The 55,847-nt window shown below is 71.4% G+C and carries 42 protein-coding genes (1 of these 42 only partly in view); 18 read left to right on the top strand and 24 right to left on the bottom strand.

Annotated elements, in window-relative coordinates; genetic code table 11:
- Window positions 1–46: 46 nt before the first annotated feature.
- The 4 genes from KKR01S_RS06475 to KKR01S_RS06460 all read right to left on the bottom strand — a co-directional run bounded on the left by KKR01S_RS06475 (window position 47) and on the right by KKR01S_RS06460 (window position 5,772).
- The gene (locus tag KKR01S_RS06475) at window positions 47–1,114 is read right to left on the bottom strand and encodes a CAP domain-containing protein (RefSeq protein WP_061225586.1); all 1,068 of its coding nucleotides are present in this window, start codon (window positions 1,112–1,114) and stop codon (window positions 47–49) included.
- A 304-nt stretch (window positions 1,115–1,418) separates the two neighbouring features.
- A complete protein-coding gene (locus KKR01S_RS06470; protein ID WP_058731387.1) occupies window positions 1,419–2,252 on the bottom strand; it encodes an alpha/beta hydrolase family protein in 834 nt (277 codons plus the stop codon).
- A 13-nt stretch (window positions 2,253–2,265) separates the two neighbouring features.
- Window positions 2,266–3,789, bottom strand: coding sequence for an amino acid permease (locus KKR01S_RS06465; RefSeq protein ID WP_099049745.1), 1,524 nt, complete (start codon window positions 3,787–3,789; stop codon window positions 2,266–2,268).
- Window positions 3,790–4,230: 441 nt separating this feature from the next.
- Entirely contained in the window at window positions 4,231–5,772 is a 1,542-nt protein-coding gene (locus tag KKR01S_RS06460; RefSeq protein ID WP_061225585.1) for an amino acid permease, read from the bottom strand.
- Between the two features lie 170 nt (window positions 5,773–5,942).
- On the opposite strand from KKR01S_RS06460, the gene bioB reads away from it, so the two are divergent.
- Genes bioB through bioD form a run of 3 tightly spaced genes read left to right on the top strand, consistent with a single transcriptional unit; the run spans window position 5,943 to window position 9,462 of the window.
- Window positions 5,943–7,241: a biotin synthase BioB gene (gene bioB, locus KKR01S_RS06455; protein ID WP_061225584.1), complete on the top strand. Its 1,299-nt coding sequence runs from the start codon at window positions 5,943–5,945 to the stop codon at window positions 7,239–7,241.
- A 17-nt stretch (window positions 7,242–7,258) separates the two neighbouring features.
- Complete coding sequence (bioA, locus tag KKR01S_RS06450; protein WP_061225595.1) at window positions 7,259–8,662, top strand: adenosylmethionine--8-amino-7-oxononanoate transaminase; 1,404 nt, start codon at window positions 7,259–7,261, stop codon at window positions 8,660–8,662.
- A complete protein-coding gene (gene bioD / locus KKR01S_RS06445; RefSeq protein WP_061225583.1) occupies window positions 8,659–9,462 on the top strand; it encodes a dethiobiotin synthase in 804 nt (267 codons plus the stop codon). Before bioA ends, bioD begins: the two co-directional genes overlap by 4 nt.
- 233 nt (window positions 9,463–9,695) lie before the next feature.
- On the opposite strand, the gene ilvD is transcribed toward bioD, so the two are convergent.
- The 3 genes from ilvD to KKR01S_RS06430 form a co-directional block, all read right to left on the bottom strand.
- Complete coding sequence (gene ilvD, locus KKR01S_RS06440) at window positions 9,696–11,537, bottom strand: dihydroxy-acid dehydratase (protein WP_058731012.1); 1,842 nt, start codon at window positions 11,535–11,537, stop codon at window positions 9,696–9,698.
- A gap of 128 nt (window positions 11,538–11,665) precedes the next feature.
- A complete protein-coding gene (locus KKR01S_RS06435; protein WP_099049744.1) occupies window positions 11,666–13,357 on the bottom strand; it encodes an amino acid permease in 1,692 nt (563 codons plus the stop codon).
- A 48-nt stretch (window positions 13,358–13,405) separates the two neighbouring features.
- Window positions 13,406–15,010, bottom strand: coding sequence for an amino acid permease (locus KKR01S_RS06430; protein WP_081101611.1), 1,605 nt, complete (start codon window positions 15,008–15,010; stop codon window positions 13,406–13,408).
- Window positions 15,011–15,157: 147 nt separating this feature from the next.
- Here KKR01S_RS06430 and KKR01S_RS06425 point away from each other — a divergent pair, with 147 nt between their 5' ends.
- The 4 genes from KKR01S_RS06425 (at window position 15,158) to KKR01S_RS06410 (ending at window position 21,546) form a co-directional block, all read left to right on the top strand.
- Window positions 15,158–16,357 carry a cobalamin-independent methionine synthase II family protein gene (locus tag KKR01S_RS06425; protein ID WP_058731011.1) on the top strand — a complete coding sequence of 400 codons (1,200 nt, stop codon included), beginning with the start codon at window positions 15,158–15,160 and terminating at the stop codon, window positions 16,355–16,357.
- 238 nt (window positions 16,358–16,595) lie between these two features.
- Window positions 16,596–18,692 carry a PTS sugar transporter subunit IIABC gene (locus KKR01S_RS06420; protein ID WP_058731010.1) on the top strand — a complete coding sequence of 699 codons (2,097 nt, stop codon included), beginning with the start codon at window positions 16,596–16,598 and terminating at the stop codon, window positions 18,690–18,692.
- Window positions 18,693–18,821: 129 nt separating this feature from the next.
- A complete protein-coding gene (locus tag KKR01S_RS06415; protein ID WP_058731009.1) occupies window positions 18,822–20,543 on the top strand; it encodes a cation:proton antiporter in 1,722 nt (573 codons plus the stop codon).
- Window positions 20,544–20,733: 190 nt separating this feature from the next.
- Window positions 20,734–21,546 carry a hypothetical protein gene (locus tag KKR01S_RS06410; protein ID WP_058731008.1) on the top strand — a complete coding sequence of 271 codons (813 nt, stop codon included), beginning with the start codon at window positions 20,734–20,736 and terminating at the stop codon, window positions 21,544–21,546.
- A gap of 7 nt (window positions 21,547–21,553) precedes the next feature.
- Here the strand turns inward: KKR01S_RS06410 and KKR01S_RS06405 are convergent, their stop codons facing one another.
- The gene (locus KKR01S_RS06405; RefSeq protein WP_058731007.1) at window positions 21,554–22,741 is read right to left on the bottom strand and encodes an acetyl-CoA C-acetyltransferase; all 1,188 of its coding nucleotides are present in this window, start codon (window positions 22,739–22,741) and stop codon (window positions 21,554–21,556) included.
- Between the two features lie 172 nt (window positions 22,742–22,913).
- Between KKR01S_RS06405 and KKR01S_RS06400 the strand changes: the two genes are divergently transcribed.
- Complete coding sequence (locus KKR01S_RS06400; protein WP_174520375.1) at window positions 22,914–24,038, top strand: glycerate kinase; 1,125 nt, start codon at window positions 22,914–22,916, stop codon at window positions 24,036–24,038.
- Between the two features lie 93 nt (window positions 24,039–24,131).
- Here the strand turns inward: KKR01S_RS06400 and KKR01S_RS06395 are convergent, their stop codons facing one another.
- Window positions 24,132–25,160, bottom strand: coding sequence for an ABC transporter substrate-binding protein (locus KKR01S_RS06395; protein WP_058731006.1), 1,029 nt, complete (start codon window positions 25,158–25,160; stop codon window positions 24,132–24,134).
- A 25-nt stretch (window positions 25,161–25,185) separates the two neighbouring features.
- Here KKR01S_RS06395 and KKR01S_RS06390 point away from each other — a divergent pair, with 25 nt between their 5' ends.
- On the top strand, window positions 25,186–26,289 hold the full coding sequence (locus KKR01S_RS06390) for a FecCD family ABC transporter permease (RefSeq protein WP_081046311.1): 1,104 nt from the start codon (window positions 25,186–25,188) through the stop codon (window positions 26,287–26,289).
- Complete coding sequence (locus KKR01S_RS06385) at window positions 26,286–27,305, top strand: FecCD family ABC transporter permease (RefSeq protein ID WP_081046310.1); 1,020 nt, start codon at window positions 26,286–26,288, stop codon at window positions 27,303–27,305. Before KKR01S_RS06390 ends, KKR01S_RS06385 begins: the two co-directional genes overlap by 4 nt.
- Before the next feature lie 29 nt (window positions 27,306–27,334).
- On the opposite strand, the gene KKR01S_RS06380 is transcribed toward KKR01S_RS06385, so the two are convergent.
- Together KKR01S_RS06380 and KKR01S_RS06375 are read right to left on the bottom strand one after the other, a co-directional pair.
- Window positions 27,335–28,318, bottom strand: coding sequence for a magnesium and cobalt transport protein CorA (locus KKR01S_RS06380; RefSeq protein WP_058731004.1), 984 nt, complete (start codon window positions 28,316–28,318; stop codon window positions 27,335–27,337).
- Window positions 28,319–28,326: 8 nt separating this feature from the next.
- A complete protein-coding gene (locus KKR01S_RS06375; RefSeq protein ID WP_058731003.1) occupies window positions 28,327–29,616 on the bottom strand; it encodes an adenylosuccinate synthase in 1,290 nt (429 codons plus the stop codon).
- A gap of 135 nt (window positions 29,617–29,751) precedes the next feature.
- On the opposite strand from KKR01S_RS06375, the gene KKR01S_RS06370 reads away from it, so the two are divergent.
- Complete coding sequence (locus tag KKR01S_RS06370) at window positions 29,752–30,855, top strand: polysaccharide pyruvyl transferase family protein (protein WP_058731002.1); 1,104 nt, start codon at window positions 29,752–29,754, stop codon at window positions 30,853–30,855.
- A gap of 162 nt (window positions 30,856–31,017) precedes the next feature.
- Here the strand turns inward: KKR01S_RS06370 and KKR01S_RS06365 are convergent, their stop codons facing one another.
- Complete coding sequence (locus tag KKR01S_RS06365) at window positions 31,018–34,884, bottom strand: S8 family serine peptidase (protein WP_058731001.1); 3,867 nt, start codon at window positions 34,882–34,884, stop codon at window positions 31,018–31,020.
- Window positions 34,885–35,105: 221 nt separating this feature from the next.
- Here KKR01S_RS06365 and KKR01S_RS06360 point away from each other — a divergent pair, with 221 nt between their 5' ends.
- Window positions 35,106–35,522, top strand: coding sequence for a DUF4870 domain-containing protein (locus tag KKR01S_RS06360; RefSeq protein WP_061225582.1), 417 nt, complete (start codon window positions 35,106–35,108; stop codon window positions 35,520–35,522).
- Between the two features lie 62 nt (window positions 35,523–35,584).
- On the opposite strand, the gene ald is transcribed toward KKR01S_RS06360, so the two are convergent.
- The 8 genes from ald to KKR01S_RS06325 all read right to left on the bottom strand — a co-directional run bounded on the left by ald (window position 35,585) and on the right by KKR01S_RS06325 (window position 42,602).
- Window positions 35,585–36,676, bottom strand: a complete 1,092-nt coding sequence (ald, locus tag KKR01S_RS06355) for an alanine dehydrogenase (protein WP_058730999.1) — start codon at window positions 36,674–36,676, stop codon at window positions 35,585–35,587.
- A gap of 150 nt (window positions 36,677–36,826) precedes the next feature.
- Window positions 36,827–37,246 (bottom strand): DUF3151 domain-containing protein, encoded by a 420-nt coding sequence (locus tag KKR01S_RS06350; protein ID WP_058730998.1) that lies wholly within the window; start codon window positions 37,244–37,246, stop codon window positions 36,827–36,829.
- Window positions 37,247–37,372: 126 nt separating this feature from the next.
- The gene (fbaA, locus tag KKR01S_RS06345; RefSeq protein ID WP_061225581.1) at window positions 37,373–38,398 is read right to left on the bottom strand and encodes a class II fructose-bisphosphate aldolase; all 1,026 of its coding nucleotides are present in this window, start codon (window positions 38,396–38,398) and stop codon (window positions 37,373–37,375) included.
- A gap of 275 nt (window positions 38,399–38,673) precedes the next feature.
- Window positions 38,674–39,366 carry a hypothetical protein gene (locus KKR01S_RS06340; protein ID WP_129357965.1) on the bottom strand — a complete coding sequence of 231 codons (693 nt, stop codon included), beginning with the start codon at window positions 39,364–39,366 and terminating at the stop codon, window positions 38,674–38,676.
- A gap of 127 nt (window positions 39,367–39,493) precedes the next feature.
- Entirely contained in the window at window positions 39,494–39,667 is a 174-nt protein-coding gene (locus tag KKR01S_RS10975; RefSeq protein ID WP_165596165.1) for a hypothetical protein, read from the bottom strand.
- 314 nt (window positions 39,668–39,981) lie between these two features.
- A complete protein-coding gene (locus tag KKR01S_RS06335) occupies window positions 39,982–40,623 on the bottom strand; it encodes a TrmH family RNA methyltransferase (RefSeq protein WP_224799814.1) in 642 nt (213 codons plus the stop codon).
- 115 nt (window positions 40,624–40,738) lie between these two features.
- The gene (gene pyrE / locus KKR01S_RS06330) at window positions 40,739–41,335 is read right to left on the bottom strand and encodes an orotate phosphoribosyltransferase (RefSeq protein WP_375542987.1); all 597 of its coding nucleotides are present in this window, start codon (window positions 41,333–41,335) and stop codon (window positions 40,739–40,741) included.
- 1 nt (window position 41,336) lies between these two features.
- Window positions 41,337–42,602 carry a chloride channel protein gene (locus tag KKR01S_RS06325; protein WP_165596164.1) on the bottom strand — a complete coding sequence of 422 codons (1,266 nt, stop codon included), beginning with the start codon at window positions 42,600–42,602 and terminating at the stop codon, window positions 41,337–41,339.
- A gap of 199 nt (window positions 42,603–42,801) precedes the next feature.
- On the opposite strand from KKR01S_RS06325, the gene KKR01S_RS06320 reads away from it, so the two are divergent.
- The gene (locus tag KKR01S_RS06320; protein ID WP_165596163.1) at window positions 42,802–43,821 is read left to right on the top strand and encodes a hypothetical protein; all 1,020 of its coding nucleotides are present in this window, start codon (window positions 42,802–42,804) and stop codon (window positions 43,819–43,821) included.
- A gap of 63 nt (window positions 43,822–43,884) precedes the next feature.
- On the opposite strand, the gene KKR01S_RS06315 is transcribed toward KKR01S_RS06320, so the two are convergent.
- Together KKR01S_RS06315 and KKR01S_RS06310 are read right to left on the bottom strand one after the other, a co-directional pair.
- Window positions 43,885–45,552, bottom strand: coding sequence for an SLC13 family permease (locus tag KKR01S_RS06315; RefSeq protein WP_058730610.1), 1,668 nt, complete (start codon window positions 45,550–45,552; stop codon window positions 43,885–43,887).
- A 139-nt stretch (window positions 45,553–45,691) separates the two neighbouring features.
- Window positions 45,692–47,098 (bottom strand): anthranilate synthase component I family protein, encoded by a 1,407-nt coding sequence (locus KKR01S_RS06310; RefSeq protein WP_058743539.1) that lies wholly within the window; start codon window positions 47,096–47,098, stop codon window positions 45,692–45,694.
- 222 nt (window positions 47,099–47,320) lie between these two features.
- Here KKR01S_RS06310 and KKR01S_RS06305 point away from each other — a divergent pair, with 222 nt between their 5' ends.
- Window positions 47,321–48,877, top strand: coding sequence for an FMN-binding glutamate synthase family protein (locus KKR01S_RS06305; protein WP_061225576.1), 1,557 nt, complete (start codon window positions 47,321–47,323; stop codon window positions 48,875–48,877).
- A 42-nt stretch (window positions 48,878–48,919) separates the two neighbouring features.
- Here KKR01S_RS06305 and KKR01S_RS06300 read toward each other — a convergent pair whose 3' ends face one another.
- Window positions 48,920–50,116: an acyl-CoA dehydrogenase family protein gene (locus tag KKR01S_RS06300; protein WP_061225575.1), complete on the bottom strand. Its 1,197-nt coding sequence runs from the start codon at window positions 50,114–50,116 to the stop codon at window positions 48,920–48,922.
- Between the two features lie 281 nt (window positions 50,117–50,397).
- Between KKR01S_RS06300 and nadE the strand changes: the two genes are divergently transcribed.
- From nadE to KKR01S_RS06280, 4 genes are read left to right on the top strand one after another with little or no spacing between them, the layout of a single operon-like run.
- On the top strand, window positions 50,398–51,228 hold the full coding sequence (gene nadE / locus KKR01S_RS06295) for an NAD(+) synthase (RefSeq protein WP_061225574.1): 831 nt from the start codon (window positions 50,398–50,400) through the stop codon (window positions 51,226–51,228).
- 43 nt (window positions 51,229–51,271) lie between these two features.
- Complete coding sequence (locus tag KKR01S_RS06290) at window positions 51,272–51,901, top strand: HdeD family acid-resistance protein (RefSeq protein WP_061225573.1); 630 nt, start codon at window positions 51,272–51,274, stop codon at window positions 51,899–51,901.
- Window positions 51,898–53,685 (top strand): AMP-binding protein, encoded by a 1,788-nt coding sequence (locus tag KKR01S_RS06285; protein WP_061225572.1) that lies wholly within the window; start codon window positions 51,898–51,900, stop codon window positions 53,683–53,685. Before KKR01S_RS06290 ends, KKR01S_RS06285 begins: the two co-directional genes overlap by 4 nt.
- The gene (locus KKR01S_RS06280; protein WP_081101606.1) at window positions 53,682–54,761 is read left to right on the top strand and encodes a Gfo/Idh/MocA family protein; all 1,080 of its coding nucleotides are present in this window, start codon (window positions 53,682–53,684) and stop codon (window positions 54,759–54,761) included. The genes KKR01S_RS06285 and KKR01S_RS06280 overlap by 4 nt, the downstream gene beginning before the upstream one ends.
- A gap of 26 nt (window positions 54,762–54,787) precedes the next feature.
- Here the strand turns inward: KKR01S_RS06280 and KKR01S_RS06275 are convergent, their stop codons facing one another.
- Window positions 54,788–55,847: the 3' portion of an L-aspartate oxidase gene (locus KKR01S_RS06275; RefSeq protein WP_061225571.1), read on the bottom strand. The gene runs 689 nt beyond the window's last position; the window shows 1,060 of its 1,749 coding nt (coding positions 690–1,749); the start codon falls outside the window, past its right edge; the stop codon is at window positions 54,788–54,790.

The following is a 55,847-nucleotide window of genomic DNA, read 5'->3' as shown; positions in this document are numbered from 1 at the left end:
CGGCGGGACCCGCCGCACCGGATGGGGCCCGGGACCGACGTCGGGATCAGGATTGCTCGACCCAGGTTCGCTGGGTCACCGAATCCCACTTGATGGTGTAGCCGCCGGAGAAGCGCTGGTGCATCTCCCGGCCCACGCGGTACTCGTTGGTCACGGGGTAGCCGTAGCCGCGCTCGTAGCCGGCCCGGGACCAGGTCGCGCCGATGCCGCCGTACTCCTTGATGTAGTGCGTGCCGGTGCTGGAGCTCCACATGACCTTGGTGTACCGCCCGTCCTTGACGAAGCGCTGGTAGCGGCCGCCGTCCGCGGCGGGGGCCTCGGCCATCACGGGGGTGCCGAAGCCCGCGGTCCCGCCGAAGTTCCGCCAGGTCACCCCGATCGCCCCGTACGGACTGTAGGCGGCCGCGGCCTGGGGCTGCACCTGGGCCGCCGGGACGGTGACCGCACCGCCGGCCACGGTGGTGGTCGCATCCGCGGGGGCGCCGCCGTTGGCATAGCCGTAGAGGTTCACGGTGCCCAGCAGCCGCCACGGCTGGCCGGTGCGCTGCAGGGAGCCGTCCGCGTAGGTCAGGGCGATGCCGATGACCTCGGCCTTGGGGCTGGTGATCGCGGCGTTGTGGGCGGCGGAGGTCTTCCACCACGCCAGCAGCTGGTTGACGTCGCTCTGATAGGACCGGGCGATGACCTCGTTGACGTGGGTCCAGCGCCCGGCCCGGGAATCCGTCATGAACTGGTCGGTGTGGTAGAAGCTCTCGTCGCGCACCTGGGCATCCGAGTGGGCCTGTTCGATGTTCGTGAGGGTCTGGGAGTACCGGACCGGTTTCAGGCCGAGGGAGCGGCGGTAGGAGTTGATGGAGTCCAGCAGCTTCTGCTGGTCCGCGGCGCGCTGGGCGGCGGAGACCTGCACGATGTCGGACTGCGCGGCCTGGGCGACCGGCGCGTCGGCGAGCTGCCCGGTGGCGAAGGTCCCGGCCGCCAGCGCGGTGGCCAGGGCCGCGGCGGTCAGCGGGCGGGTCCCGAGCGGGCGGCGGCCCCGGTGGGCCCGGGGACCGCGACGGGTGCTGTGCTGGGGGACGTACCGACCGGCGCGGGAGGATGCGGTGGTGCTGTTCACTCGAAGGCTCCTGGGTGAGGTGACGGGATCTCCCGCACCCTCGGCTGTGATGCCGGAGACTCGCGGGCACCATGGAGTCTATAGAGGAAACGTCACGAATCTGACCGTCCAGACCAGAATGTTCACCGTTCCGTGATATTCGAACACGCGCCTTCCCCGGCGCGACCTGCGCGGTCGCTCCGCAGATGGTTGCATCCGGCGGGCTCCGGGGCGGAAATTCTCAGCTGATCTTCGAAGACCGCGTCCCTCAAACACGGCGCACGTCGCGGGATCGGCACCGGATCGCCGCTGGACCGGCGCACCATCACCGGCCGGCGGCCTCGCGCTCCAGGTCCTCCTCCAGCAGCGCGTGGACGTCGTAGCCGCCGTGATCCGCTCCCGGCACGGTCTGGAAGCGCGCGCGGGTGAACCCGGCGTCCCGATACTGCCGCCACCCGGCGCGTCCGGCCGTGGTCCCGGACCAGCCCTGCGGATCGTCCTGGGCCGGCACATCCTCGGTGCCCTCGTGCCAGGTCAGGGCCATGCCCTTCACGGCGGCGCTCGGGGCGGTCGGGAAGCCGTCGCCTTCGCCCCCGCCGACGATCGTCGCCCCGCCGCCGCGGATCCACCCGGAGTCCCGGGCCAGCGCCTCGTCCGTGATGAAGTCGGCCCCGCCGGAGTATCCGGTCAGCCACAAGCGGGAGGCGTCCAGGTGCTCGGTGCGAAGCAGGTGCCGGGCCAGGGCCCGGAACCACGCGCCGTCGTCGCGCTGCCGCAGCCACCAGGTGATCTGATCATCGGGGTTCTCCGCCTCCTCGGCCTCCGGGGAGAGCACCGGGACCAGCACCAGGTTGCGGCGGTTGACCTCCGCGGCCATCGCGCGGATCTGCGCCCCGTACGGGTTCCAGAACCAGGCGTCCTCCCCGGTGCTGTCCCCATCGAAGAAGAAGGCGACCCCCACGGGGCGGGAGCGGTCCACCCCGCCGTCGAGCACGTGGTACCGGCTGGTGCGCTGCCCGTCGGAGAAGTCCTGGAAGTACCGTCCCTGCGCGTCGTCCTGGGCGCGGGGCCGCACCACGGCCGCGACCAGGATCAGCGCCGCCGCGAGGAGCAGGACGCCGACCGTGCGCAGCATCCGCCGCCCGCGCACCGCACCCATATCCCGAGACCGCCTACCGAGCGTCCCGGCTCCGACGGGCCGCCGGACGCTGCGGGACCACCGGGTTCAGGCCGGTGTATCCCTCCCGCTGCGCGGCGATCTCCAGGACCCGTCCGCGCACGGCGAACCAGCCGAGGATCAGCAGGGGGATCAGCAGCAGGGCCGCGCCGAGGGTCCAGGTGCCCACCGGGTAGTCCCGGGCGATGAGCACCACCACCCCGGCGAGGAACGCCAGAACCAGCCAGTCCGTGAAGGGCGCACCGGGCATCCGGTAGCCGGGGATCCGGTACCGGCCGGCGCGGGCCAGGCTCCGGAAGCGCAGATGGCAGGCGATGATCGCGACCCACGTGGACATGATGCCGATCGAGGCGAAGTTCAGCACGATCTCGAAGGCCTGGGCCGGCACCAGGAAGTTCAGCACCACCCCCACCATCGCCACGGCGGCGGTGAGCACGATCCCGCCCCACGGCACCCCGGAGCGGGTCAGGTGCCGGGCGAAGCGCGGAGCGGAGCCGGCCATCGCCATCGAATGCATGATCCGTCCCGTGGAGTACAGGCCCGCGTTCAGGGAGGACAGGGCGGCGGTGATGACCACCAGCTGCATGATCGGACCGGCGGCGTCCACGCCGATGCTGGAGAAGAACGTGACGAACGGGGATTCATCCGCGGAGTAGGCGGTGTAGGGCAGCAGCAGGCACAGCAGCAGCACCGAACCGACGTAGAACACCGCGATGCGCAGGATCACCGTGTTGATGGCCTTGGGGATGATCCGCTCGGCGTCGCGGGTCTCCCCGGAGGTGGTGCCCACCAGCTCGATGCCGGCGTAGGCGAAGACCACGCCCTGGGTGATCAGCAGCGCGGGCAGCACCCCGCGGGGGAACAGCCCGCCGTGGTCGGTGATCAGGCTCAGTCCCGAGGGCTGGTCGTTGGGGGTGCCGGTGAAGACCATGATCACCCCGACCACCAGGAAGATCACCAGGGCCGCGACCTTGATGAGCGCGAACCAGAACTCCATCTCCCCGAAGACCTTCACGGAGATGAGATTGGCGGCCACCACGACGGCGACCACCGCGAAGGCCGTGACGCCCTGCGGGATCGCGGCGACGGCCTCGGAGTAGCGGCCGAACCAGGCGACGTAGATGGCGATGGCGGTGGAGTCCACGATCGCGGTGGTGGACCAGAACAGCCAGTACATCCACCCGGAGACGTAGGCGGCCTTCTCCCCGAACAGCTCCCGGGCGTAGGAGACGAAGGAGCCGGAGGAAGGCCGGTGCACCACCAGCTCGCCGAGGGCCCGCAGGATGAGATAGCCCATGAATCCGCACACCGCGTAGATCAGGGCCAGGGAGGGCCCGGCCTGCTCCAGGCGCCCGCCGGCCCCGAGGAACAGGCCGGTGCCGATGGCCCCGCCGATCGCGATCATCTGCAGCTGACGCGGGCCGAGGCCCTGGTGCAGCGCGTCGTCCTCAGGGGCGATGGTGGCTTCGGTTCCGTGGCGCAGCGCCTGCGGATCCTTGGGTGAGGCGGTCAGAGACATGGGTGGTGAGCCCTTCGAGCGGGGAGCTCCCCGAGGGTGCGCGCGGTGCGTCGTCGGCATGGGCGTCGGCGGGATCCGCACGCGGGGAGATCCGGGTGGAGAACCGTCGGACGCCGCGGCCGGTGGCCCCGGTGACGGGGCCGCGGTCCGCGGCGTCGTGAACGATGAGCAGAAGCATACGCACGCTTCGCATATCCTGTTGTTTCCATCACATGAAAAGACCGGGCGGCTATGCCCCCATCCGAAACATCACCGTCGCACGAGGGCATCTCCCCTAGTCAGAGCGTCGGCACTTGGGACTCTCCCAGTTCCGCATCAGCAAGATCCCAGTCCGGATGCTGAGATCCGCCCGCATCGAACCGCCACACGCGACGGCACCGTCCCTTCCGAACAGGCCGGAGCTTCGGAGGGGACGGTGCCGTCGCGGGGGCGGGGCGCAGGTCAGGGCAGCGTGGAGATGGTGCCCTGATCCTCGGTGCCGGGAGTCTGCACGATCACCGGATACGCCCCGGTGAACCCCTCGCGTTCGGCGGCCAGACGTCGCACGCGCCCGCGCACGGCGAACCAGCCGATGATCAGCACCGGGATCACCACGCCCATCGAGGCCAGCGTCCAGGTGCCCAGCGGGTAGTCCAGGGCCACCAGCACCAGAACCCCCACCAGGAAGAGCATGGTGAGCCAGTTGGTGTACGGCGCCAGAGGCGCGCGATAGGCGGGCCGACGCTGCTGACCGCGCCGGGCCTGGGCGACGAAGCGCTGGTGCGGCAGCATGATGGCCGCCCAGCCGACGATGATCCCGATCGCGGAGATGTTCAGGACGATGTTGAAGGCATCCTCCGGGACGTAGTAGTTCAGCACGACGCCGAGCCCGCCGACCAGCACGGTCAGCAGGATCCCCCCGAAGGGCACCCCGGAACGGGTCATCTTCCCGGTGAACTTGGGCGCGGAGCCGGCCATCGCCATCGAGTGCACGATCCGCCCGGTGGAGTACAGCCCGGCGTTGAGGGAGGACAGCGCGGCGGTGATGACCACCAGCTGCATGATCGGGCCGATGTAGTCCACCCCGATGCTGGAGAAGAAGGTCACGAACGGGGACTCGTCCGCGGAGTACGCGGTGTACGGCAGCAGCAGGCACAGCAGCAGCACCGAACCGACGTAGAACACGGCGATGCGCAGGATCACGGTGTTGATGGCCCGCGGGATCTGACGCTGGGGGTCCTTGGTCTCCCCCGCGGTGATCCCCACCAGCTCGATGCCGGAGTAGGCGAAGACCACGCCCTGGGAGACCACCAGCGCGGCGAGGATCCCGTGCGGGAGCATCCCCCCGCTCTCGCGGATCAGATGGAAGCCGGTGGGCGCCCCCGTGGGGGTCCCGAAGATCACGAAGCACACCCCGACCACCAGGAAGATCACCAGCGCGGAGACCTTGATCAGGGCGAACCAGAACTCCATCTCCCCGAAGACCTTCACGGAGATCAGGTTGGTGATCATGACGATGATCAGCACGGCCCCGGCCAGCACCCACTGCGGCAGCTCGTCGATGAACGTGCTGTACTGCCCGAACCACTTGACGTAGATGGCCATCGCGGTGGCGTCCACGACCGTGGTGGAGGCCCAGGACAGCCAGTACATCCATCCCACGAAGTATGCGGCCTTCTCGCCGTAGAACTCCCGGGTGTAGGAGACGAAGGACCCGGAGGAGGGTCGGTGCACCACCAGCTCGCCGAGCTGACGCAGGATGAGGTAGCCGAAGAACCCGGCCACGGCGTAGAGGATGAACAGGGTGGGCCCGGCGTCGGCCAGGCCGCCGCCGGCCCCGAGGAACAGGCCGGTGCCGATCGAGCTGCCGATGGCGATCATGTGGATCTGCCGGGGCGTGAGGCCCTTGCTGTAGCCCTCCTGCTCCCGCGCGTGCAGCGCGTCGTCGCCGGTGAGGGGCTGGGAGGATCCGGGGGCGCCGGGATCCGCGGGGCTCGGGGACATGGACCTGCCGTTTCGACGAGGGGATGAGATGCCCCCACAGCATACTCGACGGGTGTGACGCGCACCGCCCGTGCGCAGACCTCGGATCTCGGGCCCGTGCGGGCCCCGCGATGCCGCCGGGGATGCGCCTCGGACTTGACCGGGACGGGGGGCCGTCCGAAGATTGAACGGTGTTCAAGACTTTCGATGACCTCGCCGATTCCGTCCTCGCCGGGACCCCCGCGGACCGGGAGGCGGCCCTGGCGGTGCTGGCCTCCGAGGACGACGTCCTGCTGGATCTCGTGGCCGCGGCCTCCCGGGTTCGCCGTCGCTACTTCGGCAACTCGGTCAAGGTCAACTACCTCGTCAACCTGAAATCCGGCCTGTGTCCCGAGGACTGCGGGTACTGCTCCCAGCGTCTCGGCTCGGATGCGGAGATCCTCAAGTACTCCTGGCTGCCCACCGACGAAGCCAAGCGCCAGGCCGAGTTCGGCCTGGCCGGCGGGGCCTCCCGGGTGTGCCTGGTGGCCTCCGGGCGCGGCCCGTCCAACCGCGACGTCGGGCGCGTGGCCGAGATGACCGAGGCCATCAAGGACGCCAACCCGGAGACCGAGGTCTGCGCGTGCCTGGGCATCCTCAAGGAGGGGCAGGCGGAGCGGCTGCGCCAGGCCGGGGTGGATGCGTACAACCACAACCTGAACACCGCACCCTCCCACTACGAGGAGATCTGCTCCTCGCACACCTTCCAGGACCGCGTGGACACCGTGGACTCCGCCCGCAGCGCGGGGCTGTCCCCCTGCTCGGGGCTGATCGTGGGCATGGGCGAGACCGACGAGCAGCTGGTGGAGGCCGTGGAGGCGCTGCGGCAGATCGACTCCGACTCCATTCCCGTGAACTTCCTGATCCCCTTCGACGGCACCCCCCTGGAGGGCACCTGGGAGCTGACCCCCCAGAAGTGCCTGCGCATCCTGTGCATGGTCCGGCTGATGTGCCCGGACCGGGAGCTGCGCATCGCCGGCGGCCGTGAGCTGCACCTGCGCTCCCTGCAGCCGCTGAGCCTGAATGTGGCCAACTCCCTGTTCCTCGGGGACTACCTGACCAGCGAGGGCCAGGCCGCCGAGGATGACCTGGACATGATCGTGGACGGCGGATTCCAGATCGTCGGCCAGGAGGATGCCAAGGCGCTGCGTGATCGGCTACGCGCGCACCGAGCCGCCCACCGCGAGGCCATGGGCGGGGCCGGCGCCGAGACCGGTGCGGGCCTGCCGCCGTGCGCCGGCGGAGGCTGCGGATCCCACGCGGCCCCGGAGGAGCAGCAGGTCCCGGTCGAGCAGCCGGTGCCCGCGGGCGTGGGCGCCGCCCAGCCCGCCGAGGCCCCCGAGGCCGGCGTCGGCACCGTGCGGCACGGTCTGCGCGATGACGCCGGGCGCCCCCTGGTCCCGACCATCCGCCGTCGCGGCGCCGGCACGGACGCGCCGCCCAACTCGTGAGCGCGGGCGCCGATCCCGTGCCCCCCTCCCTCGCCGGTTCCGCCGGGCCCGCCGGCCGTACCGTGCTGGATCGGGACCGGGCCCTGCTGTGGCATCCCTACGGCTCCCTAGAGGCCGGGGCCCGGTACTCCGTGCACGGCGCCGAGGGGCCCTTCGTGGATCTGGTCGCCCCGGGGGCCGAGCGTCCCCAGCGGGTGCTGGACGGGATGAGCTCGTGGTGGTCCGTGGTGCACGGGTACCGGAACCCGGTGCTGGACGCGGCGCTGCGGGCGCAGATCGATCGGTTCTCGCACGTGATGTTCGGCGGGCTGACCCACGCTCCCGCCGTCGAGCTGGCGGAGCGGCTGGTGGAGGTGACCCCGCAGGGCCTGGACCACGTCTTCCTCGCGGACTCCGGCTCGGTGTCCGTGGAGGTGGCCCTGAAGCTCGCGGTGCAGTACCAGCGGGCCCGGGGCGGGGAGCGCGGACGCTTCCTGGCGCTGCGCGGGGCCTATCACGGGGATACGACGGGCGCGATGAGCGTGTGCGACCCGGTCGGCGGGATGCACGCCGACTTCGCCTCGCTGCTGGTCCCGCAGGTCTTCGCCCCGCAGCCCCCCGCACCCTCCGGTGATGCCGCGGTCGATGACGCCGCCTGCGCGGCGTGGGAGGCCGAGGTGTCCGAGCTGCTGGATCGGCACGGGGCGGAGCTGGCCGGGATCATCGTGGAGCCGGTATTCCAGGGCGCCGGGGCCATGCGGGCGTATCTGCCGCGGGCCCTGCGCTTCCTGCGCGAGGCCGCGGACCGGCTGGATGCGGTGTTCATCACCGATGAGATCGCGACGGGCTTCGGGCGCACCGGCACAGCCTTCGCCTGCGAGCAGGCCGGGATCGTCCCGGATGTGATGTGCGTGGGCAAGGCCCTGACCGGCGGGTACCTGACGCTGGCGGCCCTGCTGTGCTCCGGCCCGGTGGCCGAGGTCATCTCCCGCTCCTCCTATGCGGCCCTGATGCACGGACCCACCTTCATGGCCAATCCCCTGGCGTGCGCGGTGGCCGCAGCCTCCGTGGACCTGCTCTTCGGGCGCGTGGGCGGCGCGGAGGTCGCCGCCCCGGAGGGCGCCGCGCCGTCGAGCGCGTGGTACGAGGCCGTGCCGCGCTTGGAGGCCGGACTGCGCGCTGGCCTGGCCCCGGCGGCCTCCCTGGAGGGAGTGGCCGAGGTGGCCGTGACCGGGGGGATCGGCGTGGTGCGCACCCGGGGCCCGGTGGATGTGGATGTCTGCACCCGCATCGCGGCCGAGCACGGGGTGTGGCTGCGCCCGTTCCGCGACGCGATCTACACGATGCCGCCGTACCTGAGCACCGAGGAGGGCCTGGCCCGGATCACGGGGGCGATGGTCGCCGCGGCCGCTGCCCACGAGCCCGTCGAGGAGGACGCATGAGCACGACGTCGAGTGCCGACGCGCCGGCGGATGCGCAGGCGGGCGCCGTGGAGCGGACCGCCCCGGATGCGCTGGCCGACGCGCAGCCGGACGCCTTCCTGGACGCCGACGCGGTGCGTGCCGCCGCCGCGGACGGGCTGCTGTTCGTCACCGGCACGGACACCGGCGTCGGCAAGACCTACGCCACCGCGGCCCTGGCGGCCCTGCTGGCCGGGCAGGGTCTGGACGTGCACGTCCACAAACCGGCCCAGACCGGACTGATCGCACCGGATGATCCCGAGCGGGAGGCCCTGGAGGCGCGGTACTCGGATGTGGTGGTGCGCGGGGACGCGCAGATCGCCGGGGAGCTGGCCGGGGTCTCCTACTCCACGGGCTTCGCCCTGCGCCTGCCCCTGGCCCCGGCGGCCGCAGCAGAGGCCGCGGGGGTGCCGGTGCCCACCGCGGCGGAGCAGGCCGCCCGGATCCTGGGCCTGCGCGAGCGGCACGACGTCGTCCTGGTGGAGGGCGCCGGCGGGATCCTCGTGGATCTGGGCGGGCACACCCTGGCCGATATCGCCCGGGAGTGCGGCGCGGGCGGGCTGGTGGTGGTGTGCCGCCCGGGCCTGGGCACCCTGAACCACACGGATCTCACGGTGGAGGCCATCGCCGCACGCGGACTGCGCACGGCCGGGGTGGTGATCGGCGCGTGGGATGACCCGCCGCGGGCCGTGGATCTGTCCAACCGGGAGGCCCTGTCCGCCCGCCATCGCCTGCTGGGCGCGGTCCCCCGCGGCTGGCGCGCAGCCGCGGGCGCCCGCTGAACCCGCTGCACCCCGCCCGGTGACCCGGGGGCCGCGCTCTCCCGCGCCCGCGACCCGGCGCATCCGTTCCCGCCCGCCCGCGAGACGGCGCATCCGTTCCCGGAAATCCGGTTTTCGGGAACGGATGCGCCGTCTCGGTGGCGGGGTGGGCACCGCTGCGCCGCCTCGAGGTCGCGTCGGCGGGCCCGGGACGCCCGGGACGCCGGAGCGTCAGAGCAGGATCGAGCGCCCCTTTACTCCGGGACCACCCGCACCGCGCCCTTGTCGGCGCTGGTGACCATCGAGGCGTAGGCGCGCAGGGCCTTGGAGACCTGGCGCTCGCGCGGCTTGGTCGGCTTCCACGGCAGGCGCCCGCGCTCCTCGCGGCGTCGGGCCAGCTCCTCGTCGGAGACGTTGACCTGCAGCAGCCGCTGGGTCACGTCGATCTCGATCTCGTCCCCCGTGCGGATCAGCCCCACCGCGCCGCCGGAGGCCGCCTCCGGGGAGATGTGGCCGATGGAGATCCCGGAGGTCCCGCCGGAGAAGCGCCCGTCGGTGATCAGCGCGCATTCCTTCCCCAGCCCCAGGCCCTTCAGGTAGGAGGTGGGGTAGAGCATCTCCTGCATGCCCGGCCCGCCCTTGGGCCCCTCGTACTGGATGACGACGATGTCCCCGGGCTGCACGTGCTTGGAGAGGATCTCGAAGACCGCCTCGTCCTGGGATTCCACCACGAAGGCCTTGCCGATGAAGCGGAACAGGTACTCGTCGATCCCGGCGGTCTTGATGACCGCGCCGTCCTCGGCGATGTTGCCGTAGAGCACCGCCAGGCCGCCGTCCTTGGTGTAAGCGTGCTCCACGGACCGGATGCACCCGAACTCGGCGTCGGTGTCGTGGGATTCGAAGCGGTTGGCGGTGGAGAAGGCCTGGGTGGTGCGCACCCCGCCGGGGGCGGCCAGGTACAGCTCGCGGGCCCGCTCGGAGGCGGTGTCCCGGCGGATGTCCCACTCATCCAGCCAGGCCTCCACCGACTCCGCGTGCACGGTGTGCACGCCGTCGTGCTCCAGGAGCCCGGCCCGGTCCAGCTCGCCGAGGATCGCGGGGATGCCGCCGGCCCGGTGCACGTGCTCGATGTGGAACTGGGTGGAGTTCGGGGCGACCTTGCACAGGCAGGGCACGTGCCGGGAGATCTCGTCGATGTCCTTCAGGGTGAAGTCCACCTCGGCCTCCTGCGCTGCGGCGAGGATGTGCAGCACGGTGTTGGTGGACCCGCCCATCGCCACGTCCAGGGACATGGCGTTGCGGAAGGAGGACTTGGTGGCGACGTTGCGCGGCAGGACGGACTCGTCGTCCTGCTCGTAGTAGCGCTTGGCCAGCTCGACGACGGTGCGCCCGGCCTTCAGGAACAGCTCCTTGCGAGCGATCTGGGTGGCCAGGGTGGTGCCGTTGCCGGGCAGGGAGAGCCCGAGGGCCTCGGTCAGGCAGTTCATGGAGTTCGCGGTGAACATCCCGGAGCAGGAGCCGCAGGTGGGGCAGGCGTTCTCCTCGATCTGGGCCAGCTGCGCGTCGGAGACCTGCTCGTCCACGGCGTAGGCCATCGCGTCGACCAGGTCGATCCGGTGCTCCAGCACGCCCTCCACCGGCGCCCCGGATTCCATGGGCCCGCCGGAGACGAACACGACCGGGATGTTCAGACGCATCGCGGCCATGAGCATGCCGGGGGTGATCTTGTCGCAGTTGGAGATGCACACCAGGGCGTCGGCGCGGTGGGCGTTGACCATGTACTCCACGGAGTCGGCGATGACGTCGCGGGAGGGCAGGGAGTAGAGCATGCCGTCGTGGCCCATGGCGATGCCGTCGTCCACGGCGATGGTGTTGAACTCCTTGGCCACCCCGCCGGCTTCCTCCACCGCGGAGGCCACCAGCGCGCCCATGTTCTTCAGGTGCACGTGGCCGGGGACGAACTGGGTGAAGGAGTTGGCGATGGCGACGATCGGCTTGCCGAAGTCCTCCTTCTTCATGCCGGTGGCCCGCCACAGGGCGCGGGCTCCGGCCATGTTCCGACCGTGGGTGGATGTGCGGGAGCGCAGGGCGGGCATGGCTTCTCCTTGGCGTGGCTGATGCTCGTCCCAGGCTACTCCGGCACAAAGGTCATCCAGCATCCGGGACGGGGATCTCGGATGATGAGACAATGGAGAGGACAGAAAACGCGGACCCGCTCGTCTGCTCAGGCGTCCCTGTCGCGGAAGCGACCGGAGCGGCGCCCACGGGAGGCCCGCCGCACGGCGTCGTGAGTGTAGTCCACGGCATCTTGGCGTTCCGAGGACTCCCGGGCAGCGTCGGATTGCCCAGCGATACGCTCGGCGCGGGCCCCCTCAGCCTCAGCGGCGGCCTGATCGGTCAGCGAAAGGTGCCCGGAGGCGGGCCGCCCGGCCACCGTGGGGAAGAACCCGGTGACGCCCTCGCGTTCGGCGGCGATGGCGCGGATACGCCCACGGCAGATGTACCAGCCGATGGCCATGCACGGCAGCACGAGAACCATCGCCCCGAGGGTCCAGGTTCCCTGCGGGTAGTCCAGACCGATCAGAGCCAGCACTCCCACCAGGAAAACCAGGATCACCCAGTCCGTGAACGGAGCTCCGGGCATCCGGTATCCGGGTCTCCGGTACACCCCCTGGCGAACCAGGGAGACGAATTTCAGGTGCGACAAAGCGATCGTCGCCCACCCGGCGACGATGCCCACCGAAGCCAGATTCAGCACGATCTCGAAGGCCTGAGCCGGAACCACCGCGTTGAGCACCACCCCGAGCAATGTCACCGCCGCAGTCATGACGATGCCGCCCCAAGGCACCCCGCCGCGGGTCAGGCTGCGGGCGAAGCGCGGCCCGGAGCCTGCCACGGCCATCGAGTGCATGATGCGCCCGGTGGAGTACATGCCGGCGTTCAGGGAGGACAGAGCGGCGGTGATCACCACCAGCTCCATGATGGGCCCGGCCGCGTCCACGCCGATGCTGGAGAAGAACGTGACGAAGGGGGAGACGCCGTTCTGGTATGCGGTGTATGGGAGCAGCAGGATCAGCAGCAGAATGGAGCCGATGTAGAACACCACGATCCGCAGGATCACCGTGTTGATCGCTTTGGGAATCACCTGCTGGGCATTCCGGGTCTCCCCGGAGGTGGTGCCCACCAGCTCGATGGAAGAGTACGCAAAGACCACGCCCTGGATCAGCAGCAGGGCCGGAGCGATGCCCTCGGGGAACCAGCCACCGTGGTCCGCGATGACCTGGAATCCGGTGGGCGAACCGGTGGGAGTCCCGAAGATCACGAAGACGACGCCGAGAACCAGGAAGATCAGCAGGGCCAGGACCTTGATCAGCGAGAACCAGAACTCCATCTCCCCGAAGACTTTCACCGAGATGAGGTTCATGGACACCACGATCACCACCACGGCCAGCGCGAAGACCCACTGCGGAATACCCGCGATGACGGTGCTGTACTGCCCGAACCACTTGACGTACAGGGCGATGGCGGTGGTGTCCACGATGGAGGTCATGGCCCAGTGGATCCAGTACCACCAGCCGGCGACGAAGGCCGCCTTCTCCCCATAGAACTCCCGGGCGTAGGAGACGAAGGAGCCAGAGGAGGGCCGGTGCACCACGAGCTCCCCCAGGGCCCGCAGGATCAGATAGGCGATGATCCCGCACAGCGCGAAGTCGAACAGCAGAGAGGGCCCGGCCTTGGCCAAGCGCCCTCCGGCCCCGAGAAACAGTCCGGTGCCGATGGCCCCGCCGATCGCGATCATCTGCAGCTGGCGCGGCCCGAGACCCTTGCGGAACCCAGCCTGCTCCTCCTCGAAGACATTCTCGTCTGGGCCTCTCCGTGCCATCGACGCGCCGTTCTCAGACAGGTCTCGGCTCATGACGGAGCTCTCCTTTCGTGTTCTGCGTTTCCTCGTTCTCCGGCCCCGTCAATCCCGCGTGTGCGCGGCGGGGCGGTCGGCGACGATCGGGTACAGGCCGGTCACGCCCTCGCGTTCGGCGGCGATGGCGCGCACCCGCCCGCGCACGGCGAACCAGCCGACGATCAGCGCGGGGATGATCACCACGATCAGCAGTCCGAGGGTCCAGGTGCCCACCGGGTAGTCGAAGCCGATCAGCACGATCACCCCGGCCAGGAACACCAGGATCACCCAGTCCGTGAACGGCGCGCCCCAGGCGCGGTAGCCGGGCCTGCGGTAGCGGCCCTGCTTGGCCAGGGACACGAACTTCAGGTGGGCCAGGGCGATGGTCGCCCACGCCCCGATGATCCCGAAGGAGGCGATGTTCAGCACGATCTCGAAGGCCTGCTCCGGGACGACGAAGTTCAGCACCACCCCGATCAGCGCGACGGCGGAGGTCATGAGGATCCCGCCGTAGGGGACGCCGTGGCTGTTCATCCGCTGCGCGAACTTCGGGGCGGAGCCGGCCATGGACATCGAGTGCAGGATGCGCCCGGTGGAGTACAGCCCCGCGTTCAGCGAGGACATGGCCGCGGTGATGACCACCAGCTCCATGATGGGCCCGGCCGCGTTCACCCCGATGCTGGAGAAGAACGTGACGAACGGGGACTCGCCCTCCTTGTAGGAGGAGTACGGCAGCAGCAGGGCCAGCAGCAGCACGGAGCCGACGTAGAACACCAGCACCCGCAGGATCACGGTGTTGATGGCCTTGGGGATGACCTTCTGGGCGTCCTTGGTCTCCCCGGAGGTGGTGCCCACCAGCTCGATCGCCGCGTAGGCGAAGACCACGCCCTGCATGATCACCAGGGCCGGCAGCAGGCCGTTGGGGAACCAGCCGCCGTGCTCGCTGATCAGGGAGAAGCCGGTCGGGCTGCCGTTGGGGGACCCGAAGATCACGAAGCAGACGCCCACCACCAGGAAGGTCAGCAGCGCCACGACCTTGATCAGGGCGAACCAGAACTCCATCTCCCCGAAGATCTTCACGGAGATGAGGTTGGCGCTGACCACCAGGACGATGACCACCAGCGCGATCAGCCCCTGGGGCACGGCGTCGAGCCAGTGGAAGTACTGCCCGAACCACTTGACGTAGAGGGCGATCGCGGTGGAGTCCACGATCGAGGTGGTGGCCCAGTTGATCCAGTACATCCACCCGGAGATGTAGGCGGCGCGCTCCCCGTAGAACTCACGGGCGTAGGAGACGAAGGAGCCGGAGGAGGGCCGGTGCACCACGAGCTCGCCGATGGCCCGCAGGATCAGATAGGCGATGAAGCCGCAGACGAGGTAGTCCAGGGCCAACCCGGGGCCGGCGGAGGCCAGGCGCCCGCCGGCGCCGAGGAACAGGCCGGTGCCGATGGCCCCGCCGATCGCGATCATCTGCAGCTGGCGCGGTCCGAGGTGCTGCTGGAAGCCGGCCTGCTCGTGGCCGAAGGCGTCCTCGGGATCCGCGGTGGACGGGACGGCGGGGCCGGAGCCGGCCGATGAGACCGGAGGCTGGTGGGTCACGGGGACCTCCTGGAAGAAGAGGACGGGCCCCGCCTGCCGCCGACGGCGGACCGAGTCCCGCCACAGGAACATATCGCCTCAGCATAGATCTCCCCGGTGTCGGGCGTGTAACACAGGCGCGCGCACGTCACATCGGGTCCACCGGCGTCGAAATCTGGTGGCCGGTGAGCCGACCCGGCACGCTGGAGGGGACCGCCGCACCCGTCGAAAGGACCCGCCATGCTGCGCAGCACGGACCGCATCCGCACCACCCACGTCGGCTCCCTCCCCCGCAACGAGGAGCTGCACCGCGCCAACGCCGAGCGCCGCGCCGGCTCCCTGAGCGAGGAGGACTTCGCCCCGATCCTCACCCGGGCGGTGGATGAGGTGGTGGCCCGGCAGCGGGAGGTCGGCATCGACACCGTCAACGACGGCGAGTACGGCCACGCCAGCAACGGCGCGGTGGACTACGGCTCCTGGTGGCACTACTCCTTCGCCCGCACCGCGGGGCTGTCCGTGGATGTGCAGGACCCCGAGCAGGTCCCGCAGCGCTCCGAACCCGGGAACCTGCGGTACACGACCTTCGAGGACCGCCGGGACTGGACCCGCTTCCGGGACTTCTACGCCACCGAGATCGACACCGGCAACGACCCGGACACCCAGTTCCCGGTGGCCGTGGACGAGCTGCGCTACATCGGCCAGGACGCGGTGGCCGCCGACATCGCCAACCTCCAGTCCGCAGCCCAGCGCCACGGGGCCGACGAGGCGTACATCGCGGCGCTGTCCCCCGGCTCCGCGGCGCGGGTGGGCAACGTCTTCTACTCCACGGACGAGGGCCACATCCGCGCGTGGGCCGAGGTGCTGCACGAGGAGTACAAGGCCATCACCGACGCCGGGCTGATCGTGCAGATCGACGACCCCGGGCTGGCCGAGGGGTGGGACCAGATCAACCCGGAGCCCTCCGTGCAGGACTACCTGACGTTCCAGCAGATCCGGGTGGACGCGCTGAACAGCGCCCTGGAGGGCATCCCCGCCGAGCAGGTCCGCTTCCACCTGTGCTGGGGCTCCTGGCACGGCCCGCACACCACGGACCTGGAGTTCAAGGACATCGTCGGGCTGATGCTGGAGATCCAGGCCGGGGCGTACACCTTCGAGGCCGCCAACGCCCGCCACGCCCACGAGTGGACGGTGTGGGAGGACGTGGAGCTGCCGACGGGCAAGCTGATCATCCCGGGCTGCGTCTCCCACTCCACCAACGTGGTGGAGCACCCGGAGCTGGTGGCGCAGCGGATCGAGCGCTTCGCCGGACTCGTCGGGAAGGAGAACGTCATCGCCTCCACCGACTGCGGGCTGGGTGGGCGGATCCACCCGGACATCGCCTGGGCCAAGCTGGCCGCCCTGACCGAGGGCGCCCGGATCGCCTCGCAGCGCCTGTACTGAGCGCCGCGGCGCCGCACCGACGTCGAGCCGTCATCCGCGTGAGCTCTGAGGGCCGCAGAGCCCACGCGGATGACGGCTCGGCCTCATCGTGCCCGTTCGCGCCCGCGCTGTCCGGACAAGTCAGACATGAGACGGGTCGAATGCTCCGGGGGATGACGCCCCGCTACACTGGGCGCACGCAGTGCGGCGCGGAAATCCCGCGCCGCAATCCCTCCCCTCAACGAAGAGGACCATCGTCATGGCATCTGAGACAGACTCGCCGCGCGAGGAGCTGCTGGCTCCCGTCGGCGGCACGATCATCGGCATCGCGGACGTCCCCGACCCCGTCTTCTCCGGGAAGATGGTCGGCGACGGCTTCGGCGTGTCCGAACCGTCCACGGGTGATGTGCTCGCCCCGGTCAGCGGCACGGTGACCATGGCCGCGGACACCGGGCACGCCCTGGGCTTCAAGACCGACTCCGGCTTGGAGGTGCTCGTGCACCTCGGGGTGGACACCGTGGAGCTGGAGGGCCGGCCCTTCGCCATGGAGGTCTCCAAAGGCGATGCCGTCCAGGCCGGTCAGCGGATCGGCCGCATGGACGTGGAGGCCATCACCGAGGCCGGCAAGGACCCGACGGCGATCGTCGTCATGCCCAACACCGCCAAGAAGGTCGAGTCCGTGCAGGTGCGCGCAGGCCACACCGAGGCTGGTCAGCCCGCCGCCGACGTCGCGCTGAAGGAGCCGGGGACCGAGACGGGCGCGGTGCCCGCCGGTGACCCCGAGCCGGGGCACGCCCGCCAGCCGCAGGTTGAGAACACCGCGGCGCCGGCCGACGCGACCGAGGCCGAATCCGAGGAGCGCCCCGGGGATCTGACCGGCTACGACGCGCTGGCCTGGGACATCCTCGACAACATCGGCGGCAAGGCCAACGTCCGCTCCGTGACCCACTGCATCACCCGCGTCCGGTTCTACCTGAAGGACCAGGGCAAGGCCGACGACGAGGTGGTCGCGGACCTGGACGGCGTGATCGACGTCGTGCGGGCCGGCGGGCAGTACCAGGTGGTCATCGGCCCGGCCGTGGAGGACGTCTACGACGCCGTCGTCAAGCAGCTGGGCACGGACAAGGCCGCCGCCAGCGAGCAGGACGCCGCGGAGGAGGCCGAGCGCCCGGACACCGCGTGGGGCTGGGTCAAGTACGGCTTCAGCTCCCTGATCGGGGTGATCACCGGGTCCATGATCCCGGTGATCGGGCTGCTGGCGGCGGCCGGCATCCTCAAGGGGATCCTCTCCCTGCTCACCCAGTTCGATGTGGTGGATGAGTCCTCCCAGACCTTCACCATCATCTCCGCGATGGGAGACGCGGTCTTCTACTTCCTGCCGATCTTCGTGGGCTTCACCGCCGCGCGACGGCTGGGCTCGGACCCGATCATCGTCTCCATCGTCGGCGGGGTGCTGGCGTATCCGACCCTGGTGGAGATGGCCGCGGGTGAAGGGCAGCGCTCGCTGCTGGGGATGTCGCTGAACGCCGAGTTCTTCGGCCTGCCCTTCCACATGGCCTCCTACAGCTACTCGATCTTCCCGATGATCGTGGCCGCCTGGTTCGCCTCGATCGTGGAACCGTGGCTGAAGAAGATCATCCCCACCGTGCTGCGCATGATCTTCGTGCCGCTGTTCGAGGTGGTGATCGTGTCCCTGGCCGTCATGGTGGTCCTTGGCCCCGCCGTCATGTTCGTCTCGGAGGGCATCGCCAGCGCCCTGATGTGGGTCTACGACATGTCCCCGACCATCTCCGGTCTGATCATCGGCGGGTTCTACCAGTGCTTGGTGATCTTCGGCCTGCACTGGGCGGTCATCCCGATCGTCACGGACCAGGTGTCGGGACCGGATGGCCAGTCCCCGATCAACGCGATCATCTCCGCGACCATGGTGGCTCAGGGCGGTGCCGTGCTGGCGGTGTTCGTCAAGTCCAAGCTGCCCAAGATCAAGGAGCTGGCCGGCCCGGCCGCGATCTCCGCGTTCTGCGGCATCACGGAGCCGGCCATGTACGGCGTGAACCTGAAGTACACCCGGGTGTTCGTCATGGCCTCGATCGGCGGTGCAGCGGGTGGTCTGCTGACCGGCATGTTCGGGGTGACCATGTACGCCTTCACCGGCTCCCTGGTCGGCTTCCCGTCCTTCATCACCCCCGGGGTCGGAGCGGACGGCAACTTGGTGGGCTACCTCATCGCGTCGGCGACGGCTCTGGTCGTCGCGTTCATCCTGACCTACTTCTTCGGGTTCCGGGATGCGGACGCGGACAAGGCGCGCGAGGTCAAGAAGGTCCGCCTGGGACGGCGGGACCCCGTCCAGAAGTGACCGACCGGGTCCCGTGCCCGGACCGATAGCCGACCCGGCAGCCGGGCCCGGTGCGCGGACCCGTTCCCGACGGCGGCACGCCGGTGCTTAGCATGCTCCCTGAGCCACTTTCCCTCCCGAAGGAGTCCCATGGAGCTGCTGCTGATCACCGGCGTGCTGCTGTTCGTCATCATCGCGGCCGCGGACGTGCTGGGCCCGCGGCTGGGGCTGGCGGCCCCGCTGCTGCTGGTGCTGGTCGGCGTCGGGCTGAGCCTGATCCCGGCGACCCACGGGGTGGAGGTGGACCCGGAGATCATCCTGCAGGGCATCCTGCCGCTGCTGCTGTACGCCGCGGCGGTGTCCATGCCCACCATGAGCTTCCGCCGGGACTTCGGGGCGATCTCCGGGCTGTCCGTGGTCCTGGTGATCATCACCTCCCTGCTGCTGGGGCTGCTGTTCCAGTGGCTGATCCCGGACCTCGGGTTCGCGTGGGGCGTGGCCCTGGGCGCGATCGTGAGCCCCACCGACGCCGTGGCGACCTCGATCATCAAGGGCGGCCCGGTGCCCCGCCGCGTCGTCGTGCTGCTGGAGGGCGAGGGTCTGCTCAACGACGCCACGGCCCTGGTGATGCTGCGCACCGCGATCGTCGCCAGCGCCGCCGGGTTCTCCTTCTGGGGTGTGGTCGGCTCCCTCGCGTACTCGGTGACTCTGGCCGCGGTGGTTGGCTCCGTGGTGGGGGTGGCCAACCTTGCGGTGCGACGCCGGGTGGAGGATCCCACGGTCAACACGATCCTGTCCTTCACGGTGCCGTTCCTCGCCTCGATCCCCACGGAGGCGGCGGGTGCCTCCGGGCTGGTGGCCGCCGTCGTCGCCGGCCTGGTCACGGGGGTGCGCGCCCCGCGCCAGCTCAGCCCGCGCCACCGGCTCTCGGACCGGCAGAACTGGGAGAGCATCAACCTCATCGGGGAGGGTGCGGTGTTCCTGGCCATGGGCTTCCAGCTGGGCCCGATCCTCGAGGAGGTCTCCGAGGAGTCCGTGGGTCTGGGGGTGCTGGTGGGGATCGCCGCGGCCGCCCTGGCCGCTACCCTGCTGATCCGCGCGGCCTTCGTGGCGCCGCTGCTGTGGCAGCTGCGGCGCAAGGCCCTGCGTCGGGAGGCCATGCGCCCGCGGGCCGAGGCGATTCAGGGGCGGCTGGCGGATCCGCAGGCTCGGGAGGAGGCGGTGCGCCGCTTCCGAGAGCAGCAGGCCCAGGGAGGGGTGGCCCGCGCGCGGGCTCGGCACCACCGGAAGCGGTGGCTGGGCACCCGGCGCGGGGCCCCGGATCTGGAGCGGTTCTCCGCCCGGCTGCGCCGGTTCATCGCGGACACGGACTACCTGACCAAGCGCCCCCTGAGTGCGGCCGACGGCGGGATCGTCGTGTGGGCGGGGATGCGCGGGGCCGTGACGGTCGCGGCCGCCCAGACCCTGCCGGAGGATACCCCGATGCGCTCGGTGCTGATCTTCATCGCCTTCGCCGTGGCCGCCCTGTCCCTGGCGGTCCAGGGCGGCACCATCAAACCGCTGGCGGATCGTCTGTCCCGTCGCGGGGCGGACCCGGAGTCCGCGCAGGAGGACCGGGAGGAGCAGCGGCAGGAGCACCGGGCGGTGATGGCCCTGCTGCACGAGGCCGCCCGTGCCCCGGAGGGCGAGGCCGAGCCTTCCTCCCCGGCGGAGGCCAAGCGGGTGCGGCTGGCCTCGATCCGTCGGCAGCGCGCTGCCCTGCTGGACGCCCGCGACGAGGGCACCTATGACGCCGATGTGCTCGATGGTGCCCTGCAGGTCCTGGACGCGGATGAGATCTCGCTCCAGCTGCGCGGGGGCGCGGCCTTCTGACGGCCCCACCCCGATGACGGTGCGGCGAGCGCCGGGGACGGTCACGGGATCGGCGGCGTGCCCGGCTTCGGCGGCGGAGGCGGGACCCCGGCCCGGGCGTTCTCAGCCGGGGCTCAGACCCGGCCGGTAGGGTCGGGGGGCCGCCCCCGTCGCCCGTTCAGGGCGCGATCCCCTCAGGAGGTTGACCCGCATGGCCCGCGTTCCCAGCAGCCGGTGGAGCGAGCTCGCCCGCGCCCTGCCGGAGGGGCCGCTGACCTACCATCCGCCGCGCGAGCACCACGGGCACTGGTCCGTCACGGATGCCGCCGGTCGGGAGGTGCTGTGCCCGCACACCCCGCCGACCCCGGAGGTGGTGGCCCTGCTGACCCGGGGCCTGGAGCTGATCCGCGAGGAGGCGGGAAGCACCCCGGAGCCTGCGGCACCCACTCCCCTGGATCTGGCCGGGAGCGGGCGCCCCGCGCTGGCGGCAGCGGAATCCGGGGAGCGAGCCGGGAACCCGGTGTGGAAGCTGCGCCCGCTGCGCAAGGTCACCAAGTTCCTGCGCCGTCAGGGCATAGCCTTCGGTGAGATCGTGGCGATCGTCGCGGACCCGGAGGGCACCGAGCCTGGCCGGGATGGTGCCACGATCTATGTGGCGCGCGGCCTGCGCGTGGTGGTGGGCTCGGACGGGGAGACGGTGCTGGCCGTGTACTCGGTGGGTGAGCCGGAGCGCGCGGAGCCGCCGGTGAACACGGGCCCGCCGATGCCGCGGGTGCCCGGGACCAAGGCGGACCGGCGGGTTCCGGTGCCCACGGATCGCACGGATTTCGTGGCGCTGCTGCGCTCCCGGGGCTTCGACGTCGTGGACGGCGGCAAGCACCAGCGGATCACGCACGAGGACCACCCGGGACTGGCGGTGACCCTCCCCTCCACGCCCTCGGATCACCGGTGGGCGCAGAACACGATCGCGGAGGTCAGGGCCGTGTTCGGCATCGACCTGCGCCAGCCGGCGCCCGGCCGCTAGAGACCGCTCACCGCTGCAGCAGCAGGGCCTCCCCCTGCCCGCCCCCGCCGCACAGGGAGACGGCGGCCTTCCCGGCACCGCGCCGAGCCAGCTCCAGCGCCGCCGTGAGCACCAGGCGCGCCCCCGAGGCGCCGATGGGGTGGCCCAGGGCGATCGCCCCGCCGTGGATGTTCACCCGCTCCAGCTCCACCCCGAGGTCCCGCGCGGACTGCAGGGCGACGGAGGCGAAGGCCTCGTTGACCTCCCAGAAATCCAGGTCCGCCGCGTCCCATCCGGCGCGGGCCAGGGCGGCCGCCGTCGCCTGGGAGGGCTGGGAGTGCAGGGAGGCGTCCGGCCCCGCGGTCTGCCCCGCCGCCCCCACCATGCACAGCCACTCCAGCCCGTGCTCCTCGGCCCAGGCCCGAGAGGCCAGCACGACGGCGCCCGCCCCGTCGGACAGCGGCGAGGCGTTGCCCGCGGTGATCGTGCCGCCCTCCGCGAAAGCCGGGCGCAGCCGCCCCAGGGTCTGCGGGGTGGAATCCGGGCGGATGCCCTCATCCTCGGTCACCGTCACCGGCTCCCCGCGCCGCTGCGGCACCGGGATCGGCGCGATCTCCTCACCGAGGATCCCGTCCGCCTGCGCCCGCCCGGCCCGCTGGTGGGAGGCCGCGGCCACCTCGTCCTGCTCCTCACGCCCGATGCCGCGCTGGGCGTTGCCCTCCTCGGTGGACTCGCCCATGGGTCGCCCGTCCTCGGCGTCGGTGAGCCCGTCCCGGGCGACGGCGTCCTGCAGGCGCAGGTCCCCGTAGGTCTTCCCGGCGCGCACCCCGGCGGCCAGGTGCGGGGCGCCGGTCATGGACTCCTGCCCGCCGGCCACCATCACGTCGGCCTCGCCCAGTCGGATCGGCCGGGCGGCGTCGACGACGGCGGCCAGCCCGGACAGGCACACCTTGTTCAGGGTCATGGCGGGCACGGAGCGGGAGATGCCCGCGGCCATCGCGGCCTGCTTGGCGGGATTCTGCCCGGCCCCGGCCTGGATCACCTGCCCCATGAGCACCTGGTCCACCTGTGTAGGCTCGACGCCGGCCCGCTCCAGGGCGGCGCGGATCGCGTGCGCGCCTAGCCGCACCGCGCTCAGCGGGGCCAGCTGCCCCATGATCCGGCCCTGCGGGGTGCGGGCGCCGTGGAGGATGACGACGTCGGTCGGTGCGCTCACGGAGGGGACTCCTTCGTCTCGATGCTGCGGGGCGGTGGGTCGGGGGCGCGCACGGCGCATCCGGTCCGGACTCCACTCCCCTGGAATTGCTCTGCGTCACACCCTACCGTCGGTACGCTCGGACAGTGAGGGGCGCGCACCGCCCGAGACCCGCCGACGACAAGGACTCCTCATGACCCGCATCCTGCTCGCCGTGGACAAGTTCAAGGGCACCGCGACCGCCGCCGAGGTAGCCGGGGCGCTGGCCCGCGGGCTGGCCGAGCATCCCGAGGTGCAGACCGTCCAGGTGCCGGTGGCCGACGGCGGGGACGGCACCCTCCAGGTGTGCGAGGCCCTGGGCTGGCGCCTGCGCAGCGCGCGGGTCACCGGTCCGGACGGTGCCGCACTGCGGGCCCGTTTCGCGTGGGACGAGCCGCGGCGTCGGGCCGTGATCGAGGTGGCCGAGGCCTGCGGGATGCGGCTGCTGACCCGCGATGGCGAGCTGCCGGAGGACGCGGATGCGGAGGCCGCGACGAGCCGGGGCGTGGGGCAGCTGGTGCTGGCGGCCCTGGATGCCGGGGCCGAGGAGGTGGTGCTGGGTCTGGGCGGCAGCGCCACCACGGACGCCGGGTTCGGGATGGCCCAGGCCCTGGGGGTCCGCTTCCTGGATGGGACCGGAGAACCGGTGGCGGATCCGCGGCGCCTGGCCGAGGTGGCCCGGGCGGATCTGAGCGGGCTGGATGCGCGGGTGCGGTCGGTGCGGTTCGTCGCGGCCTCGGACGTCACGAATCCGCTGCTGGGACCCGACGGCGCGGCGGCCGTGTTCGGCCCGCAGAAGGGACTGGCCTCGGAGCGGATCGAGCCGCGGGACGCGGCCCTGGGGCGCGTCGCGGCCGCCGTGGAGGAAGCCGCGGGGACGGCCGACGTCGCGGACCGGCCCGGAGCCGGGGCCGCCGGGGGTCTGGGCTTCATGACCCTGGCGCTGCTGGGCGCCCGCTACGCCTCCGGGATGCAGACGTTCCTGGACCTGGCCGGCGTCGACGACCTGCTGGAGGGCACCGACCTGGTGGTCACCGGGGAGGGGAAGCTGGATGAGCAGACCCTGCGCGGCAAAGCTCCGGCGGGGGTGGCCGAGCGCGCCGCGGAGCGCGGCATCCCGGTGGTCGCGGTGTGCGGGCAGAACACCTTGCCCCCGAGCACCCGGCACCCGTTCCAGCGGATCCTCGCGATGACCGACGTCGAGCCGGACGTGCGGTCCTGCCTGCGGAATCCCCTGCCGGTGCTGGAGCGCCTGGCCCGCGAGCGTCTGCTGGCCTGATCCGCCGCGCAGACGGCGCGATCCCCGGGCGGCGCGGTGAGCGTGCCCGGGGATCGCGAGGCGGCGGTGTGCGGCCCTGAGGGGCTCGGTCGCCTACTTGGCGTGCTCCTCGACCTCGTCCAGCACCCCGTTGGCCGCGGTGATGCCGGCGTTGAGGTAGAACTCGTCGTCATCGACCTGGAAGGCGTGGTCGCTCTTCACCGCTTCCAGACCGGACCACAGCGTCTCCTTCGTCAGGTCCGAGGCGTCCCCTCCCTGCACCCCGTAGAAGAGGTAGTCTCCGTCGGCCTGGTCCAGCTGCTCGGCGCTGATGTCCTGGCTGGTCTTGTCGAAGCGCTGGGTCTCCGGGCGGCTCAGGCCGGCGTCCTCGGCGATGGAGCCGACGAAGCTGGACACGCCCCAGATGCGGATGCGGTCCGGCTGGTAGCGCAGGAAGGAGATGGTCTTGTCCGAGCCCACCTGCTCGCCGACCTTCTTGGCCCGCTCGGCGTACTCCGCCAGCTTCTGCTCCCCCTCCTGCTGCTTGCCCAGGGCGGAGGCCACCAGCAGGTAGTCCTGCTTCCAGTTCACCCCGGTGCCCTCGGTGACGACGGTGGGCGCGATCCCGGACAGGGACTCGTATGCGGAGTCATCCTTGAGGGTGTTGTTCACCAGGATGAGGTCCGGCTTGAGGTTGGCGATCTTCTCGATGTTCGGGGAGGTGCGCGAGCCCACGGATTCGATCTTCCCCAGCGCTTCGGCATCATCGGCGTAGGCCTCGGTCAGGTACTCGGGCACGGCATCGGCGTTCTTGGCGGAGGTGGTGCCCACGGGCACGACGCCGAGGTCCAGCACGTCATCCATCTGGCCGGTGGAGATGACCACCACCTTCTTCGGCGCGGCGTCGATGGTCACGTCACCGCGGAAGCCCTTGACGGTGCGCGGGAACTCGCCGTCCTTCGCGGTGCTGCCCATCCCGCTGGGCAGGGCGCTGGGGGCGGGGGCGACCGAGGCGGAGGCGCTCGAGGACTCGGAGGCCGAGGAGTCGGCGGAGGATCCGTCGCCGGAGCAGCCGGCCAGTGCCAGGGCGCCGGCGGCCAGGAGGGCCAGGGGTGCGAGCAGGGGGCGTTTCTGAGACGTCATGCCCCTGAGGTTACCCTTAGTCACGATGAAGTCACCCCATCTCACCTCGGCGGACGCTGCGATCCGCGCCACGAGAGGGACACCGGACCCCTCCTCCGGGCGCCGTCGGGGCGGGTCCGGGCGCCTGCTCCTGGTGGTCCTGGCGTCGGCGGCGGCCCTGTTCGCGCTGTTCGTCCTGAGCCTCGCCCTCGGCTCCCGCACCATCCCCTTCTCCCACACGCTCGCCGCCCTCCTCCACCCGGATGGCGGCACGGAAGCGCTGGTGATCTGGCACCTGCGGATGCCCCGGGCCCTGGCCGCCGTCGTGGTCGGGGTGGGGCTGAGCGCGGCGGGGCTGGTGATGCAGGCCCTGACGCGCAACCCCCTGGCCGAACCGGGGATCCTGGGGGTCAACGCCGGGGCATCGGTGGCCGTGGTCCTCGGGGTCGTGCTGGCCGGCGCGCACGACGCCGCGGGGTACGCCTGGTGGGCGCTGGCCGGTGCCGCCGCGGCCGCCGCGGTGGTGTTCCTGCTGGGCCGCGGCGGGACCGGCCCGGCCTCTTCATCCGGGACCGCCACCGGGGGCTCCTCGCGCCTGCGCATCGTCCTGGCCGGCACGGCCCTGGGCGCCTCGCTCGGCTCCGTCACCGGCATCATCACGATGGTCGATTCCGCGGCCTTCGACGCCCACCGCTTCTGGGTGGTCGGGTCTCTGGCCGGACGGGATATGGCGACGGTCGAGGCCACCGCACCCTTCGTCCTGGTGGGAGCGGTGATGACGCTGATCCTGTGCGGTCCGCTGAACGTGCTGCTGCTCGGCGAGGACTCCGCCGCCGCGCTCGGGGTTCGGGTGGGTCCGGTGCGCGTGCTGGCTCTGGCAGCCATCACCCTGCTGGCCGGGGGCTCCACCGCCCTGGCCGGTCCGGTGGCCTTCGTCGGACTGGTCGTCCCGCATGTGCTGCGCCTCCTCCTGGGACCGGATCTGCGTCGCCTGATGCCTCTGGCCCTGGTGGCCGGTCCCTGCCTGGTGCTCGCCTCGGACATCGTCGGGCGGGTCGTGGCCGCGCCCGCAGAGATCGCCGTCGGGGTGGTCACCGCGTTCCTGGGGGCGCCGACCCTCCTGTGGCTCGTCGTGAGGGGACGCTCATGAGCCGCGGCATGTGGCAGCGTGCGGCCACCGCGGTCGCCGTGATCGGCATCCTGCTCACGGCCGCCGCCACGCTGGTGTTCGGCACCTACGACATCACCCTCGATCGGGTCTGGCAGACCCTGACCGGCGGCGGCTCCCCCATGGACCGCCAGATCATCCTGGAGCAGCGCCTGCCCCGCCTGTTGGCCGCCCTCGTGGTCGGCGCCGGATTGGGGGCCGCGGGAGCGGTGTTCCAGACCCTCTCCAGGAATCCCCTGGGCAGCCCGGACATCCTGGGGTTCACCACCGGTTCGGCGACGGGCGCCCTCATCGTGTCCCTGGTGCTCCCGGGGATGCGCTCCGGGGAGGCAGGCGCCGAGGCCGGCGGTCTCGGCATCGGCGTCGGCGCCGTGCTCGGCGGATTCCTCACCGCCGCCGTCGTCCTGCTGCTGGCCCGCCGCGAAGCCTCCGTGGGCTCCCGGCTGATCCTGGCCGGCATCGCCATCGCCGCTCTGCTGTCCTCCGTCAACGACTACCTGCTGACCAGCGCGGATCTGGAGGAGGCGGAGAGCGCCAAGACCTGGCTGTACGGCTCCCTGAACGCGCTGCGCTGGCCGGACCTGACCGGGCCGGGACCGGCGATCCTGCTCCTGCTATTCGCGCTGCTGCTGGGACGGCGGCAGCTGCGGATGCTGGAGCTCGGGGAGGACATGGCCGGGGGTCTGGGCGTCCCGGTGCGCCGCACCTCCCGGGTGCTGATGATGCTGGCCGTGGGGATCACCGCGGCGGCCATCGCCGTGGCCGGTCCCATCGGCTTCCTGGCGCTGGCGGCGCCGCAGCTGGCGCACCGCTGGTGGCGCACCGCCGGCCTGACGGTGGGCACCTCCGCCCTGCTCGGCGCGGGGATCCTCGCGGTGGCGGACTTCCTCGCCGCCCGGCTGCTCTCCCCCTTCGAGATCCCCGTGGGGCTGGTGACCGGGGCCCTGGGCGGGGTGTACCTGCTCTGGCTGCTGCACCGCGAACGCGAGCGCCTCTGAGCCCCACGGCGCGGCAGGTCAGCCGGCTGCTACAGCCAGTCCTTCTTCTTGAACACGCCCCACAGCACGGTGCACACGGCCACCATGAGCCCGAGCGCCCCGTAGTAGCCCCAGCTCAGGTCCAGCTCCGGCATGTGCTGGAAGTTCATCCCGTAGATCCCGGCGATGATGGTCGGGGCGATGAGGATCGCGGCCCACGCGGACATCTTCTTCATCGCGTCGTTCTGGTCCTGCGCCACCAGGGTGGCCTCCACGGTCAGGGCGTTCTGCAGGGCGGCGCGCAGCCCGTCCAGGTGGTCGGTGGCGCGGATCGCGTGGTCCTTCACGTCCCGGAAACGGGGAAGGAGGGTCTCGGGGGTGCCGTACTTCTGCGCCCCGCGCATCAGCAGCTCCATCATGTAGTTCAGCGGTCGGGTGGCCCGCTGGAACTTGACCACCTCGTTGAACAGCTCGTAGATGCGCTGCGAGGACTTCTCGTCACCGGAGAACAGGTTCTCCTCGATCTCGTCGAGGTCCTCGTCCAGCTCCACCAGGATCGGCTCGTATTCGTCCACGACGGCGTCGAGCAGCTGGTAGAGGAAGCACTGCGGATTCGCGGCCTCCTCCCCGGAGCGGCGCAAGGCGCGGCGCACCTGGTGCACGGCCCGGTGCCGGTCCCGCTTGCCGCGGGTGATGGCCAGGAAGTGGTCCGAGCCCACGAACAGGTGGGTCTCGCTGACCTCCAGCTTCTCCGCCCGGTCCCGGTAGGCCACCGGGTGCAGCACGAGGAACAGGGTCTCCCCGTAGCGCTCCAGCTTGGGCCGCTGGTGGCCCTCCATCGTGTCCTCCACCGCGAGTTCGTGGAGGTTGAGCACGCGGGCGGCCTCGTAGATCTCCTGTTCGTCCGGGTGGTCCAGGACCATCGTCAGGCACCCGCCGTCCTGCTCACCCCAGACGCGGAAGGCCTCGTCGGAGTCCTCGACCTCCCGGACCCGGCCCTCCCGCCCGACGACGGCGGCGTACGCGAGCGTCATCGGCCGCCTCAGTCCTCGATCAGGTCGCGCACGACGATGGTGTTCTCCCGGTCCGGGCCCACCCCGATCGCGGAGATGCGGCAGCCGGACAGCTCCTCCAGGGCCTCCACGTAGCGCCGGGCGTTGGCGGGCAGATCCTCCAGGGTCTTGGCCCCGGAGATGTCCTCGGTCCAGCCGTCGAAGTGCTCGTAGATGGGGGTGGCGTGGTGGAAGTCGGTCTGGGTCATCGGCATCTCGTCGTGGCGCACGCCGTCCACGTCGTAGGCCACGCACACGGGGATCTGCTCGATGCCGGTGAGCACGTCCAGCTTGGTCAGGAACAGGTCCGTGAACCCGTTGATGCGGGCGGCCTGCCGGGCCAGCACGGCATCGTACCAGCCGCAGCGGCGGGGGCGCCCGGTGTTCACGCCGTACTCCCCGCCGGTCTTCTGCAGGTAGGTGCCCCACTGGTCGAACAGCTCGGTGGGGAAGGGTCCGGCGCCCACGCGGGTGGTGTAGGCCTTCTGGATGCCGATGACCCGGTCGATGCGGGTGGGCCCCACTCCGGAGCCCACGCAGGCGCCGCCGGCGGTGGGGTTGGAGGAGGTCACGAAGGGGTAGGTGCCGTGGTCCACGTCCAGGAAGGTGGCCTGCCCGCCCTCCATCAGCAGGGTCCTGCCCTCGTCCAGGGCCTGGTTGAGCAGGAGGGTGGAGTCCACGATCATCGGCTTGAGCCGCTCGGCGTAGGAGAGGAAGTGCTGCACGATCTCCTCGGCCTCCACGTGGCGGCGGTTGTAGACCTTCACCAGCAGCTGGTTCTTCTGCCGCAGGGAGCCCTCCACCTTCTGGCGCAGGATGGACTCGTCCATGATGTCCTGCACGCGGATGCCCAGCCGACCCACCTTGTCCATGTAGGCCGGGCCGATGCCGCGCCCGGTGGTGCCGATGGCGCGCTTGCCGAGGAAGCGCTCGGTGACCTTGTCCATGGTCTGGTGGAAGGGGGCGACCAGGTGGGCGTTGGCGGAGATCCGCAGCCGGGAGGTGTCCGCACCGCGGGCTTCCAGCCCGTCGATCTCCGCGAACAGGGCCTCCGGGTTGACCACGACGCCGTTGCCGATCACAGGGGTGGCGTTGGGGCTGAGGATCCCGGCCGGCAGCAGCTTCAGCTCGAACTTCTCGCCGCCGACCACCACGGTGTGTCCGGCGTTGTTGCCGCCGTTGGGCTTGACGACGTAGTCCACGCGCCCGCCGAGCAGGTCCGTGGCCTTGCCTTTGCCTTCGTCGCCCCACTGGGCGCCCACGATGATGATTGCTGGCATGTCGAGAGAAGCTCTTCCTGGTCGGGGTGAGGCGCCCGGGCCTGCGCGGGCGCCGTCGTCGGGACGACGGCGAGCGGGCGCCGCCTCCCAGGATACCCGGTGCGCCCAGCGTGGGCGCCGGTTAGCCTGGTGTGCATGAGCTTCCTCGATGCCGCGCCGCGGGCCGCCGAGTCCATCCACCTCGTCTCCTGGGCCGGGTGGCCCAACTTCGGGGACGAGCTGATCGCCGCCCGGTGGCTGCGCTTCCTGGCCGAACACCGCCCGGAGGCGGAGGTGTGGCTGGACGTGCGCCACCCCGGCACGGTCTCCTCCCTGCTGCGCGGCCTGCACCCGCGGCTGCACGTCACGGACACCCTGTTCCGCGCCCTGGACGTCGCCGAGCACACCGCGGACCGCACCGTCGCGGACCTGGTGACGCACCTGGGCTCCCCGCACTTCGACTCCGGCCTGCTGGACCTGCGCGAAGCCGGCACCCTGCATCTGCTGGGCGGCGGCTACGTCAACGGGTACTGGTCCCGCAACGACGGGCTCGTGGAGGGGATGCGCGCCGCCGCCGAGATCTCCGGAGCGAAGCTGGTGGCCACCGGCCAGGGCATGATGCCGCTCGGAGCGGAGCTGTTCGAGGGCTTCGACCACGTGGGGGTGCGCGACCGGCCCAGCGCCCGCGCCCTGGGCATCGAGCGGGGCTACGACGACGCCTACCTTCTCGAGAATCCCCCGGCCCCCGCGCTGGACGGGGCTGAGCCGCGGGAGCTGTGGGTGTGCGTGCAGAGCGACGCCCTGGATCCCGACGCCTTCGAGCGGCTCATCGCCTGGACCCGCGAGCAGATCCGGGCCCTGGGCTTCCCCCGGGAGCGGGTGCGCTACGTCGAGGCCATCCCCGGGGACGACTACGCCGGCTACGAGCGGCTGAAGGATCTCATCGCCGAGGACGGCTTCCTGCCGTTCACCGCCTTCTGGCGGGACGGCTTCGACTTCGGTCCGCACCAGGTGTGGCTGAGCACCCGCTTCCACCACCACCTGGTGGGGGCCCTGCACGGGGCGCGCGGGATCGCCCTGAACGGGCACGGCGGCTACTACGACGTCAAGCACGAGTCCCTCCGGGACCTGGGCACCCGCTGGCTGCTCAGCGACGGCGACCCGTCCCGCCTGCACCGCCTGGAGGAGCTGCGCCGCCCGGCGGACTTCTCCGCGATCTGCGCGGCCAAGGTCCAGGAGGCCCGCTCGATCTACCGCTGAGCCTGCGCGCACCCGAACGCCCGAACGCCCGCGGCAGCGGCCCGGAGCCGGCGGCGGCTTCAGCCCTCTCGAGCCTTCCGGGAATGCGACGAGACCGGCCCGCCCGCCCGAACCCCCTGATCGGGGGCCGGACGGACGGGCCGGTCTCGCGCGGTGCGGGCCTCAGCGGTTGCCCAGCACCTCGTGGTCGTAGCGGTAGAGGAAGGCCGCCATCTGACCCCGCTCCACCGAGGCGGAGGGACGGAACGTGCCGTCGTTCCAGCCCTTGGCGATCTTCTGGTCATTCATCCACGCCACCTGCCGGTAGAACACGTAGTTGGTGCTCACGTCCTTGAACGGGGACTTGGCCGGCGGGGTGTAGGCCGGGGATCCGGCCATCCGGTACATGAACGCCGCCATCTGACCCCGCTCCACCGAGGCGGAGGGACGGAACGTGCCGTCGGGCCACCCCGTGGTGATGCCCTGCGAGGCCAGCCAGCTGATCTCCTTGTAGAAGACGTAGTTGGTGCTCACGTCCTTGAACGGGGACTTGCTCGGCGGGGTGTAGGCCGGGGACCCGGCCATCCGGTACAGGAAGGCCGCCATCTGTCCGCGCTCCACCGGGGCGGAGGGACGGTAGGTGCCGTCCGGCCATCCGGTGGTGATCTTCTTGGTCGCCAGCCATGCGATCTCGTTGTAGAAGGGGTAGGAGGTCGGCACATCCTTGAAGCGCGGGTTCTCCACGACCTCGGTCTTCCCGCTCTTCACGGTCAGCACCTGGGCGCGTCCGCCATCCTCGCCCTGCTTGATCCCGGAGAGATCCCCGGTGCCGTTGTGCAGGTGCAGGAACAGGGCCTGGGCGTCCTCCGCGGAGCCGCGGGTGACGCTCAGGGTGCCCGGCTCATCGCTGAGCAGCACGGAGTTGATCCTCTTCGAGGAGTCGAAGGCGACCTTCGGCTGGTTGGGCTTGAAGGTGATCGCGTCCGTGGAGTCGATCGCGTCGCTCTGAGCGTAGGAGAAGGTGGACACGGCGTAGCTGATCGACAGATCCTTCTGCGCCGGGTCCAGACCCATCTTCGTCAGGTCCACCGGCAGCACGATGGCGTTGGTGTCCATGGTGTTGGTGTCCGTGTCACCCCAGGAGCCGTTCAGCGGCTGCTGATCCGTGTACACGATGTTGCCCGCGCCGTCGCGCTGCAGGCTGTTGCCGACCACGCGGACCAGCCCGACCAGCGGGTAGTCCAGGCCGGTGGCCCGGGTGGTCACGACCACCCAGTCCGGGCGACCGTTGCCGTCGGTGTCCAGCAGCACCTGGAATTCGCTGCTCGGCATCACCGAGACGAGGTTGCCCCAGGTGGAGATGCCGATGGCGAGCTTGCCGTCCTTCACCGCCGTGCCCACGTACTGCAGGTCCAGGGCCTGAGTGGACGGGGCCGGCAGGGAGGTGGACTGCAGCCGCGGGGAGCTCGCGCCGAGCTCGAAGGCGCCCAGGGCGGAGCGGTAGCCGCCCTGGTTCAGGGCCGTCCCGGCCAGGCTGACCTGGGTCTGGGCGGTCTTGGCGTCCTTGAACTCGATGGCGTTGGCGTCCACCTTCATGTCCGAGACCGGCTTCGGGGCGATCTGCAGCGGCAGCCGCAGGTCCTGGCCGTTCTCGGAGAGCACCAGCCGGCCGGAGAGGCTGCCGATGTACTGGCGGGCCTTGCCCAGCTGGATCTTGGCCTGGGCCGGGTCCTGGGTCTTGACCAGGGCCTTCGGGTCCACGGTGGCCGTCACGGTGATGGTGGCCTTCCCGCCGGAGCCCACCGAGACGGTGGGATCGTAGGAGAAGGAGACCCCGGGCATCTGCGTGGTCCCGGCGAAGGAGACCACGTAGGTGTGGGCCCGGTTGCCGATGTTGTCCACGGTGATCTTCCGGGTGAACCTCTGCACGCCGCCGTTGGTCTTGGCCTCGGTGACGCCGAAGCTCTGGCTGACGATGTCCGGGCGATCCGCGTTGTAGACGATGACGTCTTGGTTCACGGCCCGCACCGCATCCACCCGGCCGGACCCGACCCGCTCCACGGACTCCGTGGTGCCGTTGGCGTTCTTGACGTCGTGGGTCGCGGTGTTCATGATCGCGGCCTTGACGTTCTGCGGGGTGTAGTTCCGGTGCTTCTGCCAGACCAGAGCCGCCACCCCGGAGGTGTGCGGGGTGGCCATGGAGGTTCCAGTCATCACCTCGATGCCGTTGCCCGAGCCCACGCCCGCGGAGGCGATCGAGGTGCCGGGGGCGGCGACGTCGGGCTTGGTGTACCCGGCCGAGCCGTGCTCGCCGCGGGAGGTGGAGGCGTTGGAGTAGTCCTGGGAACCGCTGTCCACCCGGCCGGCGCCGATCATGCCCGGGCCGACCTTGATGCGCAGGGTCCCGGCCTTCGCCGCGGCGTCCACCTTGTCCGCGGAGGCCTTGTCCAGGCGGATGCCCGGGATCCCGGAGTTGCCGGCGATCCCGGCGTCCTCGACCGTGACGTCGCTGGTCAGCACCACGCCCTTGGCCCCGGCGTTCTGGGCGTTGTCGAAGCGGACCTTGGAGCCGCAGGGGTACTGCCCCGTGGCGTCATCGGCCCAGTCCAGGTACACCCACTTGCCGGCGAAGTCCTGCCCGGTGAAGGGCTGGCAGCCGTACTTGTTGGCCTCGGGCACGGTGGTCACGGTGCCCTCCAGCTGCTCCGGCTTGGCGGCCGTGTAGTCGAAGGACTGGCTGTAGGAGCCGGTCACATCGCCCTTCACATCCTCCGGGGCCAGGACCTCGGCCTGGTCCACGGCCACGGTGGAGCCGATGGAGTTGGCCACGGTCAGGGCGGAGGTGGCGCTGCCCGGGCTGCCGGCGACGTCGTAGGAGTCCCCGGCGTTGCCCGCGGCGATCACGGAGAGGACCCCGGCCCGGTTCAGGGCGTTGACGATGTCGTTCTCCGGGTCATCGGCGATGCCGAAGTCCGAGCCGATGGAGATGCTCGCGATCTGCGCGGCATCCGAGTAGTCCCCGTCCCCGTTGGGATCCAGGGTGCGGTCCAGGGCGGCGCCGACCAGATTGGTGGAGCCCTCGCAGCCGAAGACCCGCAGCGAGGTCAGCTTGGCCTCGGGGGCGGTGCCCGGTCCGATCTTCATGGCCTTGACCTCATCCGCGGTGAGCTTGGAGTAATCCCCCGTGAAGGTCTTGCCGTCCTTCGTCACCCCGTAGCCGCCGGCGGTGCCCGCGACGTGGGTGCCGTGCCCGGCGGCCTTGCAGTCCAGCGGGTTGGCATCCGGCTGCGGGACGGAGGTGGCCAGGCGGGCGTCGTAGGCGTCACCGGCCAGGTCGTAGCCGGAGATGACCTTGTTCGGGTCGATCAGCCCGGAATCCTTCGTGGGGAAGGTCTTCAGGTCCTTGGCCTTGGCGTAGGCCTCCTGGGTGCCCGGTCCGCCGAAGTCCGCGTGGGTGTAGTCCAGGCCGGTGTCGATGACGGCGATGGTCACGTCCTTGCCGGTGACGCCGGGGTTCTCCCAGGCGCTCGCGGCGCCGGTGTCCACATCCGCTCCGGCGTTGACCCGCTCCTTCGGGATGATCTTGGAGATGCGCTGGACGTCGTCGCGCTCGGCGAGCTTCTTGATCTGGTCCGCATCCCCCTGCATGGCCACCCCGCGCAGGGCGTTGTGGGTGGTGTAGAGGACCTGGGAGCCGGAGTCCCCGGCCATCTGCTGGCCGGTGGCCTGGACCTGGCCGGCGATGGCCTGGACCTGGCTGGCGCGGTTCTGCAGCTCTCCGCCGACGCGACCGCCGGCCTGGGTGGCCTCGAAGGCGCTGACGCCCTTGAGCTGGACGTACACGGCGATGTTCCCGTGGGCCTGGGCGACGTCGTCGGCGAGGACCGGGGAGGAGGAGCCTGCGGACAGCGAGGTGTCATCCGGGGCGCTGCCCTGGATGGTCTCGGCGAAGGCTGGCAGGCCCGAGGACAGGGCCAGCGTGAGCCCGAGTGCCGCCGCCGCGCAGGCTTTCGCGCTGCGGCGGGACCCGGAGAGGAATCGTGGAGACATCGACGTTCCTTCGGTGCGAGGGATGGGGGAGGCCCCGCCCTGACGAGCGGAGATTTCTCTAACATGTCCTACGGATCACGTGAGGTCAAGCACTTCCCGTGAAGTTCCTGTAAATCTTCCTATGTGTCTCCCGGTCGCCGCCGGATCTGGGGCAGGATGGACGCTCCCCCGGCGACGCCATCGACCAGAACATCCACCAGAACCGACCCGTGAGGATCTCCGTGACCCAGCAGCCGCAGCACCAGCCCTACGCCCAGCAGCCCGTCCCCGAGGCGCCGAACGTGCGCGTCCTGGCGGTGCTCTCCCACCTCTCCTCGCTGCTGGGCCTGGTGATCTCGGTGGGCACACTGAGCTTCCTGGGGCCGCTGATCTTCTGGTTCGTCTACCGGGACCGACCGGAGTACGCCTTCGTGCGGGCCTGCTCCGCAGGGGCGTTCAACTTCAACCTGATGCTGTGGCTGGTGAACATCGCCGCGGGCATCCTGGCCCTGGTGACCCTGGGCATCGGCCTGATCGCGGCCGTGCCGATCTGGGGCGTCACCTCCCTGGCCGCGATCATCTTCCACATCATCGGGGCCGTGCAGGCCCACCGCGGCGAGGTCTTCCGCTACCCCCTGCAGATCCGCGTGCTGCGCTGAGGCAGGAACGGGGCGCGGGCCGCGATGGGCCCGCGCCCCGCACCTTCGGCTGAGTTCGCGCCTCAGTCCGCGGCGGCCAGATCCGGGTAGGCCTCGGCCACCCCGGCGCAGGTGATCCGCCCGTCCCGGGCGTTCAGCCCCGCGGCCAGCCCGGCGTCCTGCACCAGGGCCTCCTCCACACCCTCGGCCAGGCGCAGCGCGTACGGCAGGCTGGCGTTGTTCAGGGAGGCCGTGGCCGTGCGCGGCACCGCGCCCGGCATGTTGGCCACGCAGTAGTGTCGGATGCCCTCCACCTCGAAGATCGGGTCCTGATAGGTGGTGGGGTGGGAGGTCTCGAAGCAGCCGCCCTGGTCGATCGCGACGTCGATCAGCAGCGTCCCCGGCTTCATGATGCCCAGGTGCTCCCGGCGCACCAGCTTGGGGGCGGCCGCGCCCGGCACCAGCACGGAGCCGATGACGACGTCGGCCTCGCGCAGCTCCCGCTCGATGGTCGCCGGGTTCGAGGCGAGCACCCGCGCGGTGGCGCCGAACAGCTCGGTCAGCTGCCGCACCCGGGGCAGGTAGGCGTCCAGGATGGTCACCTCCGCCCGCAGCCCCACGGCCAGCTGCGCCGCCTGGGTGCCCACGACACCGCCGCCGAGCACCAGGACCCGCGCCGGACGCACTCCGGGGGTTCCGCCGAGCAGGATGCCGGGCCCGCCCTCGGTGCTCAGGGTGTGCTGGGCGGCGGCCTGGGCCGCCAGGCGCCCGGCGATTTCGGACATCGGCGCCAGCAGCGGCAGGGCCCGGCCCTCGCGCACGGTCTCGTAGGCGATCGCTGTGGTCCCCGCGCTCAGCAGGGCCTCGGTCAGCGGCCGATCCGCGGCCAGGTGCAGATAGGTGAACAGGGTCAGGTCCTCACGCAGGAACCCGAATTCGGAGGCAATGGGCTCCTTGACCTTGACCAGCAGCTCGGCCTCGCCCCAGGCCTCCTCCTGGGTGGTCAGCCGCGCCCCGGCCCGCTCGTACTGCTCGTCGGTGAAACCGGAGCCCTCTCCCGCGCCTCGCTGGATGAGGACCTCGTGTCCGCGGTCGGCCAGGGCGTGCACGCTGTCCGGCGTGAGCCCGACCCTCCGCTCGCTGGGCTTGATCTCGGTGGGAACACCGATGCGCATGGGAGCATCCTCCGGTTGGTCGTGGGTCTCGGATGGGGATGGCCCACCACGTCGTGGTCCGCACCACCATCATGACACGAGGTGCCGATCACACCGAACAGGAGCGCGCTCCGTGTCGGGCATCCGGAGCCGCCCACCCGGTCCCCGGCCTCAGCCGGCGAGGTGCTCCCTCGCGGTCGGGTCGGCGTCGTGCAGGAAGGCCTCGATGCGGTGGGCCTCATCCTCCTCGCCGATGGCGGCGGCGGCCTGCCCCAGCAGGTGCAGGCAGGTCAGGAAGCCGCGGTTGGGCTCGTGGGAGTACGGTACCGGCCCGTGGCCCTTCCAGCCGTGGGCCCGCAGGGCATCGAGACCGCGGTGGTAGCCCACCCGGGCGTAGGCGTAGCCCTCCACGAGGTACCCCTGCTCCAGGGCGTCGCCGGCGATGACGGACCAGGCGAGGGAGGACTTCGGGAAGGCCTTCACCAGGTCCTCGCCTTCGTCGCCGGCCTCGATGCGGACCCGCACCTGCGGCTCCTCCTCCAGCAGGGTGGGCTCGGGGGCGTCCAGCAGATTCTTTCCGGCCAGGGACATGGCGGCTCCTCACGTGCTCGCTTGCGGGGTTGACGGCCAGCCTATCCCGCCCGACGCGACGACGCCGCCCCCGGGTCCCTTCCGCGGGGGAAGGGCCGGGGGCGGCGTGGACTGCGCGGGATCCGCTTACTTCATGCGGGTGCCGGCGGAGCCGAGGTTCTGGCAGGCCTCGACCACGCGGTCGGCCATGCCCTCCTCGGCCTTGGCGCCCCACACGCGCGGGTCGTACATCTTCTTGTTGCCGACCTCGCCGTCGATCTTCAGCACGCCGTCGTAGTTGGCCAGCATGTGCCCGGCCACCGGACGGGTGAACGCGTACTGGGTGTCGGTGTCCACGTTCATCTTGATGACGCCGTAGGAGACGGCGTCGGCGATCTCCTGGGCGGTGGAGCCGGAGCCGCCGTGGAAGACGAGGTCGAAGGGCTTGTCCTTGCCCAGCTTCTGCCCGACCTCGGACTGGATCTGCTGCAGCAGCTCGGGGCGCAGCTTCACGTTGCCCGGCTTGTACACGCCGTGGACGTTGCCGAAGGTCAGGGCGGTCATGTAGCGGCCCTTCTCCCCGTTCTGGCCCAGCGCGTCGATGGTCTTCAGGGCGTCCTCGGTGGTGGTGTAGAGGGAGTCGTTGATCTCCCCGACCACGCCGTCCTCCTCGCCGCCGACGGCGCCGATCTCCACCTCGAGCACGATGTGGGCCTTGCCGGTGCGCTCGATCAGCTCGGAGCCGATCTTGAGGTTCTCATCCAGCGCGATCGCGGAGCCGTCCCACATGTGGGAGTTGAAGATCGGGTCCTCGCCGCGGGCCACGGCCTCCTCGGACTTCTTCAGCAGGGGCAGCACGAAGCCGTCCAGCTTGTCCTTGGGGCAGTGATCGGTGTGCAGGGCGATGTTGACGTCGTACTGCTGGGCGACCTCGCGGGCGAAGGCGGCGAAGGCCAGGGAGCCGACGACCATGTCCTTCTTGGAGGCGCCGGACCAGTAGGCCGCACCGCCGGTGGAGACCTGGATGATGCCGTCGGACTCCGCCTCGGCGAAGCCGCGGATCGCGGCGTTGAGGGTCTGGGAGGAGGTCACGTTGATCGCCGGGTAGGCGAAGCCCTTCTCCTTGGCGCGGTCGAGCATCTGCGAGTAGACGTCTGGGGTGGCAATGGGCATGGCAGGCTCCTTCTTCGACGACGTGCGCGCCAGCCGGTCTGGCGGTGCGCCTTCCGAGCGGTCCGGTGCTCGTCCCCCGTCAGCGGTGGGTGCGCCGTCGCTCGCTCGGTCCTCAGTCTACCAACGGATTGCGTGTGATCCAGAGGGTTTGGCCCGGTGTTTCGGAACCGAACCCACAGAAACCCACATCCGCGGCGTCGCCCCCCCCCCGGACACGGGGGCGCCCGCCCCGGCCCGTGATGGGCCGGAGCGGGCACCCCTTCCGGGTTCCCGGATCAGTAGGGCAGCGAGTACAGCTGCTGATCCGCGGCCCGGGGATCGCGGTCATCGTCCCCCAGGAGCAGGAACATCCGGTGCTGCTCCCCAGCAGAGTCCCGATAGGACAGGGTGTACCGGCCGGAGGGCAGCTGCGGGAGCACCCCACCCTCCAGGACCGCCGCGGTGGGTCCATCCTGCTTCCAGGTGGTCCCGGCATCCACGGTCACCGCATTGCCGGTCACGGAGTCCCGATAGGTGATGTCCACCTGCGGGTTCTGCTCGACCACCTCGGCCGCGGTCCGCGGATCCACGGCCCCCACCGTCAGGGACTCGAGCCCGATCTGGCGGACGGGCACCCCGAGGACCCGGGTCTGGTGCGCGTTCTCCTCCGTCATGACCGGCTCCAGGTCCGCGCCGTTGGAGTAGACGGTGCCCATCTCCAGCTGCGGGGCGGAGCTGGGCTTACCGTCGGGGTCCAGGTAGATGGGCCCGCCCGCGGCGCCCTCGGCGAACTCAGGGGTCACCGGGCCGCGGATCTGCACCATCTGATGGCCCAGGTCCTGGGCGATCAGGGGGTGCTCGGAGAGGTCCAGGACCCCGTCCTTCACGGGGAAGACCTGGGTCTGGCCGCAGGTGCCGTCCCCGATCTTCACGTCGTACTGCCCATCCGGGGCGTTCACGAGGGTCGAGTCCCCGGCCCCGGCGGGCACCTTCACCTCGAACTTCGGGGAGGAGACGCCGTTCTGCTCGAACGCGCCGAACTGACCGGCCGGGTGCGGCAGCGTGAAGGCCGCCGGGGCCGTGCCGTGGCCCTCCAGCCACTGACCCTCGTTGGGCTCAGCCCCCCGGGGAGCCGGCGTCGGTGGGCGCCTGGCACAGCCCCGTGCCGCCGGCGGGGGCGGCCTGGGCCGGGACCGCGGAGGCCCCGAGGACGCCGATGCCGAGCATCGCGGCCGCCGCCGCGGAGGCGATGGTTCGTCGAGCGGACTTCTGGGTGTCACCGGTATCCATGGATCTCAGCTCCTTATGTTAGGGATTCGCTTTGATTCGCCCCATGGATCGAGGTTGCGATTTCACGCTATCGACCCCGCCGGGGTCGACAAGAGCTCGCCTCGAAATCCCCGGTATTTTTTCGCTGCACCTCGGAAACAGACTCCTGACCTGCGGATATAGCGACGCTCAGCGAATCCATATGCTGAGATGCGCGCTTTCTTCCGGCGCGTTCGGAGAATGTTCGCCTTTTCGTGACCATCGCGCGCAGAGGTCACGGATCCATCACTTTTCCTTGCGCGATCACGCATCGCGGCGCGCCGTCACGGGCCATCTCAGGCGGAAGGGGCCGGACCTTCCGGATGCTGGCCGAAGGCGTGCCTGCGGATCCAAGCGTGCATGGCCACGGCCGCCGCGGCCGAGGCGTTGATGGAGCGGGTGGAGCCGAACTGCGCGATGGACAGCGTGGCCTGCGCGGCTTGCTTCATCGGCTCCGACAGGCCCGGACCCTCCTGCCCGAAGACCAGGACGCACTCGCGCGGCAGATCGAAGGTCTCCAGGGGTACGGAGTCCGGGAAGTTGTCGATGCCGATCACCGGTAGCCCGGCCTCCTCGGCCCAGGCCCGGAACTCCTCCACCGTGGCGTGGTGGCGCACGTGCTGGTACCGGTCGGTGACCATGGCCCCGCGCCGGTTCCACCGGCGTCGCCCCACGATGTGCACCTCACGGGCCAGGAAGGCGTTGGCGGTGCGCACCACGGAGCCGATGTTCAGGTCGTGCTGCCAGTTCTCGATCGCCACGTGGAAGCCGTGCCGGCGGGTGTCCAGCTCCGCGACGATCGCCTCGGTGCGCCAGTACCGGTACTGATCCGCGACGTTGCGCCGGTCCCCCTCGGTCAGCAGCTGCGGGTCCCACTGCGGGCCCTGCGGCCACGGCCCCTCCCACGGACCCACGCCGACGACGTGCCCGGGCGGGATGGTCGCGGAGTCCTCCGGGGCCGCGGGACCGGAGTCGGAGGCAGCGGTCTCGGGGGAAGCGGCGTCGGCCGATGCGGCGTCGTCGGGCGCGCTCGGATCCCGGTCGGTCACCGGGTCAGTCGTCCAGGCCGAGCTCGGACTTGGAGTAGGCGTACAGGCAGGGCACGCCCGCGGCCTCTTCGATCCGCTCCTTCGCTCCCGTGGCGCGATCCACGATCACGGCCACGGCCACCACGTTGGCTCCGGCCGCGCGCAGCGCCTCCACCGCGGTCAGCGCGGAGCCGCCGGTGGTGGAGGTGTCCTCCACGACCACGACGTCGCGGCCCTCCACCGAGGGGCCCTCCACCTGGCGCCCCATCCCGTAGGACTTCTGCGCCTTGCGCACCACGAAGGCGTCCACCGGGCGGTCCTGATCCCCGGCCGCGCGCATGATCGCGGTGCCCACCGGGTCCGCGCCCATCGTCAGCCCGCCGGCCGCGGCGAACTCGATGCCGTGGCGGTCCAGCAGGTCCAGCATGACCTGGCCCACCAGGCGGGAGGCCTCGTGGTGCAGGGTGATGCGGCGCAGGTCCACGTAGTAGTCGGCCTCCAGCCCGGAGGCCAGGGTGACCTTGCCGCGCACCACAGCGAGCTCCACGATGAGGTCGCGCAGCCGCTCACGGGCCGCGTCGATGGACGGGGTCTGGGACAGGGAGGAAGTCATGGCGCCCATTCTACGGGCGGGGGCCCGTCTCCGTCCCGGTCTCGGCCCGGGTCGTCACCAGGCGGGCGCAGGCGTAGGCGACCGCCACGGCCAGGACGATGGGCAGGAACGCGGAGGCCGGCTGATCGGTGAAGCCGATGGTCAGCAGGATCGCGGTCAGCGGGGCGTTCATGGACACCGCGAGGAAGGCGGCGGCCCCCAGCAGCGCCCACGGGGTCGGATCCGTTCCGGGCAGGGCCAGCGCCGCCAGATCCCCCAGCAGCGCACCGGCCACCGCGCCCAGAGAGAACCCGGGGGTCAGGGTGCCGCCCACCGCCCCCGCTCCCAGGGTGGCCAGGATCAGCAAGGCCTTGACCCCCAGCAGCACGGCTGCCGTACCGGGGGCGCCGCCGTCGTAGGCCCACTGGGCCGCGGCCAGGCCGTTGCCCAGGGCCTGCGGCAGGGCCAGGGAGACCGCCCCGGTGAGCAGAAAGGCCAGCGGCAGACCGAGCAGCTGGCGCCAGCCGGTCAGGCGGCGGGACTGCACGCGCGCGACGACGCGGCGGAAGCCCAGCGCGGGCAGGGCCAGCACCAGCCCCACCGCCACGGCCGCCAGCAGCACCGGCCAGCTCCCCTCCAGGGCCTCGACCCGGTAGAAGGGCAGCGGGGAGACGGTCAGTCGGGCGACGATCGTCGCCAGGGCGCAGGTGCCCAGGGCCAGCACCGCGCAGTCCAGGGCGAAGGAGGCCAGCAGGATCTCCAGGGCGAAGCCCGCCCCGGCCAGGGGCACGTGGTACACCGCGGCCAGGCCCGCCGCCGCCCCGCAGGCCACCATGGTCCGCCGCTGCGCCGGGTCCAGCCCGAGGGCGTCCCCGATCCGCCCGGCGAACAGCGCGCCGATCTCCCGGGGAGCCACCTCCCGGCCGATCGAGGCCCCGCCGCCCACGGCGATCACCTGCGCGAAGGAGTTGACGATCCCGCGCAGCATCGGGGGTCGACGCCGCACCGGGGTGTCCCCGGCGACCATGCCCTTCACGGACTGCACCGGCGGCTGCGGGCGGCGCAGCAGCCACCACAGCAGGGAGACCACGGCCCCGACGATCAGCAGAGCCAAGACGCGCCGAGGGCCGTCCACCTCGGAGTACGGGTCCGTGTAGGGGCTCGCGGCGGTGCCGAAGCACAGGTGCTGCACCGCGTGCAGGGTCCAGGACATCCCCGCCCCACCGAGGCCGGAGGCGACGCCGATCAGCACCATGGCGAGCAGGAGGCGGGGGCGGAACACGGGGGCGGCGGACACGAGCGTCATCCTATCCGCCCCGACCCGCCCCACTCCTTCGCCGCGCGCCGACCGGCGGACCGCACGCACCGACGTCGACCCCGGACCACCCCCATGGTCTGCTGTGGCCTTGCTCACTATGCTCGGAGTCATACCGCCTCCCGGTGAGGCGGGGCCCCCGGCGCCGGGCCGGGCGGCCGAGCGGACATCGGATGAGGAGATGACCACGATGACCCAGCGGCACCAGCCCACCACACACCGACTGCCCACCGGCCGCCGACGCGCCGTCGCGATGACCGCGCTCGGCGTCGCCGCCCTGACCCTGAGCGGGTGCGGCTCGAGCGGGACCGACGCCGATTCCTCCCCGGCTCCCACCACCGCCGCCGCCAGCGCCGCGACCGGAGGGACGGCGTCGGGGACGACCTCCCCCGCGCCGAGCGGCGAGCCCACCGGGGCCACCGCGACGAGCAGCGCCCCGGCGGATGCGGCCCTGTCCTTCGACGGCACCGCACCCCTGCCGGTGACCGCGGACCAGCTCGGCGCCGCCGGCAGCCGCGGCTCCATGTCCCCCAACGGGCTGGGCAGCCCGGAGCAGACCCTGCGCACCGCCGACGGCGGCACCGCCCCGGACGGGACCTACCAGGTCTCCGCCGGGGATGGGCGCGAGGGCGCGACCGCCGAGGTGCAGGTCCGCGGCGGGGTGTTCTCCCTGGAGCAGGACGCCTTCTCCACCCTGCTCGCGGACAAGATGAACTACATGGTGCAGGTCCAGGGTCCGCTGGACGCGCAGGGCGGGGTCCCCGCCGAGCCGGAGATCCTCCTCGGCGCGGTGCAGTACCAGATGGGCAGCGACCTGCCCGGTCCCACCGGCAACGCCCGGAACATCACCGGGGTCCCGACGGTCCAGCAGGGCTTCTCCGAGCTGCCGATGGGGCAGGTCGAGGGCGGTGCCGCGACCGGCCAGATGGACACCTCCGGGCTGAGCGTGCCGCGGGCCGGGTACGTGGACGCGGCCACCGGCCGGTGGATCTCCGGCACCATCCGGGGGCTGCGCTGGTCCACCACCGCCGACGGCGCCCCGGCCCTGACCGGGGAGGGGCTGAAGCAGCTGCGCTCCGGGCGGTACACGTTCACCTACAGCGACGCCGCAGGGGCCCAGCACCACTTCTTCCTCTTCGTCACGGGCCAGGAGGCCGGGTCCCTGCGCAGCCCGCTGTACTCCCTTCCCTACGCCGGGTAGGGGTAGCCGAGGCCGGGTCGGCGGCCCGGGCGCCGCGGGACCAGGCTTCAGAGGAACCAGGGTTCAGAGGGAGAAGACCCAGACCGCCAGGGTCATGGTGGTCGCGGTGACCAGCACCAGGAAGATCAGGTTCAGCCAGAATCCGCCCTTGACCATCTGCCCGATAGTCACGTAACCGGAGCCGTAGGCGATGGCGTTCGGCGGGGTGGCCACCGGCAGCATGAAGGCGCAGGTCGCGGCCAGGGCCACGGGGATCGCCAGCAGCATCGGCTCCAGGCCCATGCCCATCGCCACCCCGCCGGCGACGGGCAGGAAGGTGGCCGCCGTCGCGGTGTTGGAGGTCAGCTCGGTGAGGAACAGGACCAGGCAGGCCACCAGCGCCACGATCAGCACCACGGGGATCCCCTCCAGCCCGGCCGCCTTCTGCCCGATCCACTCGGTCAGCCCGGAGGAGGTGAACTGCCCAGACAGGGCCAGACCGCCGCCGAACAGCAGCAACACGCCCCACGGCAGCTTGACCGCGGTGTCCCAGTCCAACAGGCGCACGCCCTTCTTCGCCCCGGCGGGCATCAGGAACAGCAGCACCCCCACCGCGATGGCGATGCCGGCGTCGGAGATCGGCGCCTCCTTGCCCCAGATCAGCGGCACCCCGATCCACGCGGCGGCCGCGAGCACGAAGATCACCAGGACCCGCATCTCGCCGCGGCTCATGCGCCCCAGCTTCTGCATCTCGTGGCGGATCAGCTCCCGACCCCCGGGGATCTCCTTGATCTCCGGACGGAACAGCACCTGGGTGAGCATGAACCAGCAGATCACCAGCCCGACGACGGCCAGCGGGACCCCGACCAGCATCCAGTGCCCGAAGCCGATCTCGATGCCGTGGGTGTCGGCCATGTAGCCGCGCAGCAGCGTGTTGGGCGGGGTGCCGATCAGGGTGGCCAGGGAGCCGATGGAGGCGGCGTAGGCGATGCCCAGCATCAGGGCGGTGCCGAAGTTGGACTTGATGATCTCCCGCTGCGCCTCGTCCTGGGGTTCGCCCGGCTCCCCGCCGAAGCCGGGCTCCTCCGCGGCCTGCCCCGAGTCCGCCTGCCCCTCGGCGTCGGCCGTCGAGGCCGAGGCCGTCTGCTCCTTGCCGATGTTCAGCACCAGGGTCAGCACGGAGACGCCGATGGGCAGCATCATCACGGCGGTGGCGGTGTTGGAGACCCACATGGACAGGAATCCGGTGGCGATCATGAACCCGGCGACCATCGCGGAGGGCTTGGTGCCCATGACCTTGAGGGTCAGCAGCGCGATGCGCCGGTGCAGGTTCCACCGCTGCATGGCCAGGGCGAGGAGGAATCCGCCCATGAACAGGAAGATCACGTTGTTGCCGTAGGAGGCGCCGACGTCGTCGAACTTCACCCCGTCCTCGAAGATGGGGAACACGATGAGCGGGATCAGGGCGGTGGCGGGGATCGGCAGGGCCTCGGTCATCCACCACACGCCCATCAGCACGGCGACGGCGCCGGTCAGCCGCGCGGAGTCCGGCATCTGATCGGCGGGCAGCAGGAACCAGACCAGCACGGCGAGCACGGGCCCGCCGATCAGGCCGAGCAGGCGCTTGGTCCGCTCGCCGCGCTCCACGGCGGGGCTGCGCTGACCCCGGGAGAGCTGCACCTGGCCGATGGCCTGGGTGGGGTTCGGTTCGTAGCTGCGCAGGTGATCCCCGGTGACGTGCGGATGCTCCATGGCGGCGGACCTGACCTTCCTCTCGACGCTGAGTGATCGGTGCCACCGACCCTAGCCGTCCCCCCGCCGTGTGACCCACTCGTGACGACGCCGCGCCGAGCCGCGACGGACGCTTCGGGGCGGGTAGCTGGGATCCGCGTCAGCCGATCCGCCAGCCCGGGGGCAGCGGGGCGCGCAGCTTGGCGAGCATCTCCTCGTATTCGGCCGCCGGGTCCGAGTCCGCGACGATCGCTCCGCCGGCGCCGATACTGGCCGTCGTCGCCTCCGGGTCCTCGCCGCGGGTCAGCACGAGGGTGCGGATCACGACGGCGAGGTCCGCCGTCCCGTCCGCGCCGATCCACCCGAGGGTCCCGGAGTAGATCCCGCGGGCCCGGCCCTCCAGCCGGTCGATGATCTCCAGGGTCCGCGGTTTGGGCGCCCCGGTCATGGACCCGGGCGGGAGACACGCGGCCAGCAGGTCCGCCGCGGTGCGCCCGGGGCGCAGCCTCCCGCGCACGGTGGAGACCAGCTGGTGGACGCTGGCGTAGGTCTCCACCCCGAACAGCACCGGCACCCGGATGCTGCCCGGGTGGCAGACCCGGGAGAGGTCGTTGCGCATCAGGTCCGCGATCATGAGGTTCTCGGCCCGGGTTTTGGGGTCGGCGGCCAGGGCTCGGGCGCAATCCGCGTCGACCTGCGGGTCCGCGCTGCGGGCCGCGGTGCCCTTGATGGGCTTCGCCTCGCACCACCCGTCGGCCGCGACCCGCAGGAACCGCTCGGGTGAGGAGCACAGCACCGCGAAATCCCCGCCCCACAGGAAGGCCGCGTGCGGGGCCGGGTTGGCCCGGCGCTGGGCGAGGTAGAGGCCCAGGGCCGTCGGCAGGCTCAGCGGTCCCGCCAGCGTCGCGCTCGTCTCGGCGGTGAGGCAGACCTCGTAGGAGTTCCCGTCGCGGATCTCGGCCAGCGCGGCGCGCACGGCGGTCTCGTACCCGGTGCGGTCCGGGGCGGGCAGGACGACGTCGGCCCAGCGGCCCAGGGCCGACGGTAAGGCCGCCTGCGGTTCTGCTCCATCGACGGCGTCGCGCACCGCATCGGCGATCCTCCGGACCCAGGCGGGGTCTCCGACGGCCCAAGCGCGCCCCGTGCGGTGGTCGACCAGGACGTGGCGGCGCACCCGCACCCACCAGGAGTCCGGGGTGGGCGCCGCGCGCGGGGGCCGGGAGTCTGCGCGGAAGTCCTCCAGATCCGCCGCGGCCTCGTACCCGAGGAAGCCGACCGCTCCGCCGTGCAGGGCCGGAGCGTCCTCCGGCAGCCCCGGAACGGGAGCGGGAGGCTCCTGCGGGGCGGGTACGGCGAAGCCCGCTCCGGTGCGCAGATCCTCGGATGCCGCAGCACCCAGGGCGCTCCACCCCGATCCCGTGGCGGAGGTGTCCAGCCACCAGGCCACCCGCTCGACGTCGGCCGGGGAACCGGCGGATGAGGGCCCACGGTCCAGGAGGATGATGGGCGCCAGCTCCTGCGCGCTCAGGCCCGTGGGCAGCTCATGCGCCCGGACGGCGTCGCTCACCGCCCGCAACCCGCCGCGATGGCGCGACCCTGCGGGGTCGGTTCCCCGCGGAGGACTGCGAAGACCTCCGGCGGGAAGGGGCGCGGTGCCATGGTTCCTCGCTTCCTGGGGGGGGCGGGTCGGGAGTCCCTGCGATCCTACCGACGGCTCGGCCGGGCCCGCGGGCATAGGCTGAAGCGCAGCACACATACTGCCGCTATCCACCACTTCAGGAGGAGCCCCATGGCCTCGCTCTCCCGTCGCATCGTCCGCTCCGCAGCCGCCGCCGGCGCGGCCGGACTCGCAGGCCTGGCCGTGCGGGACGCCCTGCAGCCGCGCCACTCGATCCTGCGCACCTTCCCCCTCCTGGGCCATGCCCGCTTCGCGATGGAGCGGATCCGCCCGGAGATCCAGCAGTACTTCATCGAGAGCAGCTACGACGGTCGACCCTTCGACCGCGACACCCGCTCGATGATCTACCAGTACGCCAAGGGCCTGGGCGGGGAGCAGGCCTTCGGCACGGAGCGGAAGGTCCTCCAGCCGGGACAGGACTACCTGCGCCACACCATGTCCCCCGTGCCCGTGATGGAGGAGGAGCCGCGCCAGCGCCTGGGCGGACCGGACTGCACCCGACCGTACGAGATCTCCCTGTTCAACATCTCCTCGATGAGCTTCGGCGCCCTGTCCGCCAACGCCGTGCTGGCCATGAACAAGGGCGCCGCCCTGGGCGGGTTCTCCCAGGAGACCGGGGAGGGCGGGCTCAGCGAGTACCACCTGGAGCACGGGGCGGACATCATCTGGGAGTTCGGCTCCGGGTACTTCGGGTGCCGCACCGAGGAGGGACGCTTCGACGACGAGGTCTTCGCCCGCAAGGCCGCCCTGCCGCAGGTCAAGGGCGTGCTCATCAAGATCAGCCAGGGCGCCAAGCCCGGGATCGGCGGAGTGCTGCCGGCGTCGAAGGTGACGCGGAAGATCGCGGAGACCCGCGAGGTCCCGATGGGCCAGGACGTGATCTCCCCCGCCGCGCACCCCGAGTTCTCCACGCCGCGCGAGCTGCTGGAGTTCGTGGACCGGGTGCGACGCGGGGCCGACGGCAAGCCGGTGGGCATCAAATTCTGTGTGGGCTCGCGCATCGAGGTGCTCTCCCTGTGCAAGGCCATGCTGGACACCGGGATCACCCCGGACTGGATCACCGTGGACGGCTCCGAGGGCGGCACCGGCGCGGCACCGGTGGAGTACGAGGACTCCGTGGGGGTGCCGCTGACGGACGGGATCATCATCGTGCACAACGCCCTGGTGGGTGCCGGGCTGCGGGACCGAGTCGCGATCGGGGCGGCCGGGAAGGTGGTCGGCGGGGCCGACGTCGTGCGCCGGATCGCGCTGGGCGCGGACTTCACCAACTCCGCGCGCGGGATGATGATGGCCACCGGGTGCATCCAGGCGCAGCGGTGCAACACCAACCGCTGCCCCTCCGGGGTGGCCACCCAGGATCCGTGGCTGTCCCGCGGGGTGGATGTGGAGGACAAGGCCCAGCGGGTGCGGGCCTATCACGCGGGCGTGATGCGCTCGGCCCGGCGCATCCTCGCCTCGATGGGGCTCTCCGATTTCAGGGATCTGGGCCCGGAGCACGTGATGCACCGGATCGACTCCACCCACACGCAGTCCTACGAGGAGCTCTACGACTGGCTGGAGCCCGGCTCCCTGGTGGAGGGCACGGCCCCCGAGTTCTGGATGCGCCGCTGGGAGCGGGCGGATGCGGACAGCTTCGCGGTGCCCCGCCGCCACCACCCCCGCAGCTGAGCCCCCGGGATCCGGGCCTGCGGGGCGTCGTCGTGCGCGGACTCAGGCGAAGGCGGACTGGCCGGTGATGTCCCGTCCGACGATCAGCCGCTGGATGGACTCGGTGCCCTCGTAGGTGTGGATGCCCTCGATGTCCGCGACGTGACGCATCACGTGGTTCCCCAGCAGGATCCCGTTGCCGCCGAGCATATCCCGGGCGGTGGCCGCGACCCTGCGGGCCCGGACCGTGTTGTGCACCTTGAACAGGCTGGCCTGCTGATCCCGCAGGATCCCCTCGGTCTGCAGGCGGGCGATCTGCGCGCTCATCAGCTGCATGTCCGTGATGTCGGAGAGCATCTCCACCAGCCGCTCCTGGACCATCTGGAACTTCGCCAGCGGCTTGCCGAACTGCACGCGCTGGCGCGAGTAGGCCAGAGCCGCCTCGAACACGGCGACGGCGTGGCCGAGCGCGGACCAGCCCACCCCGACGCGGGTCTCCACGAGCACCGCGGAGACCTCCTTGAAGCGGGTGACCCCGGGCAGCAGGTTCGATGCCGGGACCCGCACCCCGTTCAGGGAGATGCGGGCCTGGTCGATCGCGCGCAGCGCGCCCTTGCCGGTGATCACCTCGGCCTCATAGCCGGGGGTGTCCTGCGGGACGATGAAACCGCGCACGTCCCCGTCCTCGTCCCGGGCCCAGACCACGGTGATGCCGCCCGCCGCGCCGTTGCCGATCCACTTCTTCTCCCCGGTGATGACGTACTCGTCGCCGTCGCGCACGGCTGCGGTCTCCAGGGAGACGGAGTCCGAGCCGTGCTCCGGCTCGGTCAGGGCGAAGGCGCCGCACACCCGCCCGGTGACCAGGTCCTCCACGTAGCGCTGCTTCTGCTCCTCGGAGCCGAACAGGGCGATGGAGCGCAGGGCCAGCCCGCCCTGCACGGCCAGGGCGGTGGCCATGGAGCCGTCCCACCGGGAGATCTCCATGTTCACGAGTCCGGCGCCCAGCGGGGAGAGCTTCCGGTGCCCGGGGATGTCCAAGCCGTCGGTGAGCAGGTCCGCCTCGCCCATCTTGGCGACCAGATCAAGAGGGTATTCGGCGTTCTGCCAGGCCTCGTTCATCCGCGGCAGGATCTCCCGGCCGTAGGCGCGGGCGGCGGCCCAGGCCTCGCGGTCGGCGTCGGTGGCTCCGGCGAAGGCGCCGAGGTAGTCCAGGTCCTCGGGGGTCTCCAGGTCGTAGCGGGGTTCGGGGTTCACGGGCACGGGGCTCTCCTTCGAGGTGCTCGGCGATGCGGGGTAGGCCGCATCACAGTCTAGTACCCGGTACTGGCCGTTCCGTGTACCGGTTCCGCACGGAAGACGTCCGCGCCCCTCCCACCCGCTGCTGAATATTCAGCGCGGGGGGGGGCGGCACCGTCGTCGCGCGCCGCAGCTGAATATTCAGGCAGCGCCACGGAAGCTGAATATTCAGCGAGCGCAGACTCCGCCCTCCACCCCTGAGGTTGACTATTCAAGTGGCGTCGCCCCGGACGTAGCATGGGCCCATGCGCGAACTCCAGCAGCAGATCATCGACGAGATGGGCGTGCGCCCGCAGATCGACCCCGCCGAGGAGATCGACCGCCGCGTCGGCTTCCTGTGCGAGTACCTGAGGCTCACCGGGGCCAAGGGCTTCGTCCTCGGCATCAGCGGCGGCATCGACTCCTCTCTGGCCGGCAGGCTCGCCCAGCTCGCCGTCGAGCGACTGGCCTCCGAAGGCACCGAGGCCGAGTTCGTCGCGATGCGCCTGCCCTACCGCACCCAGGCCGACGAGGCCGACGCCCAGCGCGCCCTGGAGTTCATCCGCCCGCAGACCTCCCTGGTCTTCGACGTCGAACCGGCCACCACCGGCATCGAGCGGGTCTACCGCGCGGCCACCGGTGCGGACCTCACGGACTTCACCAAGGGCAACGTCAAGGCCCGCCAGCGCATGATCGCCCAGTACGCGATCGCCGGGGACCGGAACCTTCTGGTGATCGGCACGGACCACGCCGCGGAGTCCGTCACCGGGTTCTTCACCAAGTACGGCGACGGCGGGGCGGACATCCTCCCGCTGTTCGGCCTGGACAAGCGCCAGAACCAGGCCCTGCTGCGCGAGCTCGGCGCCCCCGAGGCCGTGTGGACCAAGAAGCCCACCGCGGATCTGCTGGACGCGACCCCCGGCCGGGAGGACGAGGACGAGCTGGGCATCACCTACGACGTCATCGACGACTACCTGGAGGGCCGCGAGGTGACCGAGGAGCAGGCCGAGGCCATCGAGCACCGCTACCTCATCACCCGACACAAGCGCACCACCCCGGTCTCCCTGGTGGACCCGTGGTGGAAGAATGACCGGTAGGGAGCGGACCCGCTCCCGCTGACCCGAGTCGAGGAGCATCACCGTGATCCCCCGTTCTTCCACCACCATCCTCGTCACCGGCGTGCTGGCCGTGATCTTCGGCCTGGTCGCCCTGTTCTGGCCCGTGCACACCGCCATGGCCGTGGTCATGATCGTCGGGGCCTTCCTCGTGGTCGCCGGCATCGCCGAGGCCGTGTTCGCGGCCCGCTCCGGCCGGGGCGTGCGCGGCTGGGGCCTGTGGTCCGGGATCCTCACCGCGCTCGTCGGCATCGTCGCCCTGTTCGTCCCGGCCGCCGGGGTCACCGCCGTCGTGTGGATCGTGGGCGTGTGGCTGATCGTGCGCGGTGTGCTCAGCCTGATGGCGGCCACCTCCACCCCGGGGCCCGGCCGCGGCCTGGGCGTGCTCGTCGGGATCCTGTGGATCCTGCTCGCCCTGATCCTGCTGTTCAACCCCGTCGCCGGGGCCGGGGCCCTGAGCATCCTGCTCGGGGTGCTGGCCCTGTTCTCCGGGTTCGCGATGATCGCCGCCGGCTTCCTCTTCCGCCGCGTGGGCAACGGCCTGCGCCGGGCCGAGGCGCAGTTCCGCCAGCAGTACGGCACCGTGGACGGCGGCACCCGCCGCACCCGCTCCCCGCTGGACACCGGCGACGTCATCGAGGGCGAGACCAAGTGAGCGCCGCTCCAACCGGCCCCGGGGCCGCCGAGTTCCGGGCCGCCCGGGACCTGCTGCTGGAGCTGCGCGAGGATCTGGAAGCCGCCCGGGCTGCCTTCCGGTGGCCGCGCCCGGAGCACTTCAACTTCGCCCTGGACTGGTTCGACGCCGTCGCCGCCACCCCGGAGCGGGCCGAGCAGGAGGCCCTGGTGATCGTGGAGGAGGACGGCTCCTCCCAGCGGATCACCTACCGGCAGATGTCCGAGCGCTCCTCCCAGGTGGCCGTGTGGCTGCGGAAGCTGGGAGTGGCCCGCGGGGACCGGATCCTGGTGATGCTGGACAACCAGGTGGAGCTGTGGGAGACGATGCTCGCCGGGACCAAGCTCGGGGCGGTCCTGCTGCCCACCACCACGATGCTCGGTCCCCGGGACCTGCAGGACCGGGTGGAGCGCGGGCAGGTGTCCTGGGTCGTGGTCGGTCCGGGCAGCGTCGGCAAGTTCGCCGAGGTCGACGGCGAGTTCACCGTCATCGAGACCGGCCCGGAGGCCGCCACCCGCTCTACCTCCCCCGCCGGGACCCACCCGCACGCCGCGTACGAGGACTCCCGGGCGGCGTCTGCGGACCTGGAGATCCTGGAGCCGACGCCGGCCGAGGACCCGCTGCTGCTGTACTTCACCTCGGGGACCACCAGCAGGGCCAAGCTCGTGGAGCACTCCCACGCCTCCTACCCCATCGGTCACCTGTCCACGATGTACTGGATCGGGTTGCGCCCCGGGGATGTGCACCTGAACGTGGCCTCCCCCGGGTGGGGCAAGCACGCCTGGTCCAACTTCTTCGCCCCGTGGATCGCCGAGGCCACGGTGCTGGTGCACCACTACTCCCGCTTCGACGCCGCCGCGCTGATGGCCGTGATGGAGCGGGAGTCCGTGACGAGCTTCTGCGCCCCGCCGACGGTGTGGCGGATGCTGATCCGCGCGGACCTGACCCGGCTGCGCACCCCGCCCCGGGAGGCCGTCTCCGCCGGGGAGCCGCTGGATGCCCGGGTGATCGCCCGGGTGCAGAAGGCCTGGGGCGTGGAGATCCGGGACGGCTTCGGGCAGACCGAGACCACCGTGCAGATCGCCAGCACCCCGGGGATGCCGCTGAAGGCCGGGGCGCTGGGCCGTCCCGCTCCGGGCTTCGACGTCGAGCTGCTGGACGCGTCCACCGGTCAGCTGATCACCGGGCCCGGGCAGGGGGAGGCCTGCCTGCGCACGGACCCGCGTCCGGTGGGCCTGATGACCGGCTACGTCGGGGACCCGGAGCGCACCGAGCGGACCCTGCGGGACGGGCTGTACCGCACCGGGGACGTGATGCGCCGGGACGAGGACGGGCTGTACACGTACGTGGGCCGGGACGATGACGTGTTCAAGGCCAGCGACTACAAGCTCTCCCCCTTCGAGCTGGAGGCCGTGGTGCTGGAGCACCCCGAGGTCGCGGAGGCCGCCGTCGTGCCCTCCCCGGACCCGGTGCGTCTGGCCGTGCCCAAGGTGTACGTGCTGCCGGGTGCCGACGCGCAGGCGGGGGCGCAGCTGGCCGAATCCGTGCTGGCGCACTGCCGTGAGCGCCTGGCCCCCTACGCCCGGATCCGCCGCCTGGAGTTCGCCGAGGCCCTGCCGCGCACCGTGTCCGGGAAGATCCGGCGCGTGGAGCTGCGCGAGCGCGAGCAGCGCCTGCACGGGCCCGACGGCGAGCGCACCCCGGCCCCGGGAGAGGCCGCCGAGTACGCGGAGGCCGACTTCCCCGGACTGAGGAGACGCCGATGAGCACCGAGACCGCACGAGCCGCCGCCGAGCCGGGCGCACCCGATCCGCGCGCGAGCGACCCCCGCACCGCCACCGGGCGCACCCTCGGCTGGGGCATCGTCTCCACGGGGGCGATCGCCCGGAAGGTGACCCCGGAGATCGCCCTGCTGGCCGACGCCCGCCTGGTGGGGGTCTCCTCCCGCAGCGAGGAACCCGCGCGCGCCTTCGCCGAGGGGTTCGGGGTGGCCCGCGCCTACGGCGGACCGGACGGAATGGGCCGGATGCTGGCGGACCCGGAGGTGCAGGTCGTCTACATCGCGACCCCGCACGGGCAGCACCACGAGCACATCAGGGCGGCCCTTGAGGCCGGGAAGCACGTGGTGTGCGAGAAGGCCCTGACCATCACCGCGGCGCAGGCCCGCGACGTCGTCGAACTGGCCCGGGAGCGCGGACTGTTCCTCATGGAGGGGCTGTGGACCCGGTTTCTGCCGATCCGCGCGCGGATCGCCGAGGTGCTGGCCGCCGGGGAGATCGGCGCGCCGCGGTGGGCGCAGGTCGATCTGGGCTTCCGCGGCCCGGCCGACGTCGAGCACCGGCTGTGGCGCGAGGACGCCGGCGGCGGAGCTCTGCTGGACATGGGCTGCTACGGGCTGCACTGGCCCTGGCTGGCCTTCGGGGAGCCCACCGGGTTCACCGCGAGCGCGATCCGGCGCGGTGCCGTGGACGCGCTGACCAGCATCACCGCGGCCTTCGACCACGCCCCCGGCGGTGCCGCGACCGCGCAGATCACCCTGTCCCTGGTCTCCCAGGGGCCGCGCCGGGCCGTGATCTCCGGGCAGGAGGGGGTGCTGGAGGTGGGCTCGCCGATGCACCGGCCGGCCTCCTTCACGGTCACGGACGCCTCCGGTGCCGTGCGCGAGGAGCGTGTGGAGACGGTGGGTCTTGGCTACGTCTACGAGATGCGCGAGGCCACCCGCTGCATCCAGCAGGGGCTCACCGAATCCCCGGTGATGCCGTGGGCGGATTCGGTGCGGCAGATGGCCTGGCTGGATGCGATCCGCGAGCAGATCGGGGTGCGCTACCCGGGCCTGGAGTAGCGCACCCCCGACGACGCCGGACCCGGCTACTCCACGAGCTTGCCCTCCTGGGAGACCTCCCCGCCCATCAGGGCCCGGATCTCCTCCGGGACCGGCGGGATCTGCTCGCGGGTCACGGTCCCGTCCGCGGACCAGATCATGTTGACCCGCAGATCCGGGTCCTGCTGCGGGTAGTCCGAGCGGTTGTGGCAGCCGCGGGTCTCCCGCCGCTCCAGGGCGCGCTGCAGGGTGGCCCGGGCGGCGAGGATCGAGGACTTCAGGTCGAAGTCGTGGGACAGCTCGGAGTACCCGGCCAGATCCGGGTGCACCCCGATGTCCGAGGCCCGACGCTCGACGTCGTCCAGCTCGGCCAGACCCTGCCTGAGGCCCTGCTCATCCCGGACCACCCCGCAGTGCTCGGTCATGATGTTGCGGATGTCCCGCTGCAGAGCGCGCACGTTCTGCTCGCCGTCGGCGGCCAGCAGCTCCTGCACCTCCCGGCGGGCCGCCTCGACGGCCTCGGGGCTGCGCCGCTGGACCCGCAGCTGCTCGGAGTAGCGGGCGGCGGCCTGCCCGGTGATCCGCCCGAAGACCAGCAGCTCGATCAGCGAGTTGCCGCCCAGCCGGTTGGCCCCGTGCAGCCCGGAGGAGGCCTCCCCGATCGCGTACAGTCCCGGCACCCCGGTGCCGTGATCCTCCGGGGCCACCCACACCCCGCCCATCGAGTAGTGCGCGGTGGGCGCGATCTCGATGGGCTCCTTGGTGACGTCCTTCATCTGCAGCTCCATGAGGGTGTGGTACACCCGCGGCAGCCGCTCCATGATGACCTCCCGAGGCAGGTGGGAGATATCCAGCCACACCCCGCCGTTGGCGGTGCCGCGACCCTCCTTGATCTCGGTGTACCCGGCCAGGGCCACCCGATCCCGGGTTGACAGCTCCATCCGCCCGGCGTCGTAGCGGGCCATGTACCGCTCCCCCAGGCCGTTGCGCAGGATCCCGCCCTCCCCGCGGGCCGCCTCGGAGACGAGGGTCCCGGCGTCGGCCTCCGGCTCCAGGATCCCCGAGGGGTGGAACTGCACCAGCTCGGCGTCGCGGATCCTCGCCCCG

The organism is Rothia kristinae NBRC 15354 (assembly GCF_001570865.1).
In the GTDB taxonomy this organism is placed as follows: domain Bacteria; phylum Actinomycetota; class Actinomycetes; order Actinomycetales; family Micrococcaceae; genus Rothia; species Rothia kristinae.
This window is presented reverse-complemented; position numbering and strand designations above follow the sequence as displayed.

What these genes read in the sequence shown, in the direction of transcription:
- KKR01S_RS06470 (WP_058731387.1), bottom strand. Translation starts at nt 2,252, where the DNA reads ATGGGTGCGGTGCGCGGGCGGCGGATGCTGCGCACGGTCGGCGTCCTG.
- KKR01S_RS06465 (WP_099049745.1), bottom strand. Translation starts at nt 3,789, where the DNA reads ATGTCTCTGACCGCCTCACCCAAGGATCCGCAGGCGCTGCGCCACGGA.
- KKR01S_RS06460 (WP_061225585.1), bottom strand. Translation starts at nt 5,772, where the DNA reads ATGTCCCCGAGCCCCGCGGATCCCGGCGCCCCCGGATCCTCCCAGCCC.
- bioD (WP_061225583.1), top strand. Translation starts at nt 8,659, where the DNA reads ATGAGCACGACGTCGAGTGCCGACGCGCCGGCGGATGCGCAGGCGGGC.
- ilvD (WP_058731012.1), bottom strand. Translation starts at nt 11,537, where the DNA reads ATGCCCGCCCTGCGCTCCCGCACATCCACCCACGGTCGGAACATGGCC.
- KKR01S_RS06435 (WP_099049744.1), bottom strand. Translation starts at nt 13,357, where the DNA reads ATGAGCCGAGACCTGTCTGAGAACGGCGCGTCGATGGCACGGAGAGGC.
- KKR01S_RS06430 (WP_081101611.1), bottom strand. Translation starts at nt 15,010, where the DNA reads ATGTTCCTGTGGCGGGACTCGGTCCGCCGTCGGCGGCAGGCGGGGCCC.
- KKR01S_RS06425 (WP_058731011.1), top strand. Translation starts at nt 15,158, where the DNA reads ATGCTGCGCAGCACGGACCGCATCCGCACCACCCACGTCGGCTCCCTC.
- KKR01S_RS06420 (WP_058731010.1), top strand. Translation starts at nt 16,596, where the DNA reads ATGGCATCTGAGACAGACTCGCCGCGCGAGGAGCTGCTGGCTCCCGTC.
- KKR01S_RS06415 (WP_058731009.1), top strand. Translation starts at nt 18,822, where the DNA reads ATGGAGCTGCTGCTGATCACCGGCGTGCTGCTGTTCGTCATCATCGCG.
- KKR01S_RS06410 (WP_058731008.1), top strand. Translation starts at nt 20,734, where the DNA reads ATGGCCCGCGTTCCCAGCAGCCGGTGGAGCGAGCTCGCCCGCGCCCTG.
- KKR01S_RS06400 (WP_174520375.1), top strand. Translation starts at nt 22,914, where the DNA reads ATGACCCGCATCCTGCTCGCCGTGGACAAGTTCAAGGGCACCGCGACC.
- KKR01S_RS06395 (WP_058731006.1), bottom strand. Translation starts at nt 25,160, where the DNA reads ATGACGTCTCAGAAACGCCCCCTGCTCGCACCCCTGGCCCTCCTGGCC.
- KKR01S_RS06390 (WP_081046311.1), top strand. Translation starts at nt 25,186, where the DNA reads ATGAAGTCACCCCATCTCACCTCGGCGGACGCTGCGATCCGCGCCACG.
- KKR01S_RS06385 (WP_081046310.1), top strand. Translation starts at nt 26,286, where the DNA reads ATGAGCCGCGGCATGTGGCAGCGTGCGGCCACCGCGGTCGCCGTGATC.
- KKR01S_RS06380 (WP_058731004.1), bottom strand. Translation starts at nt 28,318, where the DNA reads ATGACGCTCGCGTACGCCGCCGTCGTCGGGCGGGAGGGCCGGGTCCGG.
- KKR01S_RS06375 (WP_058731003.1), bottom strand. Translation starts at nt 29,616, where the DNA reads ATGCCAGCAATCATCATCGTGGGCGCCCAGTGGGGCGACGAAGGCAAA.
- KKR01S_RS06370 (WP_058731002.1), top strand. Translation starts at nt 29,752, where the DNA reads ATGAGCTTCCTCGATGCCGCGCCGCGGGCCGCCGAGTCCATCCACCTC.
- KKR01S_RS06365 (WP_058731001.1), bottom strand. Translation starts at nt 34,884, where the DNA reads ATGTCTCCACGATTCCTCTCCGGGTCCCGCCGCAGCGCGAAAGCCTGC.
- ald (WP_058730999.1), bottom strand. Translation starts at nt 36,676, where the DNA reads ATGCGCATCGGTGTTCCCACCGAGATCAAGCCCAGCGAGCGGAGGGTC.
- KKR01S_RS06350 (WP_058730998.1), bottom strand. Translation starts at nt 37,246, where the DNA reads ATGTCCCTGGCCGGAAAGAATCTGCTGGACGCCCCCGAGCCCACCCTG.
- fbaA (WP_061225581.1), bottom strand. Translation starts at nt 38,398, where the DNA reads ATGCCCATTGCCACCCCAGACGTCTACTCGCAGATGCTCGACCGCGCC.
- KKR01S_RS10975 (WP_165596165.1), bottom strand. Translation starts at nt 39,667, where the DNA reads ATGGATACCGGTGACACCCAGAAGTCCGCTCGACGAACCATCGCCTCC.
- pyrE (WP_375542987.1), bottom strand. Translation starts at nt 41,335, where the DNA reads ATGGGCGCCATGACTTCCTCCCTGTCCCAGACCCCGTCCATCGACGCG.
- KKR01S_RS06320 (WP_165596163.1), top strand. Translation starts at nt 42,802, where the DNA reads ATGACCACGATGACCCAGCGGCACCAGCCCACCACACACCGACTGCCC.
- KKR01S_RS06315 (WP_058730610.1), bottom strand. Translation starts at nt 45,552, where the DNA reads ATGGAGCATCCGCACGTCACCGGGGATCACCTGCGCAGCTACGAACCG.
- KKR01S_RS06305 (WP_061225576.1), top strand. Translation starts at nt 47,321, where the DNA reads ATGGCCTCGCTCTCCCGTCGCATCGTCCGCTCCGCAGCCGCCGCCGGC.
- nadE (WP_061225574.1), top strand. Translation starts at nt 50,398, where the DNA reads ATGCGCGAACTCCAGCAGCAGATCATCGACGAGATGGGCGTGCGCCCG.
- KKR01S_RS06280 (WP_081101606.1), top strand. Translation starts at nt 53,682, where the DNA reads ATGAGCACCGAGACCGCACGAGCCGCCGCCGAGCCGGGCGCACCCGAT.